Consider the following 57,671-nt stretch of genomic DNA (forward strand, 5'->3'; position numbering starts at 1 on the left):
AAGGCATCATTTCTATTTCTTACACAGGGAAAGGTAGATCTGATGATGGATAATATCAATTCATATACAAGAAAAAAGCTGAGCGACCGATCACCTGCTCAGTTGTTCAGCTTCTTATACGGCGACGATACAGCGGGAAAGCTAAATTCTCATCTTATCGAAGCCAATGAGATCAACCTTACGCCAGAATTGCTGAAGTAGAAAGATAATTACCGCTACCTTCATCTTCATCCATATCGACACACAGGGGTGGAAGTTCCTCTTGCGAAATATCAACGCGAACGACGACCCGGTTTAAGTGTGCCTTGAATTCGGTCGTATCTGATTGCTCACCTATATACTACCACCGTTTGCATGGCTATTTCAACATGTTTGGCTTAGTAACTTCCGGATTTCCCAATGTTTGTAATGTTTACTTCCGGATTTGCAAAGTTAATTTCTGTTTTGCTCTGATAAAACAGAAATTAATCTTGCAAATTATTTTCTACTGGAATTTTCTTTTGCAAACTGGAAGTTAGTTTTGCAATCGACCCTAAATATCCTGAAGTGGATGGTATGTACGGATGGATCAAAAAGGCCTTGGGAAGATTTCCTGCATATATATCAGGATGGTCGATTTCCCTTGCCAATTATGTAGATACTGCCGTATATATGGTCATTGCAATGGAGTATCTGAATACTGCATTTAAATTAAATCTAAATGAAACCCAAAGATGGATAATGGGAATAGCTTTCATAGTTGTTATCTGTTTGCTTAGCATAAGAGGTATCGAAGTGCTTGCCTTGTCTGCTACGATTTCAGGAATCATTCTGTTAGTACCGTTTATATTGACCATAATTATGGGAATTCCACAGATGGTAGAAAACCCATGTATCCCTATATTCGGAAGTGGTAACGCCATTATGGATACTAATACGGCACTTATGATAGGATTCTGGCTGTTTATGGGATATGAATCGCTGCATTCTTTCAGCGGCGAGGTGGAAGGCTCTGGACCTTTGCTTACCAAAGCATTCCTGTATGCTGTGCCTTTGGCTACATTTATCTATATAGTACCTACTTTTGTCGGCTTGGCAGTTGTGGGAAACTGGCAGGATTGGTCTGCAGCCGGCCCTATAGATTTCGTAGAATTAGGCAGACTAGTCGGCGGAAATTTCCTGATGATACTTTTTGTAATAGCGGGTGTATTTGGAAATTTAAGCGTGTTTGCTAGTTATATGTCCTTTGGTTCAGTCGTAACCTCACAGTTGGCAGAAGACGGGCTGTTCTTCCCGGGGTTAGAAAAAGAGCATCCCAAGTATGGCACACCATATAGAGCTATCATAGCAAGCGGAGTCATTTCCATAGTACTGAGTCAGGGATCATTTGCTGACTTGATAATAATAGATGTATTGCTGTTATTGTTCCCTATAATAATGATCATGATTTCTGCAATAGTATTGAGAATACGGGAAGCAAAAGGAAAGACGTGGAATTGCTTTCAATTTGGAAAAAACAAAGTGTTCTTCTGTATAGCTGCTTCAGCTCCAATTATCATAGCAGCATATGCAATGGCTACTGCAGGCATACAATCATTACTTGCAAGCGGAGCATGTTGGGTGATCGGAATAGTAATGTATTTCGTTTTCCCGAAAATCAATAAGAAAAAGAACAACAGAGAGGAACAGGTGAAATAATGAAAATCAGAATGAAGAATTTTATGGATTGCTGGGAGTATTCTACAGACGAATTGCTTCAACTAGTGGATTTGATAATATACTTGAAGAAGTGCGCGAAGAATGGATATGTACCTAAACTGCTGAAGGAACAGACAGTAGCTTTGATATTTAACGGCAATTCGACCAGAACGAGAATATCTTTTGAAGTTGCTGCCCAGGAGCTGGGAGCAAACGCACTGTTTTTAACAGGCGGGCCCCATGGCGAGTTGCATTTAGGCCACAGGGAGACAATAGAGGATAGCGCAAAGGTAATCTCCAGTATGGTGGATGGCATAGCTATGAGATGGTCTGAGGTTTCGGAAATCGAAGAGTTCGCTAAGCACTCATCTGTAACTGTTTTTAACGGCATGGATTTCTATAGACATCCTACACAGACATTATGTGATCTGGTTACTATTATAGAAAATTTGCCGGAAGGTAAGGAATTGAAGGATATTAAACTCGTTTTCGTTGGAAGCGCAGATGCTGGTGAATCGAGTGCTAATGATCTAGCTAAACTTTTACCTAGATTCGGGGCTGAAGTAGTCCACCTGGTACCTGAAGGACATGAACTGGGCGGTGAGTTTGAATTAGGTGAAAAATGGATGGTAGAGAAGAATCTCAAGGAAATTGAAATTGCCTGTAAAGAAGGCGGAGGCAAATACAGCTGGACAAATAATGTAGATGAAGGTGTTAAAAACGCTGACTTTATTTATTCAGGGTGTTACTGTTATGAGGGTATGGAAGACGATACAGATATGAAACACTTCAATGATGTATTTATCGGAGGTGGATATCAGGTATCTGAACAATTGCTGGCAAAATGTCCAACCGCGAAAACCATGCATTATCTTCCGGCTTTAAGAGGAAAAGAAATGACAGATTACGCCATGGACTTTGATGGATCATTGCTATGGAAACAGGCGGAAAATAGATTACACACTCAGAGAGGATTACTTGCATATCTTATGGCTGATAGAGAAATGGTCACTGAAGAAGATAAAGTCAGAATGGAGAAAGACGCTTGGAAGATAATCGATAATATGCGTCTACAGTTCGGAGCGGAGTTAACGCATAATTAGGAATCAATTATTTGGAGGAAAAAATGACAGTAAAAAATCCTATAACAACACCATTTGAAGATGGGTTTATTATGCCTGCAGAATTTGAAAAACAAGATGCCGTATGGATAGTCTGGGCAATGAATATGGAGACATGGTATAACGGAGGCTATGAAGCCAGACATGCTCAGGTAGAATTAGCTGAAGCTATAACCAAAGCGGGCACTCATGTTAATGTAATAGTTCCCAATAGAATGTTTATCACAGCTGAACGTGTATTTTCAGATATGGATGTAAGCATATATGAAATGACAACGGAGGATTGCTGGGTAAGAGACACGGGCGCTATTTATGTTAAGAACAGGGCAACAGGAGAAGTGAGAGGCGTTGATTTTAAGTTCAACGGATATGGTGGAGAAATCAACGGAACTACCATCAGATATGCAGACGATGATTTGATGGCAAGAAAGATGCTTCAGATATCCGGTCATGAAAGGTATAAAACCAGGTTCATTCTAGAAGGTGGATCCATCAATACTGATGGTGAAGGCACTATCATTACCACCGAAAGCTGTCTGCTTAATGCTAATAGGAACAGCACCCTTAACAGAGCGGAGATAGAAGGTAAATTGCACGATTATCTTGGATGTCAGAAAGTCATATGGCTGAAAGAAGGTATCGACACCGGAGAGGGAGAGACCGACGGACATGTTGATGATGTATGCGCATTTATTGCACCGGGAGAAGTCGTGTGCTGTTACACTGATGACGAAAATGATGAATGCTATGATATTTACAAGGACTGTTATGAAACTTTATGTAATTCAACAGACGCAAAAGGCAGAAAATTGAAGGTACATAAGCTTACAGTTGCAGCTCCATGCTATTTAAGTGAAGAAGAAGGAGAGAACATAACTGACATTGACGCAGTTGGACAGGCTGATGATGGAACCTGGAGGGATGAAGGCGAATTAGCCGTTGGCAGTTATGCAAATTTCCTGATCACAAACGGCTCCATAATCTTTCCGATGTATGGCGTAAGTACTGATGATGAAGCTATTCAACGTATGAAAGAAATAGCAGGAGACAGGTATATAGTAAGACCTGTAAATGTACGTAGTATCGCCCTGGGAGGCGGATCTATACATTGTATAACTCAGCAACAGCCGCATTAAGGCAGTGAGCATTTGCAAATTTAAGGAAGAAGTTACTTTCAACCAAAACGTAGCTACGAGAACTCTTTACATTTATTTATAGATATGGTACAATGAACTCACAAAAAGGAACACCGCTTTTCGTATGGCGGCTTGTCCTAGACGATTGTTTAAGAAAGTCACCTGATTTCAGGTGGCTTTCTTGTTACTTATGCAAATTACATAAGGTAATAAGAGCTACAACGAATATTCCAACCTGAATTAAATCAGATAAAGTAATATACATAATAAGCATCACCTCCCTTCAGAGGAAGTGACAAGCCACCAAGCGGTGTTCCATTTAATATAGTATCATATTTAAAATGTTATTACAATACAAATATGGTAAAATATGTTAAATGTGTGGCGCTGTCTGAATTGAAATATAAAAGAGAATCCTGAAGAGTAAATCATACTTGTATGATTTACCTGAGGGATTCTCTTTTTAAAGGCTCTGAAAGAGACTTTTTATATTTCAACGAGTTCGCCACACATTCTATTCTTGGCGAGTGAGGCTATATGGTTGTCTGTCTCGAGGACTAGTGAGCGTTCTCGCATCTACGCTATATTCCTAATCCGAAGTTCTTCTTAACACGCTTCATAACGCCTTCAGCTATTTCATTAGCTCTGTCTGCGCCATCGGCCAGATCGCGTAGCAACTCCTCGGAGTTTCTGATCTCGTTATACCTAGCCTGAATAGGGGCCAGTGACTCAGTCACAACGCCGACCAGATCCTTCTTGAAATCTCCGTAGCCTTTACCTTTGTACGAGGTCTCCAGGTCATCCAGAGACTCGCCGGTAAGTACGCTGTATATATTCATGAGATTGCTTACGCCCGGTTTGTTCTCAACGTCGAACCTTACGACTCCGTCAGAATCCGTAGTAGCCTTCATGATGGATTTCTTGATTTTGTTCGGCTCATCCAGGAGTGAAATGGTGCTGTGGATGTTGGTTGCCGACTTGCTCATCTTTTGAGATGGGTCGTCGAGAGCCATGATCCTGGCGCCTTCCTTCATATATCTGCCCTCAGGGATAACAAAGGTTTCCTTGCGGGTGTTGTTGACTCTGGTTGCGATGTCGCGGCAGAGTTCTATGTGCTGAGTCTGGTCGTTTCCAACGGGAACGATGTCAGTATCATATAACAGAATGTCAGCGGCCATGAGGACCGGATAGCAGAAAAGTCCTGCAGGAGCCGATGCCTGTCCGTGGCTCTTGGATTTAAACTGTGTCATTCTGGATAATTCACCTGTGTATGAATTGCAGGTCAGGACCCAGTTGAGTTCAGCATGTCCCGGTACGTCGGACTGTACGAATATGATCGACTTCTTAGGGTCGATGCCGATAGCCATATAAAGTGCGGCTACGTCAAGTATATGTTTATGAAGTTCCTTAGGATCCTGGGGAACGGTTATAGCGTGCATGTCTACTACGCAGTAGATGCATTCGTTATCTTCCTGAAGATCTACGAACTGTCTCAGTGCGCCAAGATAGTTGCCCAGGTGTAGATTGCCGCTTGGCTGAACACCGGAAAAAACTCTAGGCTTTTTTTTGTTGCTGTTTATCATAATAATCCTTTCCTTTTTGCATCATTGCACAAAATTATATCACCGAAAACGGCTACGGTCAAGGTTGCGGGCAAGTTTTGCGACAAAATATAACATTAGTAAATTGACATATGGGCCTTGGAATGATAATCTATTATCTAGGGTCATCTGCACATTTTGGATGACCGGAAAACGAGGGGAAAGATGAAAAACGGATATAAAAATGATTACCAGCTGGAGAAGAAATTTTACCAGTTCAGGGATCTGAGAGAGATGATGAAATTTTGCTCAGAAGCGTATCGCGATAAGGTAGCATTCATCACCAAAATCAAGAATAAAGAAACTAAGGAAGTCACCTATATAAACACTACATATAAGGAAATGTTCGATCAGATGTCTTTCCTAGGCACGGCTCTTATCGACAAGGGTTTCAAGGATAAGAAAATCGCAGTTATCGGCGCCAACAGTTACAATTGGATACTGGCATATATAACGGCTGCCTGCGGAGTTGGAGTTACAGTGCCATTAGACAGCGGACTTCAGAAGGATGAGCTTGAAAGCTGCATCAACAGAAGCGGCGCTGAAGTCATATTCTATGATAAAAAGCATTCCAAATTAATCGAAGAGATATATGATGATGGCAATACTACTCTGAAGATGGCTGTTTCCATGGGTTACGCCAGCGAAAGGGGCGAGAGCATCGAGGGTCTGCTGACGGCCGGAGAAGCTCTGGTAGAAAACGGCGACAAACGTTACGTAGAAGCCGAGATAGACCCGGAAGCCATGTCATTCATTTTGTTCACGTCGGGCACTACAGCCCAGTCCAAGGCCGTTATGCTTTCACATAAGAACCTTATGAGCTGCAATTACGGCATGAATTGCGAAGAGCTGTTCTTTGAGGACGATGTCAACATGATCATATTGCCGTTGCATCACATCTATGGATTCTCGGGACTGGTGACTTTCCTGTCACAGGGCCTGACAAATGTATTCTGCGATGGACTCAAGTACATCACCATAAACATGAAAGAGTATGGCGTTTCAGTCATCACCAGCGTTCCACTTTTGCTGGAAAGCATGTATAAGAAGATAATGAAGGCAATCACTGAGCAAGGTCAGTTGGGCAAGATCCAGAAGGCGCTGAAGCTCTGCGATGCTTCAGATAAGATGGGAATAAACCTTAGAAAGCGTTTCTTTAAGCCTATAATAGATCAACTGGGCGGACGTATGAGATTTATCATAAACGGCGCGGCGGCTCTGGATCCGGTGGTTTCCAAGGGCCTTAACGATTTCGGGATCCTGACGGTACAGGGTTACGGTCTGACGGAGACTTCCCCGACAATCGCCAGCGAGACATACAGATATCTGAAACCGGGTTCATCAGGCGTTATCATGCCTAATGTAGACGCTAGGCTTGTAGATGTAGACGAGAACGGCGTCGGCGAGCTGGTAGTCCGTGGAGACAATGTCATGCTTGGATATATGGACAATCCGGAGGCAACGGCTGAAGTCATGGAAGACGGATGGTTCCATACGGGCGATTATGCTTACATAGATGAAGACGGATTCCTGTTCATCAGCGGACGTAAGAAGAACGTCATCGTCATGAAGAATGGCAAGAATGTATTCCCAGAAGAAATCGAGAATCTTATAAACTTCCTGCCATATGTTTCCGAGAGTATGGTATTTACACGCAACAAACTGAACGATTTCGTCCTGTGGGCTAAGGTAGTTTACGACAAAGAATATCTGAAGGATAATAATATGACTCTCGAGGCGCTGCAGAAGAAATTCGACGCTGACATGAATGAGATAAACAGTAGTATGCCATCGTATAAGATGGTCAAGAGATATTATCTGTCCGATAGGCCGACTATCAAGACCACTACGGCCAAGACCAAGCGTAATCTGGAAATGGAACAGATAAATGAAGAAATCAAAGAATTAGGATTGAAATAGGAGCAGAAAATGAACAATTTTAATTATTCTATACCTACAGAGGTGTATTTTGGAAAAGGTCAGATAAAGAATCTGGCTGAGATCGCTAACCTGGGCACTAAGGTTCTTATGGTTTACGGCGGCGGAAGCATTAAAAGGAATGGCGCATACGATGAGGCCTGCGCCGTGCTGCATGAGGCAGGCACCAAATATTACGAGCTGTCCGGCGTGGATCCTAATCCACGCATCGACACTGTAAGAATGGGTGCTGAACTTTGCCGCAGCAAGGATATAGATGTAGTCCTGGCCATTGGCGGGGGAAGTACCATAGACTGTTCCAAGGTCATTGCCGCCGCAGCATGCTATGACGGCGATCCGTGGGATCTGGTCCTTGACGGCTCCAAGATAAAAGCAGCCCTGCCTGTAGTAACAGTGCTGACTATGGCGGCTACAGGATCGGAAATGAATGGCAATGCAGTTATTTCTGATATGGGTGCCAACGAGAAACTGGGAACTTACAGCCATTGGCTGAAGCCGGTATTCTCAATCGAAGATCCTAAGTATACCTACAGTCTGCCAGCAGGTCAGACGGCTGCCGGTGTTGCTGACATAATGAGTCATGTATTCGAACAGTATTTCACCACCGTCAGCGGCGGATTCATACAGGCAAGGCTTTGCGAGGCTATTCTTAAGACCTGCATCCAGTACGGACCTGTGGCGATTAAGACACCTAAGAACTATGATGCCCGCGCTAATATCATGTGGGCTTCGTCACTTGCTCTTAACGAGTTGATCGGATACGGTTCTGGGATGCCATGGACTGTTCACGGAATGGAACATGAACTAAGTGCTTTCTACGACATTACCCACGGAGTTGGCCTGGCTATTCTGACACCTTTCTGGATGGATAAGGTACTGTCAGATGAAACGACGCCTAAGTTCGCAGAGTATGGCAGAAATGTCTGGGGTCTATCAGATGCTGATGATGATATGACTACGGCAAAGAAATCAATAGAGTGTACTCGTGAATTTTTCAAGTCCATGGGCTTGCCTGAGACCCTCACGGAGGCGGGAGTAGAGGAGAAGTCTCTGCCGGTTATGGCAGCTAAGCTGAAGAACACATTTAAGAAGACTTACGTTCCGCTTTCAGAAGCGGATGTATTGGAAATATACCAGGCAGCTTTATAGCGAGCACCCTTACGCTAACGTTCCCGCAGGAGCAAGAGCAACCATAGTCGCAGACGAGCTGGAAGAATAGACAAATGTGTCGCGCTGTTTGAGGCGAAAGAACAAAAAAGGAGAAGCCCTAAAGTGTAATCGTACTTGTATTATTACACTGAGGGATTCTCCTTTTACAGTTTCAACAGTAAACTGTGGTTATTTCGCCGAGTTCGCGGCACGTTCTATTCTTCGCGAGTGAGACTATTATGGTTGCCTGCACACGAGGACTAGTGCGACGGAAGGGTCGCTCGCTATATTTCAGCCATGAGGTTGACCATTTCAATGGCGCCGAGAGCACAATCGTAGCCCTTGTTGCCGGCCTTGGTACCAGCTCGTTCCAGAGCCTGCTCGATGTTGTCCGTTGTCAGGACGCCGAACATAACCGGAAGACCGGTTTCCAGGCCGACGGTAGCGATGCCCTTGGAAACTTCCGCACATACGAAGCCGTAATGGGAAGTGCTTCCGCGGATGACAGCGCCGAGACAGATGACAGCATCATAACGGCCGCTGTTTGCCATTTTTTTTGCGATAAGGGGGATCTCGAAAGCACCCGGACACCATGCAACATCTATATTTTCATCTTTGATGTCGTGGCGTTTGAGACCGTCCAGTGCTCCGCCGAGAAGCTTAGACACGATGAGCTCGTTGAATCTGGCGCATACGATTCCGACCTTGATTTCCTTAGATACTAGTTTTCCTTCATAGATTTTCATTTGTTTTCCTCCGTTATTAATAATCTAAAATATGTCCCATTTTCTTTTGTTTGGTCTTAAGATAGAAGAGATCGTGAGTCGTAGCCGACATCTGGATGGGCACGCGTTCGGTGATTTCCATACCGTACTCTTCTAACTGGTAGACCTTATCAGGGTTATTGGTAAGCAATCTGATTGTGTGGACGCCGAGGTCACGCAGGATCTGAGCGCCTATGTAATACTCGCGCAGGTCTCCGGGGAAGCCCAGAGCCAGGTTGGCCTCCAGGGTATCCATACCTTTGTCCTGCAGTTCGTAAGCCTTGAGTTTGTTGATGAGACCGATGCCGCGGCCCTCCTGACGCATATACAAAAGTATGCCACGGCCTTCTTTTTCTATTTGCATCATGGCTGATGCTAGCTGCTGACCGCAGTCGCATTTAGTCGAACCGAAGGCGTCGCCGGTGAGGCATTCCGAATGCACACGACAAAGTATATCCTTGCCATCGCCGATGTCGCCTTTGACCAGAGCTATGTGGTGCTCGCCGTTGAGCTTGTTCACGAAGCCCACGGCCGTGAAATTTCCGTACTTAGTAGGTAGCTTAGTCGTAGCCTCGCGCTCCACCAGAGAATCGTGCTTTTTGCGATAGTCCTGGAGATCCTTGATAGTTATGAATGTGATGTTATATTTTGTGGCCAGTTCCGTTAACTTAGGCGTGCGCATCATAGTGCCGTCTTCATCCATTATTTCGCAGCAGATGCCGCAGCCCGACAGGCCGGCAAGCCTCATGAGATCGATGGTTGCCTCCGTGTGGCCGTTGCGCTTGAGAACTCCGGCTTTCTTGGCCAGAAGCGGGAACATGTGTCCCGGACGTCTGAAATCCATAGGCCCACTGGCAGGGTCGGCGCACTTGCGGGCCGTCAGACCGCGCTCTTCAGCTGAAATCCCTGTCGTCGTCGATGCGTGGTCGATGGACACGGTGAAAGCCGTCTCGTGGTTGTCAGTATTATCTGCGACCATCTGAGGCAGCTGTAGCCTTTTGCAGACTTCATCGTCTACAGGCATGCATATGAGGCCCTTTCCGTGAACGGCCATGAAGTTGATATTCTCTGTGGTGGCGTACTGGCCGGCGCAGATGAAATCACCCTCGTTTTCTCTGTCCGGATCATCCGTACAAAGAATTATTTTGCCGTTTTTCAGGTCTTCCAGGGCTTCTTCTATAGTATTGAACTTGAATTCTGTCTTTGTCATTTGGTCCCTCCAATTAATTTTTCTACATATTTTCCTATAATGTCGTTTTCCAGATTTACGATGCTGCCGGCTTTCTTCGCGGAAAGGGCAGTGGCTTCAAGAGTGTGGGGTATGATGGAAACCTTGAAAGCTCTGTCGCTGACCGATGCTACCGTCAAGCTGATGCCGTCTATAGTGATGGAGCCTTTGGTCACTATGTATCTGAGAATCTCCGGGGCTGCTGCTATCTCAAACCAGACTGCGTTGCCGTCACGTCTGAGGCTCTCTATGGTCCCGACTCCGTCAATGTGGCCGCTGACTATGTGGCCCCCGAAGCGTCCGTCTGCTGCCATGGCACGTTCCAGGTCTATAGGGTCTCCGGGTCTGAGTTTGCCAAGGCTAGATCGCTCAAAGGTTTCCGGCATGACGTCTGCAGTGAATGTGCTGTTGTCCATGGCTGTTACTGTCAGGCAGACGCCGTTGACGGCGATACTGTCACCGATGGCTGTCGGCTGGGTAAAAGGCTTAATTTGGCCTTTCAGTGAGCTGGTCTTACCGAGGACTTTACTGCAGGCGATGATGATCTTGCTGTCGCTGCTGCTGCGCCTGATTGCCTTGACTTTTCCAACTTCTTCAATTATCCCTGTGAACATGGTATCACCTGACTTTCTATAAGAATATCGCTTTCTATATTTGTAATTCTGGTGTTCTGCAGTTTGAAGGCATAGTCCGGAAGCTCGACCCCAGGTCCTCCTACAGGGCTCTTGGCTTCAGCCCCTCCAAATACTTTCGTAGCTACATACACCTGCAGTTTATCGACTATTCCAGCTTCCAGAGCGGACCAGTTAAGTGTGCTGCCGCCTTCGATTATCAGGCTGTCGATTTTCCTTTCCCCCAAGGCTGCGATAAGTTCACAAAGGTCGACTTGGCCGTTTTTATTACGTCCGAGGGTGAGGACCTCTGCGCCTTTTTCCGTAAATTTGCGACATTTGTCGACATCGCTTTCGCAGGTGGCGATAATCGTGCCGGGTCCGACTATCTTTGCGGACAGGGGTGTGTATAGGTTGCTGTCACATACTATTCGCAGAGGATCCGGCCCGATGCCGGCCCTTGCAGTCAAGGAAGGGTCATCGTTTACGACAGTGCCCAGCCCTACCATAATGGCCATATTCCTCGCTCTGGCTTCATGAGTATGTATGCGCGAGGCCTCGCATGAAATCCACTTGGAAGCTCCCGTGTGAGTGGCAATCTTGCCGTCCATAGTCATAGCGTACTTCATAGTAACCAGCGGCCTGCCTTTTGTTATATAATGAAAAAATATCGCATTTAATTCATCACATTCGCCCTGCATAAAATCTCTGACGACTTCTATACCAGCAGCGCGAAGCTGTTCTGCGCCTTTACCTGAAACCTTGGGATTGGGATCACGGGAGCCGATGACTACCCTGGCAATACCTTTCTCTATGATAGCAGCTGTGCAAGGCGGAGTTTTGCCGTAGTGGCAGCAGGGCTCCAGAGTCACATACATAGTTGCGCCCCGTGGATCGGTTGTGCAGGAGGCCAGAGCATTGCGCTCGGCGTGAAGTTCGCCGCATTTCTCGTGGTAACCCTGGCCGATGATAACGCCGTCTCTTACGATGACAGCACCGACCTGGGGGTTAGGGTTCACGTAACCTCCGCCGCGGCGGGCCAGATCTATAGCCAAAGTCATATAATCTTTGTCGTTCAAGTAAACATCCCCTTCGCATTAAAAATGCCCTGAAGCCATAGGGCTCCAGGGCAAGTAAAACAAACCTATCTGCGTAGGTCCATAAAAAAACTCCGGAAATAAATTCCAGAGCAAATGAAACATACGCAATCAAGCGTTTCATCTTCTTTCATCCAGACTATACTGTCGGCTTCGGAGTTACACCGAATCATGCCTTACGGCTCGCGGGCTTTACCGCCGGTAGGGAATCACACCCTGCCCTGAAGATTAACTTGAATTCATTGTATACTACAAGCCATAGGCTGTCAACCGGTATATGGGAAATGTCTGAAATTAATAGAAATGGAAAAAACTGGTTGACGAGCATGGAAAATAATGGTATTCTTGATTTACGGAGGGATGAAATGGAAAGAATGAAAGTTGGAATAGCAATTGAAAATCATAACTACGGAGAAATTTTGGCCAGAGGGCTTTCCATAGTATCCCATAATATGACATATTATGTCCTTGGTCATGGAAACGATTCTGTGGAAGGGATGAAGCTCGACGTAATTATTTCGGATCTGCCTCAGAGCCGGCTGGAAAAACTTGGAGTAAGTAAGGAACCTGTCATAGAGATGTCTCATGAGGAAAGGGAAGACTGCATTTTTCTCTTTGATGACAGCAGGACCATAGTTGATCGCATCATATACTTTTATTATGAAAAGACCGGGAAACTGGTGGAGTACAGAGGGAACAGCAATAGCAGACTACTTGTTTTCTGTGGCATATCCGGTGGCGGCGGCGTCACATCGACAGCTCTGTCTGTGGCCAGGATGCTGGAAACTATTTACGGAAGCAATTGTCTATATCTGAACCTGTGTCCTGTAGATGATTCCAAGCGATACGTAGAAGAGAGAAATGACGGTGGAATACTTAGACTTCTATATCATCTGACGCGGGACGATGATTTCCCAGTAGAAAGATTCATAGATGAAGATGATGGCATATTTGCATTTGCCACGGGAGCCATGAATAAATACGCTATGGAAATGGACGATATATCATTTGGCAGATTATTGCGGATAGTGGAGGAGCAGGGAAAGTATGACTATATTATAGTCGATGTGGGAAATTACTGGTCCCGCAGCAACTTGAAGATCCTGGAGCCGGCTGATTGCGTAATACTGGTAAGTAAAGACCATAGAGGCGGAGAGTTTGCCTATGAAAAAAGGGTGAGAGCAGAGATAGAAAGATACTCCGGGGACGATCTGCTTAAGGTGCTGAATTTTGTTGACGAGGGTGAATACTATGACGGAAAAACGGACTGGGAAACCCCGGAGGACGGGGATGATGAGATAATTTTATCCAAGGATGATAAGGCGTTTATAACTATGGGCGGCCGGGTCAGGATAGATCTGAAGGGCAATTATGGATTGGAAATAGCCACCATAGCTAAGAAGATAATTGAGGTATGCAATGGATCCGGGAACAAAGGAAATAGCGAGAGAGAAACTGAAGGAAGCCAGATATGCGTTGGCTGATATATGCGAATACGAGGGGACAGAAAATTATGTGGAGACCTTGGAATCACTTATCTTGGATGAGAGACTCGATTTATCTGTCAAAGGGTACTGCGAACTGTCGGAAGCAGTAGAAGATAGACTCAGGAGCCGTTTAGGAATACTGGAAAGACTCATTGATAAAGAAGGTATTACTGAGATAATCGTCAATGGAAAGAATGATATTTTCCTCGATGGAAAGGACGGACTGGTGAGGCTGGATGATGACTTCGAATCCGTGGAAGAAATCGAGGAAATCATCAGAAATATAGCGGCTAATGTCCATCGGGAAATCAATGAAATGAATCCTATACTGGATGCCAGACTTAATAACGGATCACGCGTCAACGCTGTGTATAAGAACGTTGCGGCAGGTGGTCCTGCCCTTACGATCAGAAAGTTTTCCAAAGAACGTATGACCATGGCTCAGATGATAGAACACGACACTCTGACCGTACAGTGTGCCGAATATCTTAAGGAACTTGTGGAGTGCGGCTACAACATTTTCATAAGCGGCGGCACATCCTCAGGAAAAACCACATTCCTCAATGCTTTGTCTGAATATATCCCGGCTAAAGACAGAGTCATCATCGTGGAGGATAGTCTGGAACTGCAGATGGATCACATAGATAACCGCGTGCAGATGGAGTGCCATAACGCCAACAGTCTGGGGAAGGGACTGGTTTCAATGGATATGCTGATACGTACCAGTCTGAGGATGCGGCCGGACAGGATAATAGTCGGAGAGGTCAGGGGCAGGGAAGTTGCTGATATGCTGCAGGCTATGAACACCGGCCATGACGGAAGTATGAGCACGGGTCATGGAAATTCTGTGAGGGGCATGCTCAGAAGACTTGAGGCTATGTACCTGATGTCGGCCAATTTACCCATGGATGCTATCAGAGCACAGATAGTTGAAGGCATAGACATTATGGTACATCTGGGCAGGACCAGGGAGGGGAGAAGGATGGTTTTGGAAATACAGGAATTGATTGATTACAGCGACGGGGCCTATGAGCTTAATCCGCTGTTCGTGCTCAACGATGACATGGAACTGGAGGCAACAGGCAATAAATTGAAAAATCGCAGTAAGCTTCAGTTCAGAGGAGCCGGTCATGGGGATAGATTATAGCAAATATGAGTTATCGAAACCCGAAAAGGAAAAACTGTTAATTGGGCTGGTAGTGACCACAACTGTCGTAGGAGTGATTTTCTATAATAGCATATTCTTTGCAGTGGCTACGGTATTCCTTTTCAGGCCGGCGCAAAAGGTAATGGAGAGATTTCTGGCGAAGAAGCGACTTAATGAACTTCGGCTGCAGTTCAAGGATTTCCTCTACAGCCTTTCATCGTCGCTGGCAACAGGTAGACATATGGAGGAAAGTCTGGAGGAAGCAAGGAAAGAACTCCTGACTATGTATAAGGCTGACGATCATATAATCAGGGAGACGGAATATATGCTGCACAGTATAAAAGACGCAGGAGAGCCTGATATCGTTGCCCTGGAAGACTTAGCAGCGAGAGCAAGGGTTGAAGACATAGATATCTTTGTGCAGGTGTATAGAGCCTGCAGAGAGACAGGTGGCGATATGATAAGTGCTGTCAATAAAAGCGCGGCTGTTATCGGTGAGAAGATAACCATAGAAAATGAGATACAGGTTATGTCATCACAGAAAAAGTTCGAAGGTAAGATAATCACGGCTATGCCCGTAGGCATTATTTTGTTCCTGAGGGTCATGTCACCGGATTATCTCAGCATCATGTACCAAAGCCTGGCAGGCCGGCTGATGATGACAGCCGCACTGGCAGCGACAATAGGAGCCTATGCTTTAATAGAAAGGATAACTGACATTGAAGTTTGACATAATGAAAATCAGAGGTATGGCCGATTTCAAGGCTTTTGTCTTTGAAGAGAAAAATCGCAGGGCCATAGCCTGCATACTGGCAATGTCCCTGATCCTTGGAGTCGTTCAGGCTACCAAAGGGTTGACGGGTGGCAAGAAATATGTGACGGACAGGAAGGGAAATGTCGTCGGTCTAACTCGTGAAAATGGTAATGAGTCCGCGTCATATCCTTTGAAAATCAAGGCTTACAAAGGTGATATTAAGACCACTAAAGATATTGTACTGACTTTGCGGGGCGGATCTGCTACAGTAACTGAGAGTAATAAGACTGTGGATCCTATGGACAAATTAAATGAAAAACTGACAGACACGATCAGCGAAATTGAAAACACAGGGGATAGTAAGGTGACTTTGCCGGGGAAATTATCCGACGGCACTGTCATCTCCTGGGACAAAGGAGAGACGGATAATATAGGGGTCATTTTTCTACTGCCCGTAATGCTCATATTGGTCATGTACTGGAACAGCAGGGAAAAGGTCCGCCATATGACAACAAATAATCTGGATAATGTAAGGAGTTCGTTACCTGCTTTTAATAATCAGCTGGTGATGTTACTGAATTGCGGATTGATATTCAATGATGCTTTCGGGAGAATAGCACAGGGATATGCGAAGCAGAATCATAGCAGAGGATATTTTCAGGAAACGGTCCTTGACATAGAGAAGGAATCAGAGGAAACAAACAGGAGTCTTGTAAAGGTGCTCAACGACCATGCTAACCGCATAGGTGTAAGAGAATTTTCAAGGATCGTAAGCATCATTACGGACAACCAATATAAAGGAGTGGATCTGACCGGCAAGTTGGAATCGGAAAGCAGTATACTCTGGAATCAGAGAAAAAAGCTGGCCGAAGAAAAAGGGAAACTGGCAGAGACCAGACTTACATTTCCTCTGGCTCTCCTTCTGATAGTTCTGATATTGATAACGGCTGCTCCGGCAGTCCTGCAGGTGAAAGGAGGATAAGAAAATGAAAATGTTGAAAAATAAACGTGGAATGGAAATGGTCCAGGTTGCGATCCTTATTGGACTCGCAGTGTGCCTCGGCCTCATTTTCAAAACCGAGATCACGGAATTCGTAAACAAAACATTCCAAGGACTCAATAGTTGATATGGGCAATAAGAGAGGAAGTCAGATAGTAGAAGCTACCATAGTGTTGCCTGTAATAATACTGACGATCCTGAGCATGATAATGTTGCTGGTGTTTTTCTTCAGCTGCCTGACTACGCAGATGAGCGTTCACCAGCACCTCATCAGAAAGGCCGTTTCATCTAAGACTATGATCGGAGTTGAACGGTATTCCAGAGAAACGACCAAAGACATCGGCGGAGTAATAAGTATACTTATGAAGAAGGATGTATCCTCCAGCTGCTATCTGATCAATGAGGTGACAGCTATCCGGTTAGGAGAGGCTATAAATGAAAAAGACCAATAGAAAAAAAGGTTCGGTTACTATATTGATAATGCTGTTCTTCGTTACATTGGTGTCCATGATAATGGTCTTTGTTTCAGTATCTAAGGATTACGCTGTGAAAAGTACAGCAAGGGAATTGGGCCTTCTTTGGACAAATTCCATATTAGCCGAATACGATATCAATCTTCAGGAAAGATATAATATTTTTGGTTTTTACGGTCTGGAAGGAAATGTGGAGAAAAAAATCAATTATTACGCGGGAGAATCATACTCGAACAAAAGGTATGTCACATATAAAGGCTGCAGGGCAGAACTGTACGATTATAGTCTTGCTAATGTTGAAATGTCGGGTAAGCAGATAGTGGCAGTGGGGAAACTTGCTGCCGCAGGGAAATTGCTGAAACCGAAAAAAGACATTAAACCGGCAGCAGGCGGAGAGGCCGGCATAATAAGAAACAAAGCGATACTAAATGGACTTCCCTCTAAGGGCTCCGGCAAGAGTATCACTATGGCCGGCATCTCCGATTCTCTTAAGAAAACCGAGACTATTAGAGGAGTAGTTAAGAAGGGAACAGATGAATATTTTGAAAATCAATACATATTCAAGTATTTCAAGGACAGAAGCAACAGCAGGGGACTGGGCAAGACTTTTTTTCAAAACGAAGTGGAATACATTATCTGTGGGAAAACCGCTGACGCGGACAATGAGGCCTCAATCAGACGCAAGATAATAGCCCTGAGAGAAGCCATGAATCTTCTTTTTGTTATTAAGGATCCCAAGGCTAACGCAGAGACTCTGGCGGCCGCAGAACTTATAACACCCGGACCGGCGGCCCTTGCTACACAGAAGGCCATACAGGCGGCCTGGGCTCTGGCTGAAAGCTACAATGACTATCAGCTTCTCATAACCGGTAAGAGGGTACCCGTAGTAAAGGATGAAAAGTCATGGGCCATAGATCTGGAGTCTATAGTGGGCAGTAAGCCGAAAAAGGACGAAGACCCTGAGTTCAACACGAGTGCTTCTTATGTAGATCCGGGCAACATTCACGGGGAAGACTATGAAGATTATCTGGGCATAATGGCCTATTCTATGGATGAGAAGGTGAAACTGCTTCGAATACTGGATCTGATACAGATCAACATGAAATATTGCTATTATGGAGGCTTTAAAATCATAGATTACAACGGAGGCGTGAAGGTGACATTGAATGTTAACAGAAAATCATACGAAATCGAGAAAGAATATCAGCCTGAATAAAAAGGGAAGTTATATAGTTGAAGCTACTATAGTAGTTCCAATATTTATCATAGCAGTTCTTATGCTCATAAGTATAATACCGATAATATCTACATGTGAAAATATCACATATTCAGTTACAGAGGAAATGAGGATGGAAACTGCCAAGTCGGCTTTCAGAGACAATCCGGCAACGGCGCCCATCGCCATGGGTATAAGAGTAAACAGAGAAAACAGGAGACTGTCGTCATTTTATATAACCGGATATAAGTACAAATACAGAGCCCATGGAATAGATGACCTGATCACAGTGAATTTCACTTCAGCTTTTAAGGAAAAGAACCCACTGGGACTTTTCAGCAGGGTAGAATTCGAGGGAAAGCTAACGGGACGGGCTTACACGGGAAGTTATTATAAGGACACTCCATCGACCAGATCGGAATTCGAGGAAGATAAAGAATCTAAGACCGTATATGTGTTCCCTAACTGGGGTAAATGTTATCATAATAAAAATTGTACATATGTCCGCTCAAATTGCCACTTAGTATATCTGTCGCAGAATGTAAAAAGTTCCTTTCATTCATGTCCCCTCTGTGGATCCGCTGATGCGTCAATAGGCACGCCGGTCTTTTGTTTCGAGAGCAGTGGGGAGGCCTACCATCTGGCGTCTTGCAACGCCGTTGATAGATACTATATTGAAATGGAGAAGGATGAAGCTGTTGAAAAGGGCTATATGCCTTGCAGCAAGTGCGGGGGAGAATGATGAACGATCATATTGAAGTAAATTACAAGTCCGGGGATATAGAAGAATTTCATAAAGAACTGATAAACCGTAGTCTTTGCGGTCTGTTTTTGCCCGGCAATGTACTTGAGTGCCAGGGCGCGACTATTATAACCTATAGTACAAAGGACTACTTGCCGGTGACGGCCGTGGAGGCTTTGGATGTATGCCGTGCTTTGGACATGATCAGCTGTCTTATGGCGGCAATGATGGAGGCTGAGCGAAGATATTTCTTCCTTGGCGAATATAGTATGGAACCGGAACATATTTATGTTAGCATGGAAGGTAGTCAGGTGTGCCTCATATACAGAAAGGCGGAATATGCTGACGAAAAGCAAGTCTACGAAAAACTCATAGATCTTATAGAAATATTAAAGACCAAGCTGGTAAATGGGGGAGAGAGTTATCTGGATACGGCGGCAGGGTATCTGCGCAGAGGCAAATCAAGCCCGGGAGTCGTAAGACACCGCATAGAGGAACTCAGCAGGGAAGCTCGTGCCTGCAGGTTCGAATAAATGAAATACCGCTCACTGATGTGAGCGGTATGGTTTGCCGAATCTACTTATTTGTTAAAGTTTCTTCTAGCTGCTTTTTTCTTGTCTCTGCATTCTTTGCATCTTTTTGGCTCGTTTTCGAAGCCTTTTTCTTTGTAGAATTCCTGTTCGCCAACGGTGAATACGAATTCCTGACCGCAATCCTGGCAGATTAATGTCTTGTCTTCCATTTTATAGCTTTTCCTCCTATGAATATTATATTAATTTAATTGGGTTCGATATTCATATTAGGAATACGAGACTTATTAATTAATACAATGTCTATTATAAGCCATTATTTTGGGTTTGTCCAGCAATTTAGAATATTAAAGCATTTTATTTGTTAATAAATAAAAAATCTATCTGCTTGTCTTCCGGGACTGCGCCTTTGACTTTGATTTTTACAGGGTCGCCCAGGGCGTAAATCTTATGGTTGCGCTCGCCGATGACACGGTATTTGTTTTCTTCGTAAATATAGTAATCGTCATTGAGACTGTCCAGCCTTACCATACCTTCGATAGTATTAGGCAACTGTACGTATATACCGAAGTTAGTAACGCCGCTGATGACTCCATCATATTTTTCTCCAACATGATCCAGCATATACTGGGCCTTTTTCATCTTTTCCACGTCACGTTCCATCTCCTGAGCAGTGCGTTCTGTGATAGAAGATTGGTCAGCCGCTTTCTCTGCAGCATTCTTGAAGCGTTTTAGCATAGCCGCGTTGGCTTTTCCTGTAATGCATGCCTTGATAATTCTGTGGATCATCAGATCAGGATATCTTCTGATAGGGGAGGTGAAGTGGCAGTAGTAATCGAAAGCCAGACCGAAGTGCCCATCGCAGCGTGTGCTGTAATATGCCTTTTTCATAGACCTTAGAATCACCGTGCTTACTATAGTTTCGTAGGATTCTCCTTTGATCTTATCGAGTATATCATTTAACATCTTGGGATGAATATTATCAGGATTACCAGGAAGGTTTATGCCGAAACCTGCAAGGAAAGCCTTTAACTCAACGATCCTGTCAGGATCCGGTTTTTCGTGTACACGGTACACGAAGGGGTATTCCATCCAGTAGGAGTGCTCAGCTACGGTCATATTGGCCGCCAGCATGAACTCTTCGATCATTCTGTTGGCGCAGCGTCTGTCTTCGATGGCTATGTCTACAGGAATCTCATCTTTGCCAAGGATAATTTCAGCTTCATCGAAGTCGAAGTCCAGACTGCCTTTTTCCTTACGCTTCTTCCGCAGGATTTCAGCCAGCTCTTCCATAAGCAAAAGATCCTCATAAATACCAGAATACCTGTCAATCAGGTCAGCATCGTGATTTTCCAACATATCTGATACGTCGTCATAGACCATCCTGCCTTTAGAATTGATGATACTCTCAAAGATATCATGATTGACGATATCTCCATTACTGTCAATTTCCATTTCGCAGCTGAGAGTGAGCCTGTCGACTCCCTCGAAAAGACTGCAGATGCCGTTGGACAGTGACTTGGGCAGCATAGGCACTACTCTGGTGAGCAGATATACGCTGTTACCGCGTTTAAGGGCTTCTTCATCTAAAGGGCCGCCAGCTTTCACATAGTGGGTGACATCTGCGATATGCACGCCCAGAAGATAGTTGCCGTTCGGCAGTTTGTCTACAGAGACTGCGTCGTCCAGATCCTTGGACTGAGCGCCATCAATGGTGATGATCGTCTTTTCACGTAGATCCCTGCGGCCTGCGATTTCTTTCGCAGATATTTCTTCCTTGGACTTCGCCGCGGCCTCAGCCTCAACTTTGCTGGGGAATGTCTCTCTCAGGCCCTTTGCTCTGATGAGAGCTTTGATCTCGCCGCCGACCTCGCCGCTTTTGGCGATGATTTCTGTGATTCGACCCTCGGCGTTTGCATTCTTGCTGGGGTATTTGGTAATGAGCGCCACGACCTTGTCACCGGTGTGGGCGTTTCTATATTCCGATTTAGGCACAAAAATATCATCGCAGTTTTTCCTGTCGTCGGCTATGACGAAGCCGAATTTTTTTCTGCGTTGGAATGTGCCTACGACTTCAGTATTTGCATGGATAAGAACGCCGTCTATGATGCCTTCTCTGTTTTTGCCCCAAAGATATTCCGGCAGCAGGTCTACGCGGACTGTATCGCCGTGCATGGCATCGCGCATATTGCTCTTATCAATGTAAATATCGCCGTCTTCCTCTTGCCGTACAAAGCCGGCGCCGGATCTGGTCTTTTCTAATATGCCTGTTATTATATTGTTGTTTGTGTTTTTACTCATAATTGTTAAAAAAACTGGCAAACGGTATTTCCGCCTGCCAGAAAGACTTACTTTTTTAATGATGATTATTCCTCATCCTTGGTTTCTTCAACGGCTGCTTCTTCAGCAACTGGAGTTTCTTCTGCAGGAGCTTCCTCTACAGGAGCCTCCTCAACAGGTGCTTCCTCAACTACTGGAGCTTCCTCTACAGGAGCTACTTCAGCAGGGGCTTCGCCTGCAGCATCTTTGATTGAAAGACTGATTCTCTTTCTCTCAGTATCGATGTCCAGAATCTTAGCGTTTACATCCTGACCAACAGTAAGCTCATCGCCGATGTTGTTCACATGCTTGTTAGCAACTTCTGAGATATGAACGAGTCCATCAAGACCCGGCTCAAGCTCTACGAAAGCGCCGTACTCTTTCAGCTGAACTACCTTACCATGAACGATCTGATCTACATGATAATTTTCATTGATCACTGACCAAGGTTCAGGTGTAGTCTGCTTAAGGCCAAGTGAAATCTTGCCCTTTTCACGATTCATTGAAAGGATCTTGACTCTGATCTTCTGACCGATTTCAAGAACTTCATCAGGGTGCTTAAGTTTGCCCCATGAAATCTCTGAAATGTGAAGAAGTCCGTCGATTCCTCCCAGGTCTACGAATGCACCATAGTCTGTGAACCTCATAACAGTTCCTTCAACTATGTCATCGACCTGCAGTGTTGCCCAGATCTCATCAAGCTGCTTCTGTCTCTCTTCAGCTAATACAGCCTTATGAGAGAATACCGCTCTGTTTCTTCTCTGGTCAACTCTGGTTACCCTGACTGATAAAATCTGTCCCATGAATTCGTCTGCGTTCTCAATATACTTGTTTGAGAGCTGGGATAGAGGAATGAATCCGGATACTTCCTTGTATACCGCAATGACTCCGCCTTTAACAGCCTTGACAACTTTAACTTCTATAATGGTCTTATTCTCTAGAGCGTCGTTGATCTCGTTCCAATGCTCGTTAACTTCCAGTCTCTTCTTGGACAGCAGGATTCCTCCGTCACTGTCATCGGTCTTTACGACCTTAGCCTGGATTTCGTCTCCGACCTTGAATAGATCAGTCAGCGTCTGGCCTTCTTCCAGTGATACTTCATTTACTGTCAGAATTCCGTCTTTTTTGCAGCCCATGTTTACGATGACTTCTGTGTCGCTTACCTGGTCAACTTTACCGGTAACGATCTCTCCCGTATGTGGGAGTCTCAGAGATGCATCGATCTCGTCCATGTAGTCTGCCATTGAATTTGTTTCGTTGGTGATATTTTCACTCATGTTAGCAATAACCTCCTTAATAACACGTTCAGGCGTCGAGGCACCTGCCGCAACTCCTATTCTATCGCATTTTTGCAATTCTTTCAACGGTAAATCTTCATTATTTTCAACAAAATACGATTTAATGCAGTTTTTTTTGCAGATTTCGTATAATTTCCTGCTGTTGGAAGAATTTTTCCCGCCGATAATGATCATGGCGTCGACATTTTTCGACAAACCAAAGGCGGCTTCCTGACGTTCCCGGGTAGCGCTGCATATGGTATCGTTGACCGTAATTTCCACGCCGTGGTCTATGAGCACCTTCGTAACTTCGCTGAGTGTTTCTTCGTTCAGTGTAGTCTGACACACCACGAAGGCCTCCTGACCGGCAAAAGCTTCAGCTTCAGTTTTGTTGCCGATGATGCTGGCTTCATTATCACACCAGCCATTTATGCCGATGACCTCAGGATGATTTTTGTCGCCTACTATGATCACATGCCGGCCCTGATCCTTTGCTTGCCGTACTAATTTGTGTATGCGGGTGACAAAAGGGCAGGTTGCGTCTACAAGGTCAAGGCCCTGGGCTTCAGCCCGCACAAAAAATTCCTCGCTTTCGCCGTGAGATCTGACGATGACTATATCGCCGGCGCTTGCTTCATGGAGATCGGATATGATGCCGACTCCGCGGGATGCAAGGTCGTCGGTGACTGCGGTGTTATGTATGAGCGGGCCGCAGGTAAAAATGCGCCTGCCGTCCGTATTGTGTTCTATTTGATCGATTGTTTTTTCCAAGGCTCTGCGAACGCCGAAGCAAAATCCGCTGTGTTCTGCTCTGATAATTTCCATTGGCTGCTCCTTTTCGTAAATCAGGATCTGGCTCTGTCTGAGTTCCAGAAAGAGTGCGAGAATAGTACGATCACTGAGTATAGTTCCAATCTGCCGGCCAGCATAAGGATAGAACAGTAAAATTTACCGAAGCCGCTGTATATGCCGAAATAGCTACCGGTCATTTTACCGAAGCAGGTGCCGTTATTAGTGAAAGCTGCTATGGCTGAGCATATAGTGGTTTCCATGTCCTGATTTTCAAGGCCTAACAGAACTATTGATATTATGAATATAGCGAAGTAAAGCAACAGGAACACAGTGATCGAAGATGCATTGGCTGCCGAGACCGGCTTCCCCTGGATCATTATAGGTTTGACCGATTGCGGATGTATCCTCTTGTATATGCCTCGCATAATAAGTTTGAAGCCGACTGCGGCCCTGATGACTTTGATGCTTCCGCTTGTAGAGAAACTGCATCCGCCTATGAGGGCTACGCATATGAGTACTATCTTGCAGGTAGTAGGCCAGCTTCCTATATCAGCGATTATGAATCCAGATGTAGATGCGAATGAGACGATCTGTACAAACCCGTTTCCAAGAGAACTGAGCAGGGAATCATATACGCCGCTGTAAAAGAGACTGATCGATACTATGCAGGTAGATACAAGTATTATACATATGTAGATCTTGATTTCGTAGTGGTGTAGCGCCTCTCTCCATTTTCCAATGAAAAGAAGGAAATATGCGATGAAACTTATAGATCCTGCCAATGACGAGCAAGCCAGAACGCCCTTGATGTAAGGGGTGATAATAAAACCTGCCTGGGTGCTGGACAAATCGACTATGCCTGCAGTGCTTATGGTTGAAAGCGTGTTTATCAAAGCATAGTAAGGGGACATGTCTGTAGGAAGCAACAGCAAGAATTCCAGTGCCGTAAGGGCAATGTATATCTTATAGGAAATCTTTGCTGTATCGCCAAAGCGTGCAGTCAGCTTTTCCAGTTCAGGACCGGGAACCTCTGCCGCGGCCATTTTTTGTCCACCGATGCCTAATCTTGGGAAAATCGAAATAGTCAGCACGATGATACCCATGCCGCCCAGCCAGCTGGATATGGTTTTCCACAGAACCATGGATTTAGGCATGGCTACCATATCTACAGCAGTTGCGCCGGTAGTAGTCCAGCCTGCGCAGGATTCAAATAGACAATCCATGAAGGAGTATCCCTGATCACACAGATAATAAGGCATGGCGCCTACAAGTATGACGCAGAACCAGGCTACGATAACTACGAAGAATCCTTCTCTGGTCTTTATCGTCTTCTTGGTTTTGGTCACGGCCCGTCGCATGGTCTCGCCGAAAACTATACATACGATCATAGTACAGAATAGAGAAGTAGCTGAAGTTATTTCATTGAAATAGCAAGCAAAGCCAAAGGGTATAAGCATAGCAATACCCTCGAAAAGTAATATGACAGATACAGTTTTAAAAATTAGTCGATGATTGAATGTCATAACGATCCTCTCTAATTAATTATCAGGCTTTGTTTGAATTCCAATAGTGCGGTGACAAGAGCATGAAGAATGTGAATAATTCAAGTCTTCCGGCTATCATCAGGAAGGACAGTACTATCTTGGAAAAGTGTGAGTATATGCTGAAGTTCATAGTAGGACCTACGAGATTGAATCCCGGGCCTACATTACCCAGACAGGTAATGACTGAACTGAAGGTCGTGAGCAAATCAAAGCCATTGAATGAAATCACAAGACTTCCGGCAAATACTACGAAAATATAAAAGAATATGTAATTCGTTATATTAGTCGCAACCTCTGATGATACGGCTCTTCCGTTCAGGGTAACTGTATATACGCGGTTAGGGTGTATTTTCAATGCCACACCTCTTCTTATGAGTTTCAGGCATATGAGTATTCGTATTATCTTAGGCCCGCCTCCTGTAGATGAGGAGCAGGCGCCGGTCAGCATCACCAGGAAAATCAACATTTTCGCAAATGTTGGCCAAATGTCGTAATTGGCCGTGGCATAGCCTGTAGTAGTCATTATTGATGATACCTGGAAGGCTGAATCCGTAAAACTCTTGAATCCATTGGTATAACCGCCTACGGCCAGTAGATCAATGGTGATGAACAAAGTGCAGACCGCCATGATCCCAAGGTATAATCGTAATTCAGGGTCGCGGAACATAGCTTTAGGTCCACGTCTGATCAGTACGAAATACAAGTTGAAATTAGTTCCGCACATAGTCATGAAGACTATGATGACCCACTGCAGATATGGACTGGTGAAGTGGGCAATACTATTACCGTAATTAGAGAAACCGCCAGTGCCTACGGTTCCGAAAGTCTGGACCAAAGCATCGTAGAGGCTCATTCCGCCTATCATCAGAAGAATTGTTTCTGCAATGGTGAATACTATGTATATCAAATACAGATTTTTGGCTGTGTCGGCAAATTTAGGGGTCAGTTTATCTAAAGTAGGACCCGGAGTTTCTGCGCTTGCGATCATCATTCCTTCAACTCCTATGGAAGGGAGGATCGCAGCAGCGAAGACTATGATGCCCATACCGCCCAGCCAGTGGGTGAATGATCTCCAGAAAAGCATGGATTTAGGCAGGCTTTCAACATCTGTTAATATGGAAGAACCTGTTGTGGAATATCCTGAACAGGTCTCGAAGAAAGCGTTAACATAGTCGGGAATCGCTCCCGATGTGCACATAGGTATAGCGCTGATGAGTGAAGCGACCAACCAGCACATGGACACAATAAGAAACCCATCTCTGGCCTTTATCCTGATCAGAGAAGGGGGGAATGTACGCATTATTATAAGTCCTGAACACAGGCAGATCGCCAGGGTTATAGAGAAACTGACAGTACACCTGGATTCCTGATAAATTACAGCTACCAGAAATGAAGGAATCATGCAGAGACCTATAACGAAGAGCAATATACCCATCATTCGTATAACGTTTTTTATGTTAACAGACATACTAAACTCCCTTTATGCTATGCAATCAATGTTAGTTTGCCTTTGGTTTCAGTAGTTTCTCTATATCGCCTATACCTGAAAGCAGGTTGAGTATAATAACTCTGTCATTTAACTGGATGGTAGTGTTGCCGTCTGGAATGATGACTTCATTGCCGCGGTGTATGGCAGCTATGAGTATATCGCTAGGCAATTCCAGTTTGGAAATAGGGACACCGATCATAGTCATCCTGGAATTGGCAATAATTTCCATGATTTCCGCCTGCCCCTGGATAAGTACTGAAGAGATGATTTTCTTGGATCCCTGTATATACCTCAGTATGTTGCTTGCAGTAATATCGAGAGGATTAAGCACCATATCTACGCCCATTTTCCTTATGAGCTCACGATAATTCTCATGACTGACCTTGGAAATGACATCAGGTATATTATGCTGTTTGGCCGTGAGAGCCAACAGCAGGTTCTCTTCATCGTAGCCTGTACAAGTGACGAAGGCGTCCATTTCATCCATATTTTCTTCCTCTAACAAAGGAATATCTGTGCCGTCTGAATGGAGAACCATTACATTGTTCAGGTGGGTGGAAAGATAGCGGCATCTTTCCATATTTTTCTCAACGAGTTTGACTGCCGCGCCGAACTCGGATAATTTTGCAGCTAAATAGAAGCCTGTCTTTCCGCCTCCTACTATCATCACCTTGTGAAGGTTAGTGTACTTGCCCTTTTCATGGGTCTGTTTATTCAGTTCCATGATACGGTTTTTCTCTCCAAGTACATAGAGGAAATCTCCGTCCATGATCTCGTCTTCACCATGGGGGATGATCACCTTGCCGTTCCTGGATAAGGCAGCAATAAGCATATCAGGAAGTACCTCACGTACATCCGGTATACTGAGGCCCACCAAAGCAGGAAACCTTCTTGTCGGAAATTCTGTCAAAGCTATACGGCCGCTTGTAAAGATACCGTTGCTAAGTGTGTATTTCTCAGCCAGATATTTATATATTTCAACTGTTATGGCCATATCTGGGTTTACTATGGAGTCGATGCCCATAGATTCCTTGATAAAATCAAACTGGCTCATATGCTCCGGCTCTCTGACCCTTGCAATAACATGATCACAGCCGAGCTTTTTCGCAAAAGAAGCAATAATGATATTAGTCTCGTCATTGCCTGTAACTGCCAGCAGATACTCAAAAGAGCTTATGTTTATGCGTTTGAGCACGCTGATCTGTCTTGCGTCGTCATTAATTGTCATAACATCGAGCTGCTGTGAAAGCTTCTGCAAGATAGCATCATTCTTATCGATTATGGTTATAGAATAATCTCCACCGATGAGAGCCTCCGCTACTTTAAAACCAAGTTTTCCAGCGCCAACAATTGCTACATTCATTTATTCTTCTTCCCCTTACTATCGTTTTTGATTATAAGCAGTAACAATTATTTTAGTGCAGATTATTCAAATTTGCAAGGGCTTTTGGTATAATAGTATACAAAGTAATCTGAAAGGAGAAGAAAACTTGAAAATCAAGCGATTCGAAGAAGGTTCACTTATGGCTAACGGATACATCGTTTACCTTGAAAAGGGTGGCCTTTGCTATATAATTGACCCGGGATATAACCCGAAAAAATACATGGATTTTTTTGAACAAAATAAACTGACGCCGGCAGGCATAATACTCACGCATTTACACAGTGATCACACAGGCGCAGCGGCTGCCCTTTGCGACAGGTACGATTGCCCCGTGTACATGCACGAGGCGGACGCCTTTGTTTATAAAGGAAGAGTGGATATAATGGTCAGGGACGGCGACCAGCTTGACCTGGAAGGTGAGACCCTGGAAATCATCAGCACTCCGGGCCACACCAAGGGAAGTATATGCATCATGTCTGAGAAGAACAGGCTTTGCTTTACAGGCGATACGATTTTCGATACGGACCTGGGCCGTACGGATCTGGCCGGGGGCAGCGAGGCGGATATGAAGAACTCTATCTGCAAGGTTGTTGACAAATGGGACAATGATATTACAATATATCCGGGGCATGAAGACGGATGCACCATGAAGAAAGTAAGAAAATACAATAGGGAATTTCTGGCATTGAGGGATGGAAATGAGCGATAAAAAAATCAAAATGATAGCACTGGACTTGGATGGTACGACACTCAGGAGCGACCACACACTTTCGCCGAGAACTATGGCGGCATTCAAGGCGTCAATGGAGCAGGGCGTGCATATAGTGGTTTCCACAGGCAGGGTCTATTCAGCCTTGCCTAAACTTCTGTTTGGAATCGAAGGGCTGGAATATGTGATAAATTCCAACGGCGCCCAGATAACAGAACTGGCTACAGGCCGGCGCATATATGAGAATTATATGGATCCGGATGCTGTGGAGCAGGTAGTTGCAATACTCCGGGGCAGCGGCATATCTGTAGAGACATTTGTTGACGGGCAGGCTTATGCCGACGCTGATGAATTTTACGACATTAAAGAACATGGTTCGACTTTTCGCGACGCCAATTACGTTTTGACGACCAGAAATCCCATACCGAATATTTTAGATTTCATGCTTGAACATAAGGATAAAATAGAAAACATCAGCCTGAATTTTGAATTTACGGCGGACAAAGACAGAATGTGGCCGGTGCTGACCGCTATAGACAACATGACGCTGACGTCGTCATTTGCGCATAATTTTGAGATGGGCGGCGCAACTACCAGCAAGGCTGAAGCCCTGCGGTTCCTTATGGATAGGCTTGGCGTAACAAAAGATCACCTGATGGCCTGCGGCGACAACCCCAACGACAGCCTGATGATAGAGCTGGCCAGAGTAGGGGTAGTCATGGGCAATGCCAGCGATCACATGAAATCACAGGCCGATTATGTCACAGACGGCAATAACGATGACGGGGTTGCCAAGGCTATAGAGAAATTCGTATTAGGAGGCGCGTAAAGTGCCTCTTTTTTTTATTGACAAAAACTGGGAAATATAGTAAATTAAGATAAGAAATAACTGTAAATATATGTAAACACGAAAGAAGGGAACATGGAAGACAGAAAACTTATCGGAAACCTGGGCGAAGAGTTGGCAACGGGAATGCTATACGCTCAGGGCTATGAAATACTCGAAAGAAATTTCAGATGCAAGCTTGGCGAGATCGATATAGTGTGTGCCATTGGCGATGGGCTTGTTTTCGTTGAGGTAAAGACCAGAACATCGTTAGATCATGGACGGCCTGTAGAATCAGTAGGGGCTGGGAAACAGCATCGGATCAGAAGGGTGGCTGAGTATTATATGATGACTCATGGCAGACAGAATGCAGATGTGGATTTTCAGGTCATAGAAATAATCGTTAATCAGATAGACAGAGCGTTTTAGGAGGAACAGAATATGTTATCTAAGATAAATACAGCGGTCATATATGGTATAGAAGCTGTACCGGTAATTATAGAAACTGACATTACCAAAGGTATGCCGGCTATGAATGTGGTGGGACTGGCTGATACCACCGTAAAAGAGGCAAGGGAAAGAATAAGGGGTGCAATGATAAACTCCGATTGCGATTATCCAATGGGGAGGATCACAGTCAACATGGCACCTGCAGGTATGCGAAAGCGAGGAAGCCACCTGGATCTGCCAATGGCTATGGGCATGGCGGCATCCAGCAGACAGGTGATGGGTGAGGAATTGGAAAGGTATGCCTTCTTTGGCGAATTGTCACTTGATGGGACGCTCAACAGGGTATCGGGAATACTTCCTATGGTACGATCTATGGAAAAAGCGGGAATCAAGAATGTGATAGTGCCCTATGATAATGTCAAGGAGGCTGCGCTAGTACACGGAGTCAGAGTATATGGAGCTCATGACCTTGCGGAAATACTTGATCACTTCAATCTGGAAAGTAATATCAAAGTAGAAGATGTCGAAATCATAGACAGTGACAGGTGTGACGCTGGTATCGAGCAGGATTATTCTGACGTGAAAGGCCAGGAATATGCCAAGCGGGCTCTTACCATTGCTGCTGCCGGGGGCCATGGCATACTTATGACAGGTAGTCCGTCTACGGGTAAGACAATGCTGGCAGAACGCATGCCGACTATAATGCCACCTATGACCTATGATGAAATAATCAATTCTACAATAATATACTCTGTCGCGGGGCTTTTGAGCGAGGAGACTCCTTACATATGCAAGAGACCATTCAGAAGACCTCATCATAAGACTACGGCCGCCGGGCTAATAGGCGGAGGCACATACCCAAGACCGGGAGAGATAACCCTGGCTAGCGGCGGCGTGCTGTTCCTGGATGAGTTTGCTGAGTTCGACAGAAACCTTATAGACACACTGAGACAACCTTTGGAGACAAGAAATATATCCATAACCCGTGCAGCGGATACATTCATATATCCTGCGGATTTCCTGCTGGTGGCAGCATCTAATCCCTGCAAATGTGGCTATTATGGCGACCCTGACCATGAATGCAGATGTAGTAGACATGAAATCGATGCATACAGATCCAGAATTTCCGGACCGATAATGGACAGGATAGATATTCATCTTAAACTTGTGCCGGTTAAGTATCAGGAACTTACAGGAGGTACCAATATGTCATCCGGTGAAATGAGACAGGCAGTGATAAATGCTAGAGCCATGCAGGCGAAACGGCTTAAGCACACGGGATTTATGCTGAACAGTCAGATGAATGTATCTGCCACAGGAAAATATGTGGTATTGGATGGCGAGAGCAAAAGATTGCTTGAGCAGGCTTATGATACGTTGAATTTAAATCCCAGGACACTGCTGAAGGTGAAGAAAGTCGCCCGCACGATTGCCGATCTCGATGGTAGTGACACTGTTGGCGTTCAGCATGTAGCCGAGGCGTTGCAATACAGAGAATAGGGGGCCAATGAGTGATATATAAATTGAACAAAGATGATCCGGGGTTCCCTGAAATGCTCAGGGAAATCAATATGCCGCCGTCGCAGATCTACTGCAACGGGAATGTTGAACTGCTGAAGAGTCCATGTGTCGCAATCGTTGGAAGCAGGCGCTGTACACAATATGGAGTCACTGTAGCCAAAAGTATTGGCAAAAGGCTGGCAGAGAATGGAGTTACCATTGTAAGCGGCATGGCAAGAGGCATAGATACTGCTGCCCATAAAGGTGCACTGGAGGCAGAAGGTAATACCATAGCTGTCTTTGGCTGCGGATTGGATCTGTGCTATCCCAGTGAAAATCGTGGACTGAAACGGGAAATTGAGAAAAATGGACTGATAATAAGTGAATATTCTGTGGGAATGGAAGCAAAACCATTTACATTTCCCGAAAGAAATCGTATAATAAGCGGCATATCGGAAAGTGTGATCATAGTTGAAGCCGCCAATCGCAGCGGCTCACTGATAACTGCAGAACTGGCCGCAGACCAGGGTCGTAATGTCTATGCAGTTCCCGGAAACATAACCAGCGAGGCGAGTTTCGGATCGAACAAGCTGATCAGAGAAGGCGTTAAGCCGCTGATATTAATAGATGATGTACTGACAGATATGGGAATCACGCCGGGCTGCGAAGAAAATATCATGCTTCGCCTTGGCGAAGATGAACGCAGCGTCTATAGTGTTGTGAAAAAAAGCAGCGAGGTCACATTTGAAGAAATATGTGCAGCTACGAGCCTTTCACCTGCTGCTGTCAGCGGTATAGTAACGGTTTTGGAAATGAAAGGAATCGTAGTATCGTCTATGGGAAAAGTCTTTATTGACAAAATAGTCTATTGACAGTTTTACAGAATTATGAAAAAATGAAAATTAAGAAATGTTTGACGAATCGGTATTATGTGGTATAATACCATTCGTTTATCGGTTGATTGCAGGCGAATGCATATATATGTAAGTAATCGACCAATCATTTATCACAGGAGGAACAATGGCAAACGCGAAAAAAACATTAGTAATAGTGGAGTCACCATCGAAGGCTAAGACAATAGGTAAGTATTTAGGCTCCAATTACAAAGTGATTGCATCTGTGGGTCATGTAAGAGATCTGCCTAAGAGCAAACTTGGCATCGATATCGATAATGACTTTGAACCGCAGTATATAGCTATAAGAGGCAAGGGCGATATTATAAAAGAACTGAAAAAGGAAGCGAAGAAAGCTTCCAAAGTATATCTCGCAACGGACCCGGACCGTGAGGGAGAAGCCATTTCATGGCATCTTGCTTATTTGCTGGGTATCGATGTAGACCAGCCTTGCAGGATAGAATTCAATGAGATCACCAAGAGCACCATCAAGGAAGCTATCAAGCATCCCAGGAAAATCGAACTCAGTCTGGTAGATGCGCAGCAGGCAAGGCGAGTCCTTGACAGGCTGGTAGGATATCAGATAAGTCCGCTTTTGTGGCGTAAGGTCAAGAAAGGCCTTTCAGCAGGCAGAGTGCAGTCGGCTGCATTGAAAATAATCTGCGACAGAGAGAATGAAATCAAAGCGTTCAAGCCGGTGGAATACTGGACAATAGTTGCAGGCTTCAATAAAGGTAAAGGCTTTACTGCCAAACTGGCAACCAAAAATAATAAGAAGCTTGTAATAAGTAATAAAGAAGAAAATGACAAAACCATTAAGGAACTGAAAGCAGGCAATTACAAAGTCACTGCAATTACCAGAAAGTCGCGCAACAAGAAACCTTTTGCGCCATTTACAACCAGCAGTATGCAGCAAGAAGCATCAACGAAGTTGAATTTCAACACCAGGAAGACAATGATGATCGCTCAGCAGTTGTATGAAGGCGTGGAAGTCCATAAAAAGGGCACCATAGGTCTTATAACCTACCTGAGAACAGATTCTGTAAGAATATCAGCAGAAGCCAAAGGGGCTGCCGCTGACTTTATTACAGAAAAGTACGGTAAGGAATATCTTGGCAATAATGTTTATTCGAATAAGCGTAAGGACATTCAGGATGCTCATGAGGCAATAAGACCTAGTAACATAGATCTGACGCCTGATGATCTGAAGGATTCCCTGTCAAATGATCAGTACAAACTGTATCGCCTGATCTGGTGCAGATTCATGGCCAGTCAGATGACGCCGGCTAAATTTGACGGTATGCTGGTAGATATTCAGAACGGAAGTTATGGATTTAAGGCAAATGGTTCTAAACTGGTATTCGATGGATATCAGAAGGTATATAAGAACAACAGCGATGATGATAAGGACAATATACTGCCTGACCTCGATGAAGGAGAAGAACTGGAAATCAAGTCACTTAAAGGTGAACAGAATTTCACTCAGCCACCTTCGAGATTTACAGAGGCCAGTCTCGTTCGCGAGTTAGAGGAACTTGATATAGGCAGACCAAGTACATATGCGCCTATAGTTGCTACTCTGTCAGATCGTAAATATATAAAGAAAGAAAAGAAATCACTTGTGCCTACAGAACTGGGATTCCTGGTCACAGGCCTTATGGAAGAATACTTCAAGGAAATAGTCGACGTGAACTTTACAGCTGATATGGAAGATAAGCTGGATGACGTGGAGGCTAAGGGTCTGGAGTGGAAATCCATCATAAGAGATTTCTACGGACCATTCAAAAAAGAGCTGGAAGTGGCTGATAATGCCATCGAGAAGGTCGTAGTCGAAGACAGACCTACCGGCGAAATGTGTGAACTGTGCGGGAAACCGCTGGTAATAAAGACAGGCAGATTTGGTGAATTCATTGCCTGCTCAGGTTATCCTGAGTGCAAGAATACCAAACCTATTGTTAAGACTGTGGGTGTCAAATGCCCTAAGTGCGGTAAGGGTATAGTCGAAAGGCATAGCAGAAGGGGAAGAGTTTTCTACGGATGCAGCGGCTATCCTGATTGCGATCAGTCATACTGGTACAAACCTGTCGATAAGAAATGCCCTAAATGCGGAAGTTTATTATTAGAAAAGAAAACCAAAACCAGTCAACTCGCCTGCTCCAATCCGGAGTGCGGGTATAAGGAATAGTGATTAAAAAATTGGAGGTACAGAAATGATAGAATTTCATGCAACAACTATCTGTGCAGTCAGAAGAGGACCTGACGATGTGGCCATAGGCGGCGACGGACAGGTCACAATGGGAGAGACTGCGATTATGAAAAACGGGGCCAAGAAGGTCAAGAAGATCTTTGGAGGCTCAGTAGTGACCGGCTTTGCCGGCTCTGTAGCAGATGCTTTTTCCCTTACTGATAAGTTTGAGAAGAAGCTGGAGGAACACGGGGGTAACCTTAAGAGAGCTGCAGTAGACCTGGCTCAGATGTGGCGCTCAGATAAGGGTATGAGGAGCTTGGAGGCATTGATGATCGTAGCAGATAAAGATGAGATGCTTGTTATATCCGGCAACGGAGAGATCATAGCACCTGATCACGGTTTCGTAGCTATAGGATCAGGCGGAAACTACGCATATTCAGCTGCTAATGCTTTATACAATCACACTGATATGACTGCAGAAGAAATAGTCAGAGAGTCATTGAACATAGCATCATCTATATGCGTTTATACTAATAACAATATCACTGTAGAAAAACTGTAAGAGGGGGTAACAGGTATGGAAACAGCAATTCAGAGCATAGCTCCTAAGGAGACGAAAGTTCAGAGCATGACTCCTAAGGAAATAGTAGCAGAGCTTGATAAATATATCATAGGTCAGGATGAGGCTAAGAAATCTGTAGCTATAGCCCTCAGAAACAGATACAGAAGAAGTCTCCTTCCGGAGGAAATGAGGGAAGAGATCACTCCTAAGAACATCCTTATGATGGGTCCTACCGGTTGTGGTAAAACTGAGATAGCCAGAAGACTGGCGAAGCTGATGAAAGCGCCTTTTGTTAAAGTCGAGGCGACAAAATTCACCGAAGTGGGATATGTGGGACGTGATGTGGATTCCATGATAAGAGACCTGGCAGAGGCATCTATCAGAATCACCAAGTCAGCTAAACTTGAAGAAAAGTATGACATAGCTGATAAGATCGCTGAGGAAAAAATCATAGAGGCCATAATTCCGGGCAATAAGAAAAAGGAAGCAGGCCAGAAGCCTTCAAATCCTTTTGACTTCATCATGAACAGCGGCGGCTATCAAAGCCAGAAGCAGCAGTATGAAGAAGGACAGGATAAGAAGAATGAAGAAGCAAAACCGGCTTCTGATATAGAAATGGCCAGAGAACAGGTCAAACAGCAGCTTGAGCAGGGATTGCTGGAAGAGCAGTTCATCGAGATAGAAGTCGCTGATGCCCCTAAGGGAAATCAGCTTGATATGAGCAATGAAGGCATGAGCATCGCTATAGGCAATATCTTTGGAGATATGATGCCTCAGAAGACCAAGAAGAAGAGAGTAAGAGTAAAAGACGCCCGCAAGATATTGAGGGAGCAGGAAGCTCAGAACCTTCTGGATATGGATCAGGTAGCAGATGAAGCTCTGGAAAACGCAGAGCAGAACGGAATAATCTTTATAGATGAAATCGATAAGATAGCATCTTCCGGCGGTTATTCAGGCGCTGATGTATCTCGTGAAGGAGTTCAGAGAGACATCCTGCCTATAGTGGAAGGAAGCGTAGTAAATACTAAGTATGGTCCAATGAAGACTGATCATATTCTGTTCATCGGAGCTGGAGCATTCCATACTTCCAAGCCTACAGACCTTATACCTGAGCTTCAGGGACGTTTCCCGATCAGAGTAGAACTGAACAATCTTGACAAGGAAGATTTCGTCAAGATCCTGACAGTACCTGAGAATGCTATAACCAAACAGCAGCAGGCTTTGCTGGCAACAGAAGGTATCAATCTGGAGTTCACAGATGATTCCATAGATGAGATCGCCGAGATGTCATTCCTCATGAATGAGCAGACTGAGAATATCGGCGCAAGAAGACTTTATACTATACTGGAAAAGCTTCTTGAAGACATTTCATTCGAGATACCTGAAACCGGTGATGATGGAAAGATATCTATTGACAGGGAGTTTGTACAGAGTAAATTTGAAGACACCATTAGAAGAGACGATATGGATAAATATATTTTATAAGGAGAAAGTAAAGAGGAGAAAAATCAATGAGCGAAAAACTTTTAACCAGAATCAGAAAACTGAACTGGACACTTTCAGAGAGTGCGTCGGGATATGTTTCATTTGATGAATTATGTGATATCATAGGCGAAATGCTGGATTCGAATGTATATATCATGAACAAAAGAGGTAAGGTCCTTGCAGCAAAATACAATCCTGGTGAGGAATCTCCTTTGGTAGTTGAAACTGAAGGAAAATATATGCTTCCTTCAAAGTACAATGACAAGTTCTTACAGATCACAGAGACGAAAGAGAACCTTATCTACGATAGCATCAAAGAATTTTACGGCGAAGATTATAAGATGGCCAGCAAATATCACGTGATAGTTCCTATAATTTTTGGCGGTGAGCGCGTAGCTACGTTGCTGCTGGCCAGACCGGACAGAGCTTTTGATGACGAAGATGTGGCTATATGTGAATATGGCGCTACTGTAATAGGTCTCGAAGTAACTAAGGGCATAGCACTTGAGGAAGAGGCAGACAACAGAGAGCAGAACGCAGTATCTATGGCTTTAGAAACATTGTCTTATTCAGAACTCGATGCTGTTACCAAGATATTTGCCGAACTTGACGGCAATGAAGGACTTCTGGTAGCCAGCAAAGTCGCTGATAAATCGGGGATCACGCGTTCTGTAATAGTAAACGCTCTCAGAAAACTTGAGAGTGCCGGGGTTATAGAATCCAGATCTCTGGGCATGAAGGGCACAAGGATCAAGATCACCAATGAGTTCTTAAGAGGCGAAATAGAAAAGATCAATATCTGATGTTAAGATTTACTGAAGACAACAGAGTTCTTGATCAGGAAAGCTACAGGGCGATATTAGTCGGTCTGCAGTTTTCCGGTGATATAGAACATTCCATGGAAGAACTTCGCGGATTGGCAGAAGCTGATAATGTTGAAGTTATAGGGGAAGCGGTGCAGGCGCTGGATAAGCCGAACACCGCTACTTTGATTGGAAGCGGTAAAGTTGTGGAAATTGCTGAAATGGCCGAGAATATGGAAGCTGATATGATCATATTCAATGATGAACTCAGCGGAATGCAGTTACGAAATCTGGAAGATGCCCTGAAGGTAAAAGTAATAGACAGGACAATTCTGATACTTGATATATTTGCGTCCAGAGCAGATTCTGCAGAGGGTAAGCTACAGGTGGAACTGGCCCAGCTTCAGTACAGGATGCCCCGACTCATCGGCTTTGGCAAGTCACTGTCAAGATTAGGCGGCGGCATTGGCACCAGAGGACCGGGCGAAAAGAAGCTGGAAACCGACAGGCGCCATGTGGAACGTCGTATGGATGACATTAAGGGCGAACTGGCACATTTGCAGGTAACCCGTAAAGTACAGAGATCCAAAAGAGAAAAGTCGGATATCCCGGTAGTTGCCCTGGTCGGATATACTAATTCCGGAAAATCCGCCCTTATGAACAAACTCCTCGAGATCACGGATAAGTCAGAAAAGGCTGTGAGTGAGAAGGATATGCTCTTTGCGACACTTGATACTCAGCAGCGAAATGTCAAGCTGGATTCCAATCATGAATTCATACTGATAGATACGGTAGGTTTCGTAAGCAGATTGCCTCACGGACTTGTTGAAGCATTCAAAGCAACTTTGGAAGAGGTAAAGTATGCTGATCTTCTGCTGCATATAGTAGACGCATCATTCGAAGGCAGCAGTTTCCAGATAGATGTTACAAATAAAGTTCTCGGCGAAATCGGTGCCGGAGATAAAGATAAGATCATGGTGTTCAATAAGATGGACATAGCCGACGGAATACAGATACCGCAAAAAGGCGAGGATAATGTCTTTATTTCTGCCAGGACAGGCGAAAACATAGACGAGCTGATAGATGTGATCAAAGACAGAGTTTTCGGAGCCACTGTGAAGACCAGGCTTCTGATACCTTATGACAGGGGAGACATTTCGTCGTACCTTTGTGAGAAGGCGACAGTATCTGCCATGGATTACAAAGAAAACGGCACGGAATTTACGCTGGAACTAAGCGAGGCAGATTATCGGAGGCTGAAGAAATATGAAATCTTATAGTACTGTAATGGGCCTCGGCGTAGCAGAACAGACTATCGAAAAATCAAGGTTCATCGCATATGTATCACCGGCAGAGTCCCGTGAGGAAGCAGATGCTTTCATTGAAGTCATAAGAAAGAAACATCGCGACGCAACTCATAATGTGCCGGCTATGGTCATAGGCGACAAGTTTCAGATACAGTGGGCCAGTGATGACGGAGAACCACAGGGAACTTCCGGAGCTCCGATCGTTCAGATGATGGTCCAGGAGGGTATCACCAACACGGTGGTAGTAGTTACGAGATATTTTGGTGGAATCAAACTAGGCACCGGCGGTCTGGTCCGCGCATACACTTCAAGCGCCAAAAATGGACTTGTGAGCGCGAAAATCTGCGATGTAGAGGCAATGGAGGTAATACCGTGCAAAATCGATTATAAAGCCTTCAACAAGGTGCAGAATTATAACTTCGAAGGCAAGGCAGAAATACAGGATATCGATTATGCAGAATGTGTAAATTTTACTATGGTTTCACAGCCCGAAAACACACTCTGGTGCAAAAACGCTATTATGGGAATTTCCAACGGTGAAGCAGTTTTTGGCTCAGGAGAAAGCAGGCTTGTCAAAATACCAAAATAAAATATCTCTTAAAAATATGCGAAAAAATGTGTTGACAAACAAAGTGATTTACTGTATAGTTAGTAAATGTGTCAAGGACACCGGATACAACAAACTTGGGCGTTTAGCTCAGCTGGGAGAGCATCTGCCTTACAAGCAGGGGGTCATAGGTTCGAGCCCTATAACGCCCACCAAGTTAGTTAAAAAGTATGCGCGGAAAAATCACGAAATGCAGAACGCATGGTCAGATGACAATGACCGATCAATGCAGCAATTCGTATTTCCAAAAGCGGGTATGCGCAGAGGAATTTGCAAGCATAAGGCCAAGTAGTTCAGTTGGTTAGAATGCCAGCCTGTCACGCTGGAGGTCGACGGTTCGAGCCCGTTCTTGGTCGCCAATTTAATTAAACAACATGCTGGCGTGGCTCAACGGTAGAGCAGCTGATTTGTAATCAGCAGGTTGAGGGTTCGATTCCCCCCGCCAGCTCCATTTAAAAATAATTCAATATTTAGTATGTCGAGGGATGCCCGAGTGGCTAAAGGGGGCGGACTGTAAATCCGTTAGCTGAGCTTACGATGGTTCGAATCCATCTCCCTCGACCAATTTTGCGGAAGTGGCTCAGGGGTAGAGCATCGCCTTGCCAAGGCGAGGGTCGCGAGTTCGAATCTCGTCTTCCGCTCCAATTTTGCAGATGTCGTATAATGGTAATACCTCAGCCTTCCAAGCTGATGCCGCGGGTTCGATTCCCGCCATCTGCTCCATTTAATCGATCATGGTGTGGGCTCATAGCTCAGCTGGATAGAGCAACGGCCTTCTAAGCCGTGTGTCCGGAGTTCGAATCTCCGTGGGCTCACCAATTTTTTTAAACAAGGGATAGTAGTGGGGTATAGCCAAGTGGTAAGGCAAGGGACTTTGACTCCCTCACGCGTAGGTTCGAGTCCTGCTACCCCAGCCAATTTTTGACCCATTAGCTCAGGTGGTAGAGCACTTGACTTTTAATCAAGGTGTCCGGAGTTCGAATCTCCGATGGGTCACCATTTTTTTACGACATAGGATCCATTTGGAGAGGTGTCCGAGCGGTTGATGGTGCCGGTCTTGAAAACCGGTGTACGTAACGTACCGTGGGTTCGAATCCCACCCTCTCCGCCATAAACTTACATTATGGGATTCGATATTGAAAGCCATAAAAGCTGGAGAAGTACTCAAGTGGCTGAAGAGGATGGTTTGCTAAACCATTAGGGTTCGATAAGGGCCGCGCGAGTTCGAATCTCGCCTTCTCCGCCATTTAATACAGGGGTATAGCTCAGTTGGTAGAGCAGTGGTCTCCAAAACCACGTGTCGAGGGTTCAAGTCCTTCTGCCCCTGCCAAATAATAGAATATAACCGTATATCGGGGTGTAGCGCAGTTTGGTAGCGCAACTGGTTTGGGACCAGTGGGCCGCGGGTTCAAATCCTGCCACCCCGACCATTTTTTAAGACGTGGGCCACTAGCTCAGTTGGTCAGAGCGTCCGGCTCATAACCGGCAGGTCCCGGGTTCAAGTCCCTGGTGGCCCACCAATTAAATACAAACGTGCTCAGATAGCTCAGTAGGTAGAGCAGGGGACTGAAAATCCCCGTGTCCTTGGTTCAATTCCGAGTCTGAGCACCACTTGAAAAACGGCAGTCGTTGCAAACACATAGTGTTCGATGATTGCTGATTTTTTTTGCTATTTCAGTAACATTTATCAAAAATGGTTGCTTTTTCCAGTATTTTTTGGTAAAATACGGTTATAAACTTGGGGGAGTATGTTATGGCACAACTTTACTATAGATACAGCACTATGAATGCGGGCAAGTCTATTGAACTGATCAAGGTCGCATACAATTATGAAGAGCGTGGAAAGCATGTAATGACACTGGTTCCGTCTGTTGACAACAGATACGGTGTCGGAGTGATCACATCCAGAATAGGGATCCAGCGTGAGGCTACTATCGTCAATGAGAGCAGCAATATTCTGGAAATGTTCATTAGAGAGAATGAGAAGCACAGTATAGACTGTGTGCTTATAGATGAGTGCCAGTTCCTGAAGAAGCACCATGTGGAAGAACTTGTCGAGATCGTCGACAGCTTCGATGTGCCGGTGCTGGCTTATGGCCTTAAGAACGATTTTAAGAATGACCTTTTCGAAGGTTCATATTATATGCTGATCTATGCAGATAAAATTGAGGAAATCAAGACTATCTGCTGGTGCGGCAGGAAGGCTACCATGGTAGCCAGAGTAGTCAACGGTAATATCGTCAAACAGGGCGAACAGATCCTCATAGGCGGAAACGATATGTACGTTTCCCTTTGTCGCAAGCACTACAACGATGGACGCCTGGGTCCGGATAAATAACAGGTGGTGAAAATATGCTTACGAAAAACAGACATAGCAGAATATTAAGAGGAGGCATGGCAGTGATTCTATCTATATTGATAGTAACTGTTATGATGCCTTCTTTTGCTTTTTCAGCAAGTGAAAGTGTTTCTGTGCCATCTGCAAAGGGCACTATCAAGCAGTCTGGTGGCGTTTATGTCAGATCGTCTTCAAGTCTGCTGTCATCTGTTAAAACAACTTTGGCTAAGAACAAGGTCGTGAGTGTGTCTTCTGAGAAATTCACGGCCACCACTAGCACAAACACCAAGTACAGATGGTGTTATGTGCCAGCTTACAAGGGCTATGTAAGAAGAGATATGGTGTCTCTGTCATTCGGAAATGTTCAAGGGACAACAACGGCAACGGTTTACGGCCGTTCCGGCGCGGGCACCAAGTATGCAGCTAAGCATACCTTCAGCAAAGGTGAGACCGTTACGGTGGCCATGAAGGCATACGATAAATACAAGAACAAATGGTACCGCGTGAAATACGGCAGCAAGTATTACTTTGTGCTAGCTGAATATGTAGACCTGGGCGTTAGCACATCCGAGATTTCAGCGATAAAAACTACTGCAAAGGCTTATTCCAAGGTAAGCACTACGTCGACCTACGGCAAAGTGACTGCGTCGGCGGGCACCGTAGTCAGGTCGTCTAAGAGCGCGTCTTCGTCCAGCAAGGGCACACTGGCCAAGGGAACCAGCCTGAATATTTCTTCTGAGAGTTTCAACAGTGCCAGCAGTACGGCTTCTAAGTACATATGGTATTATTCGCCTACATACAAGGGCTATGTTAAATCCGGAGATGTTTCCCTGACCTATAAAACTAAGAAGGGACATACTACGGACAGCCTTAATATGAGAACGGGTGCAGGAACGGGATTCAGCAAGAGCGGTACTCTTGCTTCAGGTGCTACTGTATACAGAGTCATGAACGCCTATGATACGGGCAAGAGTAAATGGTATAAGATCAAGTATGGCAGCACTTACAGGTATGTTTCTGCTGCATATGTATCATTCAGCAGTTCTAGCGGCGGCAGTTCAGAGTCGACAACGGAAAGTGACTATGAAAAGTCTTTGATAAGTGCGGGATTCCCTGCAAGCTATGCTTCCAGACTGGCCACACTGCATAAGTCACATCCAAACTGGGTATTCAAGGCAGTGGACACGGGACTTACATGGAGCAGCGCAGCAGCCAAACAGACTGCCAGTAACGGAAGTAATGCCATTCAGACCGTTTATGCACCGTCATACAGATCTACGGATAAAGGATGCTACAATTATCTGAAAGACACTTATACCATAAGAGATGGTTCCACATGGGTAACGGCTTCTAAGAAGGCTGTATACTATTACATGGATCCTAGAAACTGGCTGGATGAGACCAATATATTCATGTTTGAAGACAACGGGTATAATTCGGAATATCAGACTGAGAGTATAGTTGAGGCGGTAGTACAGAACAATTCAGTTCTATATAACAACGCGTCATTGTTCGTAGATGCCGGAAAGACATATGACATCAGTCCGATTTATCTGGCAGCTAAGTCATATACTGAGCTCGGCGGATATACGTCTATGATAAACGGAAAAACGTTTACATATGGAGGCGTGAAATATAAGAAATGCTATAATGCATATAATATCGGCGCAACTGATGGGGCAAACGCGGCTATCAGAGGACTGGTCTATGCTAATGGTGGCTCTGTTTCCAAGGATTACGCCAGAGGTACGAGCACCAGTCATGGCAGAGCTTGGTCGAGTTTGAGTAAAGCTATTAATGGAGGGGCCCGTTATCTATGCAGTGATTATATAAGTAATAAGCAGGATACCAGATATCTGGAGCATTTCAATGTGAGAAACGGGCTTTCCAGTGTAGGAACTCATGAATATCAGACAGCCGTATTTTCGCCGAAATCCATGGCTTACGCTACATCTAAGGCATATGCAGATTATGGAATATTGAATAAGAAGATCGTCTTTTACATTCCGGTATACAGTAATATGCCGTCAAGTGTATGCTCGCAGCCGTCAACAAGCTGGAGCAAAGATAACAACTACTATCTGAAGACATTGAATTTCACTGCTGGAACGGATACATACAAGCAGATCAAGAACAGTGGCTTGTACTACACAACATCATTCACTCAGAATGTGGCTAATAGCGTGACTTCAGTAAACATCACTGCTCTGGCCGCCAAATCAGGAGCTACTGTGACCGGAGATACGGGAGTACAGACCCTGCAGGTAGGAACTAACAAGTTTACGATCAAGTGTAAGTCTTCATCGGGAATGACGAGAACATACACATTGACTATAGTAAGAGCATCCAGTTAAATCAATAACGAAAACCCTGATAGGTGCTGCGCCTTTTCAGCTCGGCACTTATTTTATTTAAGATGGTCCTTTTCTTATAACTCCAGGTTGGGGATATGAGGATCTTCCGCGGCGCATCTGCTGTCATTCTGTGGATTACCATGTCAGGCGGCAGTATCTCCAGAATATCACATACCAGACTTACATATTCATCTATGCTTTCGAAAGGCACATAATCGCCATATTCCTTTTCCATAGTTGAACCTTTAACTACATTCAGCAGATGGAGTTTGATGCCCCAGGCGCCGCTTTTGATAACGTGATCCACAGAGGCCATCATGTCATCTCTGGATTCCCCTGGAAGGCCCAGAATCAGGTGTACGACGGTTTTTATGTGAAGGGAGGAAAGTTCTTCCATTGCCTTATCATATACAGGCAGATCGTAGCATCTGTTGATCAGTCTGGCTGTACTGTCATTAGCTGTTTGCAGGCCAAGCTCCACCCACATAAAGTACTCTTTATTGATAGAGTCCAGGAGATCAAGTACTTCTTCAGGCAGGCAGTCAGGCCGTGTAGCAATGGCCAGACCATCTATACGCGGGTCCTTCAAAGCAATGTAATACTTTTCACGAAGAACATCCACAGGAGCATAGGTATTGGTGTGATTCTGGAAGTAGGCCAGATAGCCTGCGCCGGGCCATTTCTTTGACAGAAGACTGATCTGATCATCTATAGACGAGGCGAAATCCCCACCGCCGCCGTTGCCGCAGAAAAGACAGCCCCCGGTACCCTTTGTGCCATCGCGGTTAGGACAGGTGAAACCTCCGTCGAGAGCCAGCTTGGCCATTTTTCGGCCGAATTTGCCCTTAAGGTATAAGTTCACTGTATTAATAGGTTCTTCTGGTGTTTTTCTGGTAGTATCCATAGTTGTTCCCCCCCCTTTTTTTTAAGCTGATTATATGATATAATATATCGATTAAATTGTGAAGATGATTTGGAGGTTTTTGTTGAAATGACAGTAAATAATAACTGTGATCCCGGATGTTCATGGTCTGGCAGGACAGGACAGCGGGCAGGCGTATCCTTCGATCCGATAGGCAATGGAATGATGAGGAAACAGCTGCTATTGCACAGTTGCTGCGGTCCTTGCAGTACAGCCGTCATAGAGCGACTGATACAGGATTATGAGATAACTGTTTTTTTCTATAATCCATGCATCACCGATGTGGAAGAATATGAAAAGCGTAAATTAAATCAGATCAAATTCATAACGGCAATAAACCAAAAAGCAGAGACTGAGTTTGGACGGGTAAATTTCATCGAGGGCGATTATGAGCCTGATGAATATCTTGAGAAGGTCAGGGGACTGGAAAATGAACCTGAGGGTGGAGAGCGCTGTACGGTCTGCTTCAGACAGAGGCTCACCAAGACAGCTGCCTACGCTGCCAGACATGGATATCCTATATTTGGGACTACATTGACAGTAAGTCCACATAAGAATTATAAGCTTATTTCGGAAATAGGTAACAGCCTTGCAGAAGAGTATGGGACTGAATTTCTGGATATGGATTTCAAGAAAAAGGCGGGCTTCCAGAGAAGTGTGCAGCTTTCCAAAGAATACGATCTCTACAGGCAGGATTACTGCGGATGTGGTTATTCCAAGAGAAAATAGTGTTTACAATAAATTATTATAGCAAGGAGATAAAAGATGTCACAACTTATATTACCTAAGGACTATAAATCTGTCCTGAACCCTCTGGAAACCCAGAGAGCCATTAAAAAAGTCAAGGATTACTTCCAGGATGAACTGGCATATGGCCTGCATCTTAGACGAGTGTCCGCACCTTTGTTCGTAAGGCCGGAGACGGGGCTGAATGATAACCTTAACGGCGTAGAGAGACGCGTAAGTTTCACTTTGAAAGACATGGACGAGGCACAGGTAGAAGTGGTGCAGTCCCTGGCAAAATGGAAGCGTAATGCTCTTGGTAAGTACGGCATCAAGCCGGGCAACGGCATATATACGGATATGAACGCCATCAGAAGAGACGAGGAACTTGACAATCTCCATTCGATCTATGTAGATCAGTGGGATTGGGAGAAGGTAATGAATAAGGAAGACAGGACTACTGAGTATCTTCATGAGACTGTCGAGACTATATATAACGCAGTGAAGAACCTAGGCGACTATGTAAACAGACTGTATCACGACGTCCAGACTGAACTTCCAAATGAGATATACTTCATAACTTCTCAGGAACTTGAGGATCTGTATCCGGATAAGACTCCTAAGGAGAGAGAAGACCTGATCTGTCGTGATCACGGTGCAGTATTCATAGAGAAGATAGGCGGACCTCTTAAGTCAGGTGAGAAGCATGACGGCAGATCTCCGGACTATGATGACTGGGAACTCAACGGAGACATAATCCTGTGGAACGATGTCCTGGATAGAGCTTTCGAGATTTCTTCTATGGGTATCAGAGTCGACGCGGAGGCTATGGACAGACAGCTGAAAATAGCAGACGCCGAAGACAGAAGAAGCAAGCCATTCCACCAGGCAGTGCTCAATAACGAACTTCCTTACTCCATCGGCGGAGGTATAGGACAGAGCAGGTTATGCATGTTTTTCCTGCGCAAAGCCCATATAGGCGAGGTACAGGCATCGGTATGGCCTGACGATATGATAGTTGAATGCAGGAAACATGGTATTTTTCTGCTGTAGTAGGGAGAGCAATGAAATACGTCGATCTGGTTATAGACAATAACAGCAGGCATACTGATGACCTGTTTACATACGCCACAGAAGAAGATCTGAAAACAGGCCAGATCGTACAAGTCCCATTCAGCAATGGCAATAAAGTGAGAAACGCATGTGTTTTCGCCACGGATGTTGTGCCGGATCCTTCAATCAAACGATTCAAGAGAGTCGGTTCAGTAGATCCGGATATTTCCTTAAACGAAGAGATGGTCAGCACCATAACATGGATGCGCCAGCGCTACGGAATCAAATATCTGGATGGACTCAGAGCGTTCATTCCAAACGGGAAACCGGCGAAGGCGGGGAAAGAGAAGGAACCGTATAAGGATGTGACAGGCGAAACGCAGCATATAGATGCTCTGACCGTGGAACAAAGGGCAGCTGTTGAGGAAATCAACGGTGCCATAGACGCATGCCGCGGTGAGAGCTTTCTTATCCACGGCGTTACCAGCAGCGGTAAGACCGAGATATATATGCGAGCCATAGCCAAAGCTTTGTCCATGGGTAAGACTGCCATTATGCTTGTACCGGAGATCGCACTTACCAGGCAGGTCATAGACAGGTTTATAGGCAGGTTTGGCAAAAGCGCTATCGCAGTGCTCCACAGCAAGCTTACCAGACGCGAGAGATTCGACGAGTGGATGCGCGTCAGGCGTGGCGAGGCTAAGATAGTTATAGGTGCCAGGATCGGTGTTTTCGCACCCTTGGAAAACATCGGCGTGATTATTATGGATGAGGAACACGAATCCACGTATAAATCAGATCAGACACCTAAATATGATACTGTAGATATTGCCACCAAAAGGCTTATGTACTATGATGGCGTGCTGATACTTGGCAGTGCCACACCTTCGGTAGTGTCTTATGAACGGGCAAAAGAGGGTATATATAAGCTGATCGAGTTGAAACACAGATACAATGAGACCCCTATGCCCCATATATCACTTGTGGATATGCGTGAAGAACTGAAGCATGGCAATCGAACGATTTTCAGCGATGAACTCTACAGAGCTATCAAAGATAATCTTGGGGATGGCCGGCAGGTCATTCTGTTTATTAACAGGCGGGGCTATTCGACTTTCATTTCCTGCAGGGACTGCGGCGAAGCCATGAAGTGCCCTGAATGCGGCATATCGCTGGTTTATCACAAAAGTGAAAATATGGCGGTCTGCCATTACTGCGGCAAAAGTTTTGTAGTACCGGATGTCTGCCCGTCATGCGGAAGCAGGAACATTAAATATTTCGGCGTAGGTACGGAAAAGGTCGAAGAATTTACACAGAAAATGTTTCCGGAAAAAGTCGTAGACAGGCTGGATCTGGACACGGCCAAAAACAACAGAGAAATCACGCGGATATTAAATGGATTTTCTAAAGGAAAGACAGATATACTAATTGGTACTCAATTGGTAGCCAAGGGACTGGATTTTAAAAATGTTGGTCTGGTGGGAGTGATTTCTGCTGATGTGAGCCTGAATATTCCTGATTACAGATCTACGGAACGTACATTTCAACTGGTGACACAGGTGGCAGGGAGAGCAGGCAGAGGGAATGACCCGGGACAGGTCATAGTACAATCATACACTCCCGATAATTTCGCCCTTCAGGCCGCTGCTCATTACGATTATGAAGGCTTCTTCAAGACTGAGATAATGACAAGAAACTTTATGGGATATCCGCCATTTACAGATTTGATAGTTGTGGAATTCACGGCTACAGAGGAAGCTATTGCAATAGATACGGCATCGCGGTGCAGGGATTACCTTATCAGTGCTGGACTTCCCGAGGCAGAAAAAATATTCGAGCCTGTACTTTCGTCGAATTTCAAAGGCCAGGACAGTTTCAGATATCACATAATGATCAAATGTCCAAAGGGAGAAAGAAATAAATATATTTATTACATAAGATTCTTCGGTGAGCAATTGATCACCAGAAAAATCAAATGCAATTATACTATAGATGTAAACCCATATAGCGCATTTTAGGAGGAAATAATGGCAATAAGAAACATTGTAAGACAAGGAGATCCGATTCTCCGCAAACACTGCCGCGAGATAACGGATGTAAATGAACATATCAGAACGACTATGGAAGACATGGTAGACACTATGAGATCGGAATTCGGCGTAGGCCTGGCTGGACCGCAGGTTGGTGTAATGAGAAGGATGTTCGTAGCTGAACCTGAACCTGATAGAGTGTATTATATGATCAATCCCGAAATAATCGAACAGTCGGGATCTCAGGTCGGAGAGGAAGGCTGTCTCAGCATTCCGGGGCTCATAGGCCAGGTTGAAAGACCTATGAAGATTAAGATAAAAGCTTTGGATCTGGACGGAAATATGCAGGAATATGATTTAGAAGGTTTTGACGCCAGAGTAATGTGTCATGAAAACGACCATCTGGATGGCATTTTATATACGGATACTGCAACGGATGTCCATGATCCTATGGAAGATATCCAAGAGGAAGAAGAAAAATGAAAATAGTATTTATGGGAACGCCGGATTTCGCAGTACCTACATTAGACGCCCTGGTGAAAGCAGGTCATGAAGTTGGCCTAGTAGTAACTCAGCCGGATAGGGCACGCAACAGGAATCAGGTAACTTATTCGCCCGTAAAGGAGGCGGCACTGAAACACGGCATAGATGTTCTGCAACCGGAAAAATTAAGCGCAGATCAAGATACATTCGAATCTATCGAGTCCTTTGGACCGGATGCTATCATAGTCGTAGCCTATGGCCAGTTCCTGAAGAAAGACATGCTGGATCTGCCCAAATACGGATGCCTCAATGTTCACGGCTCTTTATTGCCTAAGCTGAGAGGGGCATCTCCCATGCAGCAAGCCATCCTGGAAGGTGATGAAGAAACAGGTGTCACAATAATGAAAATGGCAGAGGGTATGGACAGCGGCGACATGATCGCAGCTGCTGCGACTCCTGTAGATCATAAGAATTTCGAAGAGATACACGATGAATTGGCTGCTATGGGAGCAAAGCTTCTGGTAGATGTGCTACCTACCGTGGAAGACGGTACCGCCATGTACACTCCGCAAAATGAAGACCAGGCGACCTTCGCCGGCCTCATTAAAAAAAGTGACGGCCGGATAGACTTCAGCAGAAGTGCCGAAGAGGTAGATCAGCTGATAAGAGCCTTTGATCCGTGGCCGGGTGCTTTTTGTCAGCTGGATGGGAAAACCGTTAAATTCTGGAAAGCGGAGTCAATGAGTGTTAACTGCAGCGAACCAGCAGGGTCTATTGTTAAGGCTGACGAAGACGGACTATGCATATGCTGCGGCGGCAGCATTTTGTGCGTGAAGGAACTTCAAATGCCGGGCAAGAAGAGGGTAGCCTGCGGAGATTTTCTCAGAGGCCATAAAATAGAAAAGGGAACTTTGTTCAATTGATGAATATTGCTCGAAAAAAGTGTGAAAACCTTGATTCGAGCAGTTGTTTTTTTTGACCCCTTTAGCGTAGTATGGTATAATATTGGCATAACTTAAGGGGGGAATTTAATGTTTTATTACGGATACGGATTAGATCCAACTATAATTTTGCTGATACCGGCAATGATATTCGCACTTGTAGCCCAGGGGATGGTAAAAAGTGCATTCAATACTTATTCAAGAGTGAGGAACAGAAATGGATTGACGGGGGCTCAGGCTGCTCGTCGTGTTTTAGATAATAACGGACTTTCTGATGTGGAAATCGAGCAGATCAGTGGCAGTCTTACAGATAATTATGATCCGAGAAGCAGGGTGCTGCATCTTTCATCGGATGTGTGCAATGTGGATTCGGTCAGCGCAGTGAGCGTAGCCTGCCATGAGGCCGGCCATGCTATACAGCATGCGAATGGCTATGTACCTTTGAAAATAAGGAACGGCATAGTGCCGGTCGTTAATTTCGCGTCGAATATTTCATGGATATTGATAGTAGTCGGGCTGATTCTCTTGTTCCAACAGAGTGGATCGACAAGCACCCTTGGGAATCTGATTTTTGATATAGGTGTTCTAGCCTTCTTTGCAGTGATAGTGTTCCATTTGATTACTCTGCCAGTCGAATTGAATGCCAGTAAACGAGCTATTGACCAGATGGAATCTTTGTCAATAGTTGCGCCGGAGGACATCAGAGGCTCCAGGAAAGTGTTGAGAGCGGCGGCTATGACATATGTTGCAGCTTTAGCTATGGCAGTTGCCAATCTGCTGAGAATATTGGCTATAAGAGGTAGAGACTGAATCAACAAACAGGAGGACAGATGGACATAAATCGAAAGACTGCGTATAAGGTGTTACTGAGAATGGAACAGACTGAGGCTTATTCAAATATAGAGTTGAATGCTCAGTTGAAACAGGAACAACCCGATTCCCCGGGGTTTGTCAGGGAGTTGGTTTATGGTGTTACGGAGAGAAGACTGTATTTGGATTTCTTTCTGGCACAACTGGTATCCAGAGGATTGAAAAAACTGAAAGCTCAGCCTCTGACCATACTAAGGATGGGCCTTTACCAGATAATGTTCATGGATTCCGTTCCTGACTATGCAGCTGTCGATGAGTCTGTACAATTGGCCAGGCGTTACTGTTTCGGGCAGGCTGGGCTTGTTAATGGGGTACTTCGTAATTATCAGAGAAATAAAGACACCCTTAAAAAGCCAAAGAGCGTTAAAAATGTGGTGAAGAGATTATCTTATGAGTATTCCTTCGCTCCCTGCATAACCAAAATGTGGCTTGATCAATACGGTCTGGATAGGACTAGGGAAATCATGGAGGCTTCCAACGAGACTCCACCGGTCATGATAAGAGTCAATCCTTTGAAGACCGATGCGGACACATTGATAGCCAGATTAGAAGAAAATGAAATACAGGCAGTCAGATCTGAAGATACAGAGAGAATCCTCATTTGTAAAGGCAAGAACATACTTGATACTATGGAGTATCACCAGGGATTGTTTTCGGTACAGGATGAGGCATCGGTACTGGCAATAGAGGCTTTCAAACCTCAACCGGAGGATCTGATAATTGATGTCTGTGCTGCACCGGGAGGCAAGGCTATGGCATGTGCTGAGATAATGAATAATACAGGGAAGATAATCGCCTTTGATTTGTATGATAAGAAAATAAAACATATGCAGGAAGAAGCCTACAGGCTGGGCGTTACTAATATAGAAGCATCAGTTCACGATGCAACTAAGCTGAAAAAAGAACTTGTCGGCCAAGCTGACAGAGTAATATGTGATGTGCCTTGTTCAGGACTTGGCGTAGTACGCCGAAAGCCTGAAATCAAATATAAGAAATTGACCAACGATGGAAAAGACCTGGCCAAATTGCAGTTGTCTATATTGGAGACTGCCGCTAAGTATGTTAAAGAAGGCGGACAACTCATGTATAGCACATGTACTATAAACGCCAATGAAAACACGGGGGTCATAAGCGCATTCCTGGGCAAGCACAGTAATTTTAATTTAGGAAGAAACCGGCAGCTGTTACCTAATTCTGATGGAACAGATGGTTTTTACTATTGTAAAATGAAAAAACGATACTAGCTGAAAGGAGTATCTTTATAGTATGGAAATCGGGTTCAAGACTGACAAAGGCAAGATGCGGAGCAATAATGAAGATGCATGTTTTGTAATGCAGAAAGACAGAGTATTCATTATAGCTGATGGTGTCGGAGGCAACAAATCAGGTGAAATAGCAAGCAGAACGGCTGTTAAGGGTATAGTTGAGTACATTGAGAATAATCCCCTGGATGGCATAAGTTCTCCTAAGAAGATACAGGAGTATTTCAATGAATGTATCAAAAAGATCAACTTCACTGTGCTTGAGAGCTCTCAGAGATTTGAAGAAAATCGAGGAATGGCTACGACTATAGTTGTAGCTTACATTGTTAAGAATAAGATGTATGTTATGAATGTAGGCGACAGCAGAGCATACATATTCAGGAAACATAAGCTGAGACAGATAACCGAGGATCACACCTACGTAAATAGTTTGGTGAAGGCCGGCGTTATCACAGAAGAAGAAGCTGAATATCATGAAAACAAGAACATGATAACCAGAGCTATAGGCGCGGACTATAAGGTGGATGCTGACTTTTTCGTAACATCCATTAAAAAGAACGATATAATACTTATGTGCACTGATGGCCTCTATGGTGAGGTCAACCAGCAGGATCTGGTCCTGAAACTGGCAGAAGGAAAACCTATGAGCGATACTTGTTATGACTTGATAGAAATGGCGAATATACACGGCGGTAATGACAACATTACTGTGATCTGTTTGAAGATAACGGAGGACGAAATAGATGAGTAAATTGTTAGTAGGCAGGTATGAACTGGTAGAAAAAATTGGCGAAGGCGGAATGGCTGTCGTCTATAAATCCAGGGACAGATTGCTGAACAGGTATGTAGCAATCAAAATACTGCGCCCTGAGTTTACTAAGGACGCTCAGTTTGTAGATAGCTTCAAGAAGGAATCACAGGCGGCTGCGGGTCTGCAGCATCCTAATATTATCAGTGTCTATGATGTTGGAAGAGAAGGTAATATCCACTTCATTGTTATGGAACTGATAAATGGAAAGCCTCTTAGTGATGTGATCAAAGAACAGGCACCTATGGATTACAAGAGGAGCATCGAGATCACCAAACAGGTAGCGGCAGCCCTGAGTGTGGCCCATAAGAATAACATAATTCACAGGGACATAAAGCCTCATAATATAATGATAACCGAGGACGGAATGGCTAAACTTGGTGATTTCGGTATTGCTAAGGCCGTAAGCGATTCCACTTTGACGGAGACCAGTAAAATAATCGGTTCCGTACATTATTTCTCACCGGAACAGGCAAGAGGCGCTTATGTCGATGAACGCTCGGATCTGTATTCTCTGGGTATTGTTTTGTACGAAATGCTGACAGGCCAGGTGCCTTTCGATGGTGACAACCCTGTCCAGGTAGCGCTGATGCACATTAACGATGATGTCACTCCGCCTTCCAAGCTGGTGCCGGGTATACCGCCGGCTTTGGAAAAACTGGTAATGAAAGCTACAGACAAATTCCAGTCTAACAGATATAAGAGTGCTGATGAAATGCTTGAGGATCTTGATAACATAGAGTTCGTTACCAAGATGGTGGGAGATTCGGTGTTTGCTGCTGATGATGTCAGAGATTTTCAGGAATCCAACAGACGTAAGCAGACTGAGGCGCCTGTCTCTAAGGCAGTTGAAGAAACAGTTGAGAAGAAGGGAAAGAAAAAGAACAAGAAACCGCTGATAATAGTGTTGGCTGTTCTTATTGCTTTGGCTGCGCTCTTCGGAATATTATATGCTTCAGGGATCATTGGCGGTGGTTTCACTTTCGGAAAAGTAACTGTTCCGGATGTGAGCGATATGTCATATTCTGAAGCTAAGGCCACACTTGAAAATGAAGGCCTTAAGGCTGTGAAGGGTGATACGGTTACCAGTGATTCCATAGAAAAAGGCAAGGTGGCCGGGCAGGATCCTGCAGCTAATTCCAAGGTCTCTAAGGGAACTACTGTCACATTGAATCTGAGTTCAGGTAAATCTACAGGCCAGATACCTAATCTGGTAGGAAAACCTTACGATCAGGATGATATATCATCCTATGTAAAGAGTATGGGCTTCGTACTTGGCAGCGTAGAGTATGCCAAGAGTGATAAATATGACAAGGGATATATTATAAGTCAGACTCCTTCAGCCGGCTCAGAGCAGGATAAGGATACAAGCATAGATATAGTAGTCTGCAACGGTAAGAAGACTACTAAAGCTACGGTTCCATCATTGACGGGATTGACTGTAGACGAAGCCAAGAGCAAGATAGCTGCTCAGAATTTCGTAGTTGGAAGTGTCACTTACGAAGAGAGTTCGGTATATGGCGAGGGCTATGTAATGTGGCAGCAGTACGATGCAGGCACATCCTTGAAAGTGGGATCTTCAATCAGTATCAAGGTAAGTAAGGGTACTCCTTCAACAAGCGATGATGACAGTACTGATTCGAATTGATCAGGTAGTGAAATGAAGGGATTGATAGTAAAGGGAATAGGCGGTTTCTATTATGTGAAAACCGATTCCGGTATAGTCCAGACCAGGGGCCGTGGAGTTTTGAAGAAGAATAACGCGACACTTATGGTCGGAGATAATGTTGAGTTTGAAATGCTAGATGACGGCGATGGCGTAATCGACAGGGTAGAAAAGCGTAAGAACGCCTTCGACAGACCGCCGATAGCCAACATAGATACCTTTGTGATAGTATTTGCGGCTACAAAACCCAAACCCAATTTTGACGTAGTGGACAAATTTCTGATCATGGCGGAAAGTCAGGATCTGGAGGCTATACTTTGCATGAACAAGTGCGACCTGGCAGATGAAAAGACACAGAGGGAAATCATAAGCCGATACAGCGGAGCATACAGAGTGTTTGCGGTCAGCGGCAAGACAGGAAAGGGCATAGACAGCCTGCTTAGAGCCATAGAGGGCAAAAGGGCTGCCTTGGCAGGGCCGTCTGGCGTTGGAAAGTCTACGATCACCAATATGATAATTCCCGAGGCGGCTATGGAGATCGGCAGCGTCAGCCAGAAGACTTCCAGAGGAAAGCATACGACCAGGCATGTGGAGATATTTCAGCTGCCAATGGGCGGTATGATATATGATACGCCGGGTTTCACATCATTTGATATTTCAGGTGTGGAAGCAGATGAACTGGATATGTATTATCCGGAGATAGAAGCCCTGAGAGATGGTTGCAGATTCGATGACTGCAGACATATGAAAGAGCCGGACTGCGCGGTTATCAAGGCCGTTGCTGATGGCACTCTTAACAGGGACAGATATCAGTCATATGTAAATAATTATGAAGAACTGCGCAATGGCAGGAGGAGGAAATAATGGCTAAACTAGCGCCGTCGATTTTATCCGCGGATTTTTCAAAACTTGGAGAAGAGGTAACAAGGGTCAGCAATGCCGGCGCCGATTACCTGCACATAGATGTAATGGATGGACATTTCGTACCGAATATAAGCTTCGGAGCGGGAGTCATGAAGAGCCTGGACTGTTATGATAGCGCTCCTTATGATGTTCATCTGATGATAGAAGATCCAGATAAGTATATTCAGGACTTCGTTACGGAGAAGACGGAATTCATTACAGTTCATCAGGAAGCTTGCATTCATCTTGACAGGACAATTGATCATATCAAGTCCTATGGAGTTGGAGCAGGAGTGTCTCTGAATCCGGCTACGCCTGTTTCGACATTGGAAAATATACTTAGCAAGGTTGATCTGGTGCTGATAATGTCGGTAAATCCGGGATTCGGAGGACAGTCATTCATTGAGGAGACCCTTACTAAGGTAAAGAAACTTGTTGATATAAGAGAAAAAATGAGTTACAATTGGGTTATTGAAATTGACGGCGGAGTCAATCTGAAAAATGCTAAAACAATTGCAGATGCAGGCGTAGATATACTGGTTGCCGGTTCCGCAGTCTTTGGAGCTAATGACGTAGAAGGATGTGTTAAAGAGTTCAAGGCGATTATATAACATGAGTCATTTGGAGGTGGCATATGAAGATTACCAACAAATGTGATACAGGGTTTAAGTGGAGAGAGAGCATGGTTATTGTAGCTATATTAACCATGTTTTTCGTTATTTCAATTGGATTGTCCGGATCAGATGTTCGGGCTGACGCTGCTACTGCCACCACATCAAGTGACGGCATCATTGTAGTGTATAAGGACGGTACCAGCGTAAGTAAGATCAAGAAGCAGCTTACTGCTAATGATTCGACTACTGATGAAATATCCAAGGTAGACAGCAATACCCGCTACGCAGTAGCTGATGTGCCTGATGATCAGACAATTAAGGAGACGATCCAAGATTATGAAAAGAGTTCTATAGTTCAATACGCCCAGCCTAATTATCTGTATAAAGCCTATTCAAATGATACTTATTACAGTGATCTATGGCATTTATCTAAAATAGGGGCAACTACGGCTGCCACATATTACAGCAGTCTGTCTACAACCAAAAGCAAGGTCAAGGTGGCGGTTCTGGACACTGGTGCAAATATTTCTCATGTTGATCTGCAGTCTTGCCTTGATAAGAGCTTATCGGTGGATATAACCAGCAGCGAGACCGGAAATTACAGCGCTTTGACAAGGGATGTAGATGACCACGGCACACACGTTACAGGAATTATCGCCGCAACGGCGAATAACAGTATAGGTGTCGCCGGCGTAGGCACAACTATTACTAACAACAATCTGGATGTATTTGTGGAAAATGTTTTCACATATTATAAGGAGGATCGCCGAGAGGGTATAGAAGCGGGATATTACGCTGATACAGATGATATAATCAAGGGAATCAATTATGCAATCAGCAATAATGCTCAGGTAATCAATATGAGTCTGGGATATTGGGAATATGCAGGAACTTCCTG

At 44.7% G+C, this 57,671-nt stretch carries 51 protein-coding genes, 15 tRNA genes, 1 pseudogene and 1 riboswitch (1 of these 68 running past the window's edge); of the genes and pseudogenes, 55 read left to right on the plus strand and 12 right to left on the minus strand.

Annotated features, from left to right (window positions below; all coding sequences use genetic code 11):
• The 4 genes and pseudogenes from EV211_RS10675 to aguA form a co-directional block, all read left to right on the plus strand.
• Positions 1–201: pseudogene (locus EV211_RS10675) on the plus strand (IS30 family transposase); the annotation flags it as partial.
• Between the two features lie 345 nt (positions 202–546).
• Positions 547–1,677: an APC family permease gene (locus EV211_RS04265; RefSeq protein WP_279222018.1), complete on the plus strand. Its 1,131-nt coding sequence runs from the start codon at positions 547–549 to the stop codon at positions 1,675–1,677.
• On the plus strand, positions 1,677–2,780 hold the full coding sequence (locus EV211_RS04270; protein WP_133528196.1) for an ornithine carbamoyltransferase: 1,104 nt from the start codon (positions 1,677–1,679) through the stop codon (positions 2,778–2,780). The genes EV211_RS04265 and EV211_RS04270 overlap by 1 nt, the downstream gene beginning before the upstream one ends.
• 23 nt (positions 2,781–2,803) lie before the next feature.
• Positions 2,804–3,934: an agmatine deiminase gene (gene aguA / locus EV211_RS04275; protein ID WP_133528197.1), complete on the plus strand. Its 1,131-nt coding sequence runs from the start codon at positions 2,804–2,806 to the stop codon at positions 3,932–3,934.
• Between the two features lie 581 nt (positions 3,935–4,515).
• On the opposite strand, the gene trpS is transcribed toward aguA, so the two are convergent.
• Complete coding sequence (gene trpS, locus EV211_RS04280; RefSeq protein WP_133528198.1) at positions 4,516–5,517, minus strand: tryptophan--tRNA ligase; 1,002 nt, start codon at positions 5,515–5,517, stop codon at positions 4,516–4,518.
• Between the two features lie 183 nt (positions 5,518–5,700).
• On the opposite strand from trpS, the gene EV211_RS04285 reads away from it, so the two are divergent.
• Together EV211_RS04285 and EV211_RS04290 are read left to right on the plus strand one after the other, a co-directional pair.
• Entirely contained in the window at positions 5,701–7,455 is a 1,755-nt protein-coding gene (locus EV211_RS04285) for an AMP-binding protein (RefSeq protein WP_133528199.1), read from the plus strand.
• A gap of 9 nt (positions 7,456–7,464) precedes the next feature.
• Positions 7,465–8,622, plus strand: a complete 1,158-nt coding sequence (locus tag EV211_RS04290) for an iron-containing alcohol dehydrogenase (RefSeq protein ID WP_133528200.1) — start codon at positions 7,465–7,467, stop codon at positions 8,620–8,622.
• Positions 8,623–8,906: 284 nt separating this feature from the next.
• On the opposite strand, the gene ribH is transcribed toward EV211_RS04290, so the two are convergent.
• Genes ribH through ribD form a run of 4 tightly spaced genes read right to left on the minus strand, consistent with a single transcriptional unit; the run spans position 8,907 to position 12,304 of the window.
• Positions 8,907–9,368: a 6,7-dimethyl-8-ribityllumazine synthase gene (gene ribH, locus EV211_RS04295; RefSeq protein ID WP_133528201.1), complete on the minus strand. Its 462-nt coding sequence runs from the start codon at positions 9,366–9,368 to the stop codon at positions 8,907–8,909.
• Positions 9,369–9,384: 16 nt separating this feature from the next.
• Positions 9,385–10,596, minus strand: a complete 1,212-nt coding sequence (locus tag EV211_RS04300) for a bifunctional 3,4-dihydroxy-2-butanone-4-phosphate synthase/GTP cyclohydrolase II (RefSeq protein ID WP_133528202.1) — start codon at positions 10,594–10,596, stop codon at positions 9,385–9,387.
• Positions 10,593–11,228, minus strand: coding sequence for a riboflavin synthase (locus tag EV211_RS04305; RefSeq protein ID WP_133528203.1), 636 nt, complete (start codon positions 11,226–11,228; stop codon positions 10,593–10,595). Before EV211_RS04305 ends, EV211_RS04300 begins: the two co-directional genes overlap by 4 nt.
• Complete coding sequence (gene ribD, locus EV211_RS04310) at positions 11,213–12,304, minus strand: bifunctional diaminohydroxyphosphoribosylaminopyrimidine deaminase/5-amino-6-(5-phosphoribosylamino)uracil reductase RibD (RefSeq protein ID WP_133528204.1); 1,092 nt, start codon at positions 12,302–12,304, stop codon at positions 11,213–11,215. The genes EV211_RS04305 and ribD overlap by 16 nt, the downstream gene beginning before the upstream one ends.
• Before the next feature lie 136 nt (positions 12,305–12,440).
• Positions 12,441–12,555, minus strand: a riboswitch (FMN riboswitch).
• A gap of 132 nt (positions 12,556–12,687) precedes the next feature.
• Between ribD and EV211_RS04315 the strand changes: the two genes are divergently transcribed.
• Genes EV211_RS04315 through EV211_RS04355 form a run of 9 tightly spaced genes read left to right on the plus strand, consistent with a single transcriptional unit; the run spans position 12,688 to position 19,674 of the window.
• On the plus strand, positions 12,688–13,806 hold the full coding sequence (locus EV211_RS04315) for a hypothetical protein (RefSeq protein WP_133528205.1): 1,119 nt from the start codon (positions 12,688–12,690) through the stop codon (positions 13,804–13,806).
• Positions 13,742–14,956 carry a CpaF family protein gene (locus tag EV211_RS04320; RefSeq protein ID WP_133528206.1) on the plus strand — a complete coding sequence of 405 codons (1,215 nt, stop codon included), beginning with the start codon at positions 13,742–13,744 and terminating at the stop codon, positions 14,954–14,956. Before EV211_RS04315 ends, EV211_RS04320 begins: the two co-directional genes overlap by 65 nt.
• On the plus strand, positions 14,940–15,686 hold the full coding sequence (locus EV211_RS04325; RefSeq protein WP_133528207.1) for a type II secretion system F family protein: 747 nt from the start codon (positions 14,940–14,942) through the stop codon (positions 15,684–15,686). Before EV211_RS04320 ends, EV211_RS04325 begins: the two co-directional genes overlap by 17 nt.
• A gap of 4 nt (positions 15,687–15,690) precedes the next feature.
• Positions 15,691–16,692 carry a type II secretion system F family protein gene (locus tag EV211_RS04330; RefSeq protein WP_207667988.1) on the plus strand — a complete coding sequence of 334 codons (1,002 nt, stop codon included), beginning with the start codon at positions 15,691–15,693 and terminating at the stop codon, positions 16,690–16,692.
• Between the two features lie 4 nt (positions 16,693–16,696).
• Positions 16,697–16,837, plus strand: coding sequence for a Flp1 family type IVb pilin (locus tag EV211_RS04335; protein ID WP_243108545.1), 141 nt, complete (start codon positions 16,697–16,699; stop codon positions 16,835–16,837).
• Position 16,838: 1 nt separating this feature from the next.
• Positions 16,839–17,162, plus strand: coding sequence for a hypothetical protein (locus EV211_RS04340; RefSeq protein ID WP_133528209.1), 324 nt, complete (start codon positions 16,839–16,841; stop codon positions 17,160–17,162).
• Positions 17,146–18,399 (plus strand): DUF5702 domain-containing protein, encoded by a 1,254-nt coding sequence (locus tag EV211_RS04345; RefSeq protein ID WP_133528210.1) that lies wholly within the window; start codon positions 17,146–17,148, stop codon positions 18,397–18,399. The genes EV211_RS04340 and EV211_RS04345 overlap by 17 nt, the downstream gene beginning before the upstream one ends.
• Positions 18,350–19,141, plus strand: a complete 792-nt coding sequence (locus EV211_RS04350; RefSeq protein WP_133528211.1) for a hypothetical protein — start codon at positions 18,350–18,352, stop codon at positions 19,139–19,141. Before EV211_RS04345 ends, EV211_RS04350 begins: the two co-directional genes overlap by 50 nt.
• Positions 19,141–19,674: a hypothetical protein gene (locus EV211_RS04355; RefSeq protein ID WP_133528212.1), complete on the plus strand. Its 534-nt coding sequence runs from the start codon at positions 19,141–19,143 to the stop codon at positions 19,672–19,674. Before EV211_RS04350 ends, EV211_RS04355 begins: the two co-directional genes overlap by 1 nt.
• Positions 19,675–19,721: 47 nt before the next feature.
• On the opposite strand, the gene EV211_RS04360 is transcribed toward EV211_RS04355, so the two are convergent.
• The 6 genes from EV211_RS04360 to trkA form a co-directional block, all read right to left on the minus strand.
• Positions 19,722–19,883 (minus strand): zinc-ribbon domain-containing protein, encoded by a 162-nt coding sequence (locus EV211_RS04360; protein ID WP_133528213.1) that lies wholly within the window; start codon positions 19,881–19,883, stop codon positions 19,722–19,724.
• A gap of 145 nt (positions 19,884–20,028) precedes the next feature.
• Positions 20,029–21,993, minus strand: a complete 1,965-nt coding sequence (rnr, locus tag EV211_RS04365) for a ribonuclease R (protein ID WP_133528214.1) — start codon at positions 21,991–21,993, stop codon at positions 20,029–20,031.
• A 44-nt stretch (positions 21,994–22,037) separates the two neighbouring features.
• Positions 22,038–24,092 (minus strand): bifunctional 4-hydroxy-3-methylbut-2-enyl diphosphate reductase/30S ribosomal protein S1, encoded by a 2,055-nt coding sequence (locus EV211_RS04370; protein ID WP_133528215.1) that lies wholly within the window; start codon positions 24,090–24,092, stop codon positions 22,038–22,040.
• Positions 24,093–24,112: 20 nt separating this feature from the next.
• Complete coding sequence (locus tag EV211_RS04375) at positions 24,113–25,516, minus strand: TrkH family potassium uptake protein (protein WP_166635369.1); 1,404 nt, start codon at positions 25,514–25,516, stop codon at positions 24,113–24,115.
• 88 nt (positions 25,517–25,604) lie between these two features.
• A complete protein-coding gene (locus tag EV211_RS04380; protein ID WP_133528217.1) occupies positions 25,605–27,071 on the minus strand; it encodes a TrkH family potassium uptake protein in 1,467 nt (488 codons plus the stop codon).
• A gap of 31 nt (positions 27,072–27,102) precedes the next feature.
• The gene (gene trkA, locus EV211_RS04385; RefSeq protein ID WP_133528218.1) at positions 27,103–28,455 is read right to left on the minus strand and encodes a Trk system potassium transporter TrkA; all 1,353 of its coding nucleotides are present in this window, start codon (positions 28,453–28,455) and stop codon (positions 27,103–27,105) included.
• 127 nt (positions 28,456–28,582) lie between these two features.
• On the opposite strand from trkA, the gene EV211_RS04390 reads away from it, so the two are divergent.
• The 28 genes from EV211_RS04390 (at position 28,583) to EV211_RS04525 (ending at position 44,498) form a co-directional block, all read left to right on the plus strand.
• A complete protein-coding gene (locus tag EV211_RS04390) occupies positions 28,583–29,185 on the plus strand; it encodes an MBL fold metallo-hydrolase (RefSeq protein WP_133528219.1) in 603 nt (200 codons plus the stop codon).
• Positions 29,175–30,014 carry a Cof-type HAD-IIB family hydrolase gene (locus EV211_RS04395; protein WP_166635370.1) on the plus strand — a complete coding sequence of 280 codons (840 nt, stop codon included), beginning with the start codon at positions 29,175–29,177 and terminating at the stop codon, positions 30,012–30,014. The genes EV211_RS04390 and EV211_RS04395 overlap by 11 nt, the downstream gene beginning before the upstream one ends.
• Before the next feature lie 93 nt (positions 30,015–30,107).
• Positions 30,108–30,440, plus strand: coding sequence for a YraN family protein (locus tag EV211_RS04400; protein ID WP_133528221.1), 333 nt, complete (start codon positions 30,108–30,110; stop codon positions 30,438–30,440).
• Positions 30,441–30,452: 12 nt separating this feature from the next.
• Entirely contained in the window at positions 30,453–31,961 is a 1,509-nt protein-coding gene (locus EV211_RS04405) for a YifB family Mg chelatase-like AAA ATPase (protein WP_133528222.1), read from the plus strand.
• 11 nt (positions 31,962–31,972) lie between these two features.
• Positions 31,973–32,833, plus strand: coding sequence for a DNA-processing protein DprA (gene dprA / locus EV211_RS04410; protein ID WP_133528223.1), 861 nt, complete (start codon positions 31,973–31,975; stop codon positions 32,831–32,833).
• A 148-nt stretch (positions 32,834–32,981) separates the two neighbouring features.
• Positions 32,982–35,039: a type I DNA topoisomerase gene (gene topA, locus EV211_RS04415; RefSeq protein WP_133528224.1), complete on the plus strand. Its 2,058-nt coding sequence runs from the start codon at positions 32,982–32,984 to the stop codon at positions 35,037–35,039.
• Between the two features lie 25 nt (positions 35,040–35,064).
• The gene (hslV, locus tag EV211_RS04420; RefSeq protein WP_133528225.1) at positions 35,065–35,604 is read left to right on the plus strand and encodes an ATP-dependent protease subunit HslV; all 540 of its coding nucleotides are present in this window, start codon (positions 35,065–35,067) and stop codon (positions 35,602–35,604) included.
• Positions 35,605–35,619: 15 nt separating this feature from the next.
• Complete coding sequence (gene hslU / locus EV211_RS04425) at positions 35,620–37,089, plus strand: ATP-dependent protease ATPase subunit HslU (RefSeq protein WP_133528226.1); 1,470 nt, start codon at positions 35,620–35,622, stop codon at positions 37,087–37,089.
• A gap of 26 nt (positions 37,090–37,115) precedes the next feature.
• A complete protein-coding gene (codY, locus tag EV211_RS04430; RefSeq protein ID WP_133528227.1) occupies positions 37,116–37,892 on the plus strand; it encodes a GTP-sensing pleiotropic transcriptional regulator CodY in 777 nt (258 codons plus the stop codon).
• Positions 37,892–39,172, plus strand: a complete 1,281-nt coding sequence (hflX, locus tag EV211_RS04435; protein WP_133528228.1) for a GTPase HflX — start codon at positions 37,892–37,894, stop codon at positions 39,170–39,172. Before codY ends, hflX begins: the two co-directional genes overlap by 1 nt.
• Positions 39,159–39,788: a YigZ family protein gene (locus EV211_RS04440; RefSeq protein WP_133528229.1), complete on the plus strand. Its 630-nt coding sequence runs from the start codon at positions 39,159–39,161 to the stop codon at positions 39,786–39,788. The genes hflX and EV211_RS04440 overlap by 14 nt, the downstream gene beginning before the upstream one ends.
• Positions 39,789–39,885: 97 nt before the next feature.
• Positions 39,886–39,961 (plus strand) — tRNA-Val (locus EV211_RS04445).
• 127 nt (positions 39,962–40,088) lie between these two features.
• Positions 40,089–40,165 (plus strand) — tRNA-Asp (locus EV211_RS04450).
• Positions 40,166–40,182: 17 nt separating this feature from the next.
• Positions 40,183–40,257 (plus strand) — tRNA-Thr (locus EV211_RS04455).
• A gap of 28 nt (positions 40,258–40,285) precedes the next feature.
• A tRNA-Tyr gene (locus EV211_RS04460) sits at positions 40,286–40,370 on the plus strand.
• 5 nt (positions 40,371–40,375) lie between these two features.
• Positions 40,376–40,450 (plus strand) — tRNA-Gly (locus tag EV211_RS04465).
• A gap of 5 nt (positions 40,451–40,455) precedes the next feature.
• Positions 40,456–40,529 (plus strand) — tRNA-Gly (locus EV211_RS04470).
• An 18-nt stretch (positions 40,530–40,547) separates the two neighbouring features.
• Positions 40,548–40,624: transfer RNA gene (locus EV211_RS04475), tRNA-Arg, on the plus strand.
• A gap of 24 nt (positions 40,625–40,648) precedes the next feature.
• Positions 40,649–40,723 (plus strand) — tRNA-Gln (locus EV211_RS04480).
• A gap of 6 nt (positions 40,724–40,729) precedes the next feature.
• Positions 40,730–40,805 (plus strand) — tRNA-Lys (locus EV211_RS04485).
• Between the two features lie 25 nt (positions 40,806–40,830).
• Positions 40,831–40,917 (plus strand) — tRNA-Ser (locus tag EV211_RS04490).
• Positions 40,918–40,960: 43 nt separating this feature from the next.
• Positions 40,961–41,052, plus strand: a tRNA-Ser gene (locus EV211_RS04495).
• Between the two features lie 8 nt (positions 41,053–41,060).
• Positions 41,061–41,136, plus strand: a tRNA-Trp gene (locus tag EV211_RS04500).
• A 23-nt stretch (positions 41,137–41,159) separates the two neighbouring features.
• Positions 41,160–41,236 (plus strand) — tRNA-Pro (locus EV211_RS04505).
• Positions 41,237–41,249: 13 nt separating this feature from the next.
• Positions 41,250–41,326 (plus strand) — tRNA-Ile (locus EV211_RS04510).
• Between the two features lie 15 nt (positions 41,327–41,341).
• A tRNA-Phe gene (locus EV211_RS04515) sits at positions 41,342–41,417 on the plus strand.
• Positions 41,418–41,559: 142 nt separating this feature from the next.
• Positions 41,560–42,144, plus strand: a complete 585-nt coding sequence (locus EV211_RS04520) for a thymidine kinase (protein ID WP_133528230.1) — start codon at positions 41,560–41,562, stop codon at positions 42,142–42,144.
• A gap of 14 nt (positions 42,145–42,158) precedes the next feature.
• Positions 42,159–44,498: an SH3 domain-containing protein gene (locus tag EV211_RS04525; RefSeq protein ID WP_133528231.1), complete on the plus strand. Its 2,340-nt coding sequence runs from the start codon at positions 42,159–42,161 to the stop codon at positions 44,496–44,498.
• Between the two features lies 1 nt (position 44,499).
• Here EV211_RS04525 and EV211_RS04530 read toward each other — a convergent pair whose 3' ends face one another.
• Positions 44,500–45,402, minus strand: a complete 903-nt coding sequence (locus EV211_RS04530; RefSeq protein ID WP_133528232.1) for a TIGR01212 family radical SAM protein — start codon at positions 45,400–45,402, stop codon at positions 44,500–44,502.
• Between the two features lie 87 nt (positions 45,403–45,489).
• Between EV211_RS04530 and EV211_RS04535 the strand changes: the two genes are divergently transcribed.
• The 12 genes from EV211_RS04535 to EV211_RS04590 all read left to right on the plus strand — a co-directional run.
• Positions 45,490–46,149 (plus strand): epoxyqueuosine reductase QueH, encoded by a 660-nt coding sequence (locus EV211_RS04535; protein ID WP_133528233.1) that lies wholly within the window; start codon positions 45,490–45,492, stop codon positions 46,147–46,149.
• Between the two features lie 36 nt (positions 46,150–46,185).
• Positions 46,186–47,196: an aspartate--ammonia ligase gene (asnA, locus tag EV211_RS04540; RefSeq protein WP_133528234.1), complete on the plus strand. Its 1,011-nt coding sequence runs from the start codon at positions 46,186–46,188 to the stop codon at positions 47,194–47,196.
• 11 nt (positions 47,197–47,207) lie between these two features.
• Positions 47,208–49,214: a replication restart helicase PriA gene (gene priA, locus EV211_RS04545; protein WP_166635371.1), complete on the plus strand. Its 2,007-nt coding sequence runs from the start codon at positions 47,208–47,210 to the stop codon at positions 49,212–49,214.
• Between the two features lie 9 nt (positions 49,215–49,223).
• Entirely contained in the window at positions 49,224–49,709 is a 486-nt protein-coding gene (gene def / locus EV211_RS04550; protein ID WP_133528236.1) for a peptide deformylase, read from the plus strand.
• Positions 49,706–50,632: a methionyl-tRNA formyltransferase gene (gene fmt / locus EV211_RS04555; RefSeq protein ID WP_133528237.1), complete on the plus strand. Its 927-nt coding sequence runs from the start codon at positions 49,706–49,708 to the stop codon at positions 50,630–50,632. Before def ends, fmt begins: the two co-directional genes overlap by 4 nt.
• A 108-nt stretch (positions 50,633–50,740) precedes the next feature.
• Positions 50,741–51,460, plus strand: a complete 720-nt coding sequence (locus EV211_RS04560) for a zinc metallopeptidase (protein WP_133528238.1) — start codon at positions 50,741–50,743, stop codon at positions 51,458–51,460.
• 20 nt (positions 51,461–51,480) lie between these two features.
• Positions 51,481–52,764, plus strand: a complete 1,284-nt coding sequence (rsmB, locus tag EV211_RS04565; RefSeq protein ID WP_133528239.1) for a 16S rRNA (cytosine(967)-C(5))-methyltransferase RsmB — start codon at positions 51,481–51,483, stop codon at positions 52,762–52,764.
• Between the two features lie 22 nt (positions 52,765–52,786).
• Positions 52,787–53,533, plus strand: coding sequence for a Stp1/IreP family PP2C-type Ser/Thr phosphatase (locus tag EV211_RS04570; RefSeq protein WP_133528240.1), 747 nt, complete (start codon positions 52,787–52,789; stop codon positions 53,531–53,533).
• Complete coding sequence (pknB, locus tag EV211_RS04575; RefSeq protein ID WP_133528241.1) at positions 53,526–55,238, plus strand: Stk1 family PASTA domain-containing Ser/Thr kinase; 1,713 nt, start codon at positions 53,526–53,528, stop codon at positions 55,236–55,238. The genes EV211_RS04570 and pknB overlap by 8 nt, the downstream gene beginning before the upstream one ends.
• A 12-nt stretch (positions 55,239–55,250) precedes the next feature.
• Positions 55,251–56,120: a ribosome small subunit-dependent GTPase A gene (gene rsgA, locus EV211_RS04580; protein WP_133528242.1), complete on the plus strand. Its 870-nt coding sequence runs from the start codon at positions 55,251–55,253 to the stop codon at positions 56,118–56,120.
• Positions 56,120–56,770: a ribulose-phosphate 3-epimerase gene (gene rpe / locus EV211_RS04585; protein WP_133528243.1), complete on the plus strand. Its 651-nt coding sequence runs from the start codon at positions 56,120–56,122 to the stop codon at positions 56,768–56,770. The genes rsgA and rpe overlap by 1 nt, the downstream gene beginning before the upstream one ends.
• 23 nt (positions 56,771–56,793) lie before the next feature.
• Positions 56,794–57,671 carry the beginning of a S8 family peptidase gene (locus tag EV211_RS04590; protein ID WP_133528244.1) on the plus strand. Its footprint extends 973 nt past the window's final position, so 878 of the gene's 1,851 nt are visible here — the first part of the coding sequence; its start codon is at positions 56,794–56,796; the stop codon falls past the right edge of the window.

The sequence above is a fragment of the Aminicella lysinilytica genome (genome assembly GCF_004362975.1).
GTDB classification, from domain to species: Bacteria; Bacillota; Clostridia; order Peptostreptococcales; family Anaerovoracaceae; genus Aminicella; species Aminicella lysinilytica.

Bases quoted from the DNA above. Each gene is read 5' to 3' on its own strand.
- rpe (WP_133528243.1), top strand. From the start codon at position 56,120: ATGGCTAAACTAGCGCCGTCGATTTTATCCGCGGATTTTTCAAAACTT.
- rsgA (WP_133528242.1), top strand. From the start codon at position 55,251: ATGAAGGGATTGATAGTAAAGGGAATAGGCGGTTTCTATTATGTGAAA.
- pknB (WP_133528241.1), top strand. From the start codon at position 53,526: ATGAGTAAATTGTTAGTAGGCAGGTATGAACTGGTAGAAAAAATTGGC.
- EV211_RS04405 (WP_133528222.1), top strand. From the start codon at position 30,453: ATGTTATCTAAGATAAATACAGCGGTCATATATGGTATAGAAGCTGTA.
- EV211_RS04335 (WP_243108545.1), top strand. From the start codon at position 16,697: ATGAAAATGTTGAAAAATAAACGTGGAATGGAAATGGTCCAGGTTGCG.
- EV211_RS04320 (WP_133528206.1), top strand. From the start codon at position 13,742: ATGGATCCGGGAACAAAGGAAATAGCGAGAGAGAAACTGAAGGAAGCC.
- EV211_RS04520 (WP_133528230.1), top strand. From the start codon at position 41,560: ATGGCACAACTTTACTATAGATACAGCACTATGAATGCGGGCAAGTCT.
- trpS (WP_133528198.1), bottom strand. From the start codon at position 5,517: ATGATAAACAGCAACAAAAAAAAGCCTAGAGTTTTTTCCGGTGTTCAG.
- codY (WP_133528227.1), top strand. From the start codon at position 37,116: ATGAGCGAAAAACTTTTAACCAGAATCAGAAAACTGAACTGGACACTT.
- EV211_RS04270 (WP_133528196.1), top strand. From the start codon at position 1,677: ATGAAAATCAGAATGAAGAATTTTATGGATTGCTGGGAGTATTCTACA.
- EV211_RS04560 (WP_133528238.1), top strand. From the start codon at position 50,741: ATGTTTTATTACGGATACGGATTAGATCCAACTATAATTTTGCTGATA.
- EV211_RS04355 (WP_133528212.1), top strand. From the start codon at position 19,141: ATGAACGATCATATTGAAGTAAATTACAAGTCCGGGGATATAGAAGAA.
- EV211_RS04290 (WP_133528200.1), top strand. From the start codon at position 7,465: ATGAACAATTTTAATTATTCTATACCTACAGAGGTGTATTTTGGAAAA.
- EV211_RS04325 (WP_133528207.1), top strand. From the start codon at position 14,940: ATGGGGATAGATTATAGCAAATATGAGTTATCGAAACCCGAAAAGGAA.
- EV211_RS04380 (WP_133528217.1), bottom strand. From the start codon at position 27,071: ATGTCTGTTAACATAAAAAACGTTATACGAATGATGGGTATATTGCTC.
- EV211_RS04360 (WP_133528213.1), bottom strand. From the start codon at position 19,883: ATGGAAGACAAGACATTAATCTGCCAGGATTGCGGTCAGGAATTCGTA.
- EV211_RS04315 (WP_133528205.1), top strand. From the start codon at position 12,688: ATGGAAAGAATGAAAGTTGGAATAGCAATTGAAAATCATAACTACGGA.
- EV211_RS04395 (WP_166635370.1), top strand. From the start codon at position 29,175: ATGAGCGATAAAAAAATCAAAATGATAGCACTGGACTTGGATGGTACG.
- EV211_RS04345 (WP_133528210.1), top strand. From the start codon at position 17,146: ATGAAAAAGACCAATAGAAAAAAAGGTTCGGTTACTATATTGATAATG.
- EV211_RS04330 (WP_207667988.1), top strand. From the start codon at position 15,691: ATGAAAATCAGAGGTATGGCCGATTTCAAGGCTTTTGTCTTTGAAGAG.
- EV211_RS04300 (WP_133528202.1), bottom strand. From the start codon at position 10,596: ATGACAAAGACAGAATTCAAGTTCAATACTATAGAAGAAGCCCTGGAA.
- def (WP_133528236.1), top strand. From the start codon at position 49,224: ATGGCAATAAGAAACATTGTAAGACAAGGAGATCCGATTCTCCGCAAA.
- rsmB (WP_133528239.1), top strand. From the start codon at position 51,481: ATGGACATAAATCGAAAGACTGCGTATAAGGTGTTACTGAGAATGGAA.
- asnA (WP_133528234.1), top strand. From the start codon at position 46,186: ATGTCACAACTTATATTACCTAAGGACTATAAATCTGTCCTGAACCCT.
- EV211_RS04570 (WP_133528240.1), top strand. From the start codon at position 52,787: ATGGAAATCGGGTTCAAGACTGACAAAGGCAAGATGCGGAGCAATAAT.
- hflX (WP_133528228.1), top strand. From the start codon at position 37,892: ATGTTAAGATTTACTGAAGACAACAGAGTTCTTGATCAGGAAAGCTAC.
- hslV (WP_133528225.1), top strand. From the start codon at position 35,065: ATGATAGAATTTCATGCAACAACTATCTGTGCAGTCAGAAGAGGACCT.
- EV211_RS04350 (WP_133528211.1), top strand. From the start codon at position 18,350: ATGTTAACAGAAAATCATACGAAATCGAGAAAGAATATCAGCCTGAAT.
- EV211_RS04400 (WP_133528221.1), top strand. From the start codon at position 30,108: ATGGAAGACAGAAAACTTATCGGAAACCTGGGCGAAGAGTTGGCAACG.
- priA (WP_166635371.1), top strand. From the start codon at position 47,208: ATGAAATACGTCGATCTGGTTATAGACAATAACAGCAGGCATACTGAT.
- fmt (WP_133528237.1), top strand. From the start codon at position 49,706: ATGAAAATAGTATTTATGGGAACGCCGGATTTCGCAGTACCTACATTA.
- EV211_RS04530 (WP_133528232.1), bottom strand. From the start codon at position 45,402: ATGGATACTACCAGAAAAACACCAGAAGAACCTATTAATACAGTGAAC.
- EV211_RS04305 (WP_133528203.1), bottom strand. From the start codon at position 11,228: ATGTTCACAGGGATAATTGAAGAAGTTGGAAAAGTCAAGGCAATCAGG.
- EV211_RS04525 (WP_133528231.1), top strand. From the start codon at position 42,159: ATGCTTACGAAAAACAGACATAGCAGAATATTAAGAGGAGGCATGGCA.
- EV211_RS04370 (WP_133528215.1), bottom strand. From the start codon at position 24,092: ATGGAAATTATCAGAGCAGAACACAGCGGATTTTGCTTCGGCGTTCGC.
- EV211_RS04535 (WP_133528233.1), top strand. From the start codon at position 45,490: ATGACAGTAAATAATAACTGTGATCCCGGATGTTCATGGTCTGGCAGG.
- EV211_RS04340 (WP_133528209.1), top strand. From the start codon at position 16,839: ATGGGCAATAAGAGAGGAAGTCAGATAGTAGAAGCTACCATAGTGTTG.
- EV211_RS04375 (WP_166635369.1), bottom strand. From the start codon at position 25,516: ATGCTTATACCCTTTGGCTTTGCTTGCTATTTCAATGAAATAACTTCA.
- topA (WP_133528224.1), top strand. From the start codon at position 32,982: ATGGCAAACGCGAAAAAAACATTAGTAATAGTGGAGTCACCATCGAAG.
- EV211_RS04285 (WP_133528199.1), top strand. From the start codon at position 5,701: ATGAAAAACGGATATAAAAATGATTACCAGCTGGAGAAGAAATTTTAC.
- ribH (WP_133528201.1), bottom strand. From the start codon at position 9,368: ATGAAAATCTATGAAGGAAAACTAGTATCTAAGGAAATCAAGGTCGGA.
- EV211_RS04440 (WP_133528229.1), top strand. From the start codon at position 39,159: ATGAAATCTTATAGTACTGTAATGGGCCTCGGCGTAGCAGAACAGACT.
- trkA (WP_133528218.1), bottom strand. From the start codon at position 28,455: ATGAATGTAGCAATTGTTGGCGCTGGAAAACTTGGTTTTAAAGTAGCG.
- hslU (WP_133528226.1), top strand. From the start codon at position 35,620: ATGGAAACAGCAATTCAGAGCATAGCTCCTAAGGAGACGAAAGTTCAG.
- aguA (WP_133528197.1), top strand. From the start codon at position 2,804: ATGACAGTAAAAAATCCTATAACAACACCATTTGAAGATGGGTTTATT.